General features: G+C 67.7%; 57 protein-coding genes and 1 pseudogene (1 of these 58 cut by a window edge). 33 read left to right on the top strand and 25 right to left on the bottom strand.

The window, feature by feature from the left end:
* Positions 1-690: the 5' portion of an MFS transporter gene (locus N7367_RS08670; RefSeq protein ID WP_065181996.1), read on the bottom strand. It extends 615 nt beyond the left edge of the window; the window shows 690 of its 1,305 coding nt (coding positions 1-690); its start codon is at positions 688-690; its stop codon lies off the left edge, out of view.
* Positions 687-1,487 carry an exodeoxyribonuclease III gene (locus N7367_RS08665; RefSeq protein ID WP_053516492.1) on the bottom strand — a complete coding sequence of 267 codons (801 nt, stop codon included), beginning with the start codon at positions 1,485-1,487 and terminating at the stop codon, positions 687-689. The genes N7367_RS08670 and N7367_RS08665 overlap by 4 nt, the downstream gene beginning before the upstream one ends.
* A gap of 162 nt (positions 1,488-1,649) precedes the next feature.
* Here N7367_RS08665 and pyrE point away from each other — a divergent pair, with 162 nt between their 5' ends.
* The 8 genes from pyrE to N7367_RS08625 all read left to right on the top strand — a co-directional run bounded on the left by pyrE (position 1,650) and on the right by N7367_RS08625 (position 11,077).
* Positions 1,650-2,309: an orotate phosphoribosyltransferase gene (pyrE, locus tag N7367_RS08660; RefSeq protein WP_279942199.1), complete on the top strand. Its 660-nt coding sequence runs from the start codon at positions 1,650-1,652 to the stop codon at positions 2,307-2,309.
* A gap of 19 nt (positions 2,310-2,328) precedes the next feature.
* Positions 2,329-2,991 (top strand): hypothetical protein, encoded by a 663-nt coding sequence (locus N7367_RS08655; RefSeq protein ID WP_065174232.1) that lies wholly within the window; start codon positions 2,329-2,331, stop codon positions 2,989-2,991.
* A 174-nt stretch (positions 2,992-3,165) separates the two neighbouring features.
* On the top strand, positions 3,166-3,258 hold the full coding sequence (locus N7367_RS08650; protein ID WP_053516498.1) for a potassium-transporting ATPase subunit F: 93 nt from the start codon (positions 3,166-3,168) through the stop codon (positions 3,256-3,258).
* 12 nt (positions 3,259-3,270) lie between these two features.
* Positions 3,271-4,977, top strand: a complete 1,707-nt coding sequence (gene kdpA, locus N7367_RS08645) for a potassium-transporting ATPase subunit KdpA (RefSeq protein ID WP_279942198.1) — start codon at positions 3,271-3,273, stop codon at positions 4,975-4,977.
* Between the two features lie 10 nt (positions 4,978-4,987).
* Positions 4,988-7,045, top strand: coding sequence for a potassium-transporting ATPase subunit KdpB (kdpB, locus tag N7367_RS08640; RefSeq protein WP_111186475.1), 2,058 nt, complete (start codon positions 4,988-4,990; stop codon positions 7,043-7,045).
* On the top strand, positions 7,042-7,692 hold the full coding sequence (kdpC, locus tag N7367_RS08635; protein WP_065182000.1) for a potassium-transporting ATPase subunit KdpC: 651 nt from the start codon (positions 7,042-7,044) through the stop codon (positions 7,690-7,692). Before kdpB ends, kdpC begins: the two co-directional genes overlap by 4 nt.
* A 36-nt stretch (positions 7,693-7,728) precedes the next feature.
* Positions 7,729-10,383, top strand: coding sequence for a sensor histidine kinase KdpD (locus tag N7367_RS08630; RefSeq protein WP_279942197.1), 2,655 nt, complete (start codon positions 7,729-7,731; stop codon positions 10,381-10,383).
* Positions 10,364-11,077: a response regulator transcription factor gene (locus N7367_RS08625; RefSeq protein ID WP_053516504.1), complete on the top strand. Its 714-nt coding sequence runs from the start codon at positions 10,364-10,366 to the stop codon at positions 11,075-11,077. Before N7367_RS08630 ends, N7367_RS08625 begins: the two co-directional genes overlap by 20 nt.
* 38 nt (positions 11,078-11,115) lie before the next feature.
* On the opposite strand, the gene N7367_RS08620 is transcribed toward N7367_RS08625, so the two are convergent.
* The 3 genes from N7367_RS08620 to coaBC are packed head-to-tail and all read right to left on the bottom strand — an operon-like array spanning position 11,116 to position 15,203.
* Positions 11,116-13,458 carry a phosphomannomutase/phosphoglucomutase gene (locus N7367_RS08620; protein WP_279942196.1) on the bottom strand — a complete coding sequence of 781 codons (2,343 nt, stop codon included), beginning with the start codon at positions 13,456-13,458 and terminating at the stop codon, positions 11,116-11,118.
* 12 nt (positions 13,459-13,470) lie between these two features.
* Entirely contained in the window at positions 13,471-13,944 is a 474-nt protein-coding gene (gene dut, locus N7367_RS08615) for a dUTP diphosphatase (RefSeq protein ID WP_053516506.1), read from the bottom strand.
* Positions 13,941-15,203 (bottom strand): bifunctional phosphopantothenoylcysteine decarboxylase/phosphopantothenate--cysteine ligase CoaBC, encoded by a 1,263-nt coding sequence (gene coaBC / locus N7367_RS08610; protein WP_128987883.1) that lies wholly within the window; start codon positions 15,201-15,203, stop codon positions 13,941-13,943. Before coaBC ends, dut begins: the two co-directional genes overlap by 4 nt.
* A 227-nt stretch (positions 15,204-15,430) precedes the next feature.
* Between coaBC and N7367_RS08605 the strand changes: the two genes are divergently transcribed.
* From N7367_RS08605 to N7367_RS08590, 4 genes are all read left to right on the top strand, one after another.
* Complete coding sequence (locus N7367_RS08605; protein WP_053516509.1) at positions 15,431-16,057, top strand: response regulator transcription factor; 627 nt, start codon at positions 15,431-15,433, stop codon at positions 16,055-16,057.
* A 70-nt stretch (positions 16,058-16,127) separates the two neighbouring features.
* Positions 16,128-16,832 (top strand): DNA repair protein RadC, encoded by a 705-nt coding sequence (gene radC, locus N7367_RS08600; RefSeq protein ID WP_065174506.1) that lies wholly within the window; start codon positions 16,128-16,130, stop codon positions 16,830-16,832.
* 115 nt (positions 16,833-16,947) lie between these two features.
* Positions 16,948-18,636 carry an arginine--tRNA ligase gene (gene argS / locus N7367_RS08595; protein WP_053516518.1) on the top strand — a complete coding sequence of 563 codons (1,689 nt, stop codon included), beginning with the start codon at positions 16,948-16,950 and terminating at the stop codon, positions 18,634-18,636.
* 21 nt (positions 18,637-18,657) lie between these two features.
* Positions 18,658-19,536, top strand: coding sequence for an SPOR domain-containing protein (locus N7367_RS08590; RefSeq protein WP_279942195.1), 879 nt, complete (start codon positions 18,658-18,660; stop codon positions 19,534-19,536).
* A gap of 100 nt (positions 19,537-19,636) precedes the next feature.
* Here N7367_RS08590 and N7367_RS08585 read toward each other — a convergent pair whose 3' ends face one another.
* Together N7367_RS08585 and N7367_RS08580 are read right to left on the bottom strand one after the other, a co-directional pair.
* Positions 19,637-20,389 (bottom strand): SDR family NAD(P)-dependent oxidoreductase, encoded by a 753-nt coding sequence (locus N7367_RS08585; protein ID WP_065174225.1) that lies wholly within the window; start codon positions 20,387-20,389, stop codon positions 19,637-19,639.
* A gap of 88 nt (positions 20,390-20,477) precedes the next feature.
* Complete coding sequence (locus tag N7367_RS08580; protein WP_053516522.1) at positions 20,478-20,969, bottom strand: hypothetical protein; 492 nt, start codon at positions 20,967-20,969, stop codon at positions 20,478-20,480.
* An 85-nt stretch (positions 20,970-21,054) separates the two neighbouring features.
* Here N7367_RS08580 and N7367_RS08575 point away from each other — a divergent pair, with 85 nt between their 5' ends.
* Positions 21,055-21,522: a DUF1456 family protein gene (locus N7367_RS08575; RefSeq protein ID WP_074902165.1), complete on the top strand. Its 468-nt coding sequence runs from the start codon at positions 21,055-21,057 to the stop codon at positions 21,520-21,522.
* Between the two features lie 54 nt (positions 21,523-21,576).
* On the opposite strand, the gene N7367_RS08570 is transcribed toward N7367_RS08575, so the two are convergent.
* Entirely contained in the window at positions 21,577-22,269 is a 693-nt protein-coding gene (locus tag N7367_RS08570) for a TorF family putative porin (RefSeq protein WP_279942194.1), read from the bottom strand.
* Positions 22,270-22,433: 164 nt separating this feature from the next.
* Between N7367_RS08570 and N7367_RS08565 the strand changes: the two genes are divergently transcribed.
* Positions 22,434-22,823: a DUF6165 family protein gene (locus N7367_RS08565; protein WP_053516526.1), complete on the top strand. Its 390-nt coding sequence runs from the start codon at positions 22,434-22,436 to the stop codon at positions 22,821-22,823.
* A gap of 9 nt (positions 22,824-22,832) precedes the next feature.
* On the opposite strand, the gene N7367_RS08560 is transcribed toward N7367_RS08565, so the two are convergent.
* Complete coding sequence (locus N7367_RS08560) at positions 22,833-23,504, bottom strand: response regulator transcription factor (RefSeq protein WP_053516559.1); 672 nt, start codon at positions 23,502-23,504, stop codon at positions 22,833-22,835.
* Between the two features lie 186 nt (positions 23,505-23,690).
* Positions 23,691-24,263, bottom strand: a complete 573-nt coding sequence (locus tag N7367_RS08555) for an Ax21 family protein (protein WP_053516527.1) — start codon at positions 24,261-24,263, stop codon at positions 23,691-23,693.
* 274 nt (positions 24,264-24,537) lie between these two features.
* On the opposite strand from N7367_RS08555, the gene N7367_RS08550 reads away from it, so the two are divergent.
* The gene (locus tag N7367_RS08550) at positions 24,538-24,897 is read left to right on the top strand and encodes a DUF1428 domain-containing protein (RefSeq protein WP_053516528.1); all 360 of its coding nucleotides are present in this window, start codon (positions 24,538-24,540) and stop codon (positions 24,895-24,897) included.
* Positions 24,898-24,911: 14 nt separating this feature from the next.
* Here the strand turns inward: N7367_RS08550 and N7367_RS08545 are convergent, their stop codons facing one another.
* Positions 24,912-25,598 (bottom strand): hypothetical protein, encoded by a 687-nt coding sequence (locus N7367_RS08545; RefSeq protein WP_128987890.1) that lies wholly within the window; start codon positions 25,596-25,598, stop codon positions 24,912-24,914.
* 137 nt (positions 25,599-25,735) lie between these two features.
* The gene (locus tag N7367_RS08540; RefSeq protein ID WP_053516530.1) at positions 25,736-26,563 is read right to left on the bottom strand and encodes a hypothetical protein; all 828 of its coding nucleotides are present in this window, start codon (positions 26,561-26,563) and stop codon (positions 25,736-25,738) included.
* Positions 26,564-27,054: 491 nt separating this feature from the next.
* On the opposite strand from N7367_RS08540, the gene N7367_RS08535 reads away from it, so the two are divergent.
* The 9 genes from N7367_RS08535 to N7367_RS08495 all read left to right on the top strand — a co-directional run bounded on the left by N7367_RS08535 (position 27,055) and on the right by N7367_RS08495 (position 34,947).
* Entirely contained in the window at positions 27,055-28,488 is a 1,434-nt protein-coding gene (locus N7367_RS08535; protein ID WP_065174218.1) for a Do family serine endopeptidase, read from the top strand.
* Positions 28,489-28,591: 103 nt separating this feature from the next.
* Positions 28,592-28,957, top strand: coding sequence for a hypothetical protein (locus N7367_RS08530; RefSeq protein WP_053516533.1), 366 nt, complete (start codon positions 28,592-28,594; stop codon positions 28,955-28,957).
* 9 nt (positions 28,958-28,966) lie between these two features.
* On the top strand, positions 28,967-29,437 hold the full coding sequence (locus N7367_RS08525) for a phage holin family protein (RefSeq protein WP_074902176.1): 471 nt from the start codon (positions 28,967-28,969) through the stop codon (positions 29,435-29,437).
* Positions 29,434-29,871, top strand: a complete 438-nt coding sequence (locus N7367_RS08520) for a hypothetical protein (RefSeq protein WP_053516536.1) — start codon at positions 29,434-29,436, stop codon at positions 29,869-29,871. Before N7367_RS08525 ends, N7367_RS08520 begins: the two co-directional genes overlap by 4 nt.
* A 67-nt stretch (positions 29,872-29,938) precedes the next feature.
* The gene (locus N7367_RS08515; RefSeq protein WP_053516537.1) at positions 29,939-31,048 is read left to right on the top strand and encodes an AI-2E family transporter; all 1,110 of its coding nucleotides are present in this window, start codon (positions 29,939-29,941) and stop codon (positions 31,046-31,048) included.
* A 31-nt stretch (positions 31,049-31,079) separates the two neighbouring features.
* Entirely contained in the window at positions 31,080-31,799 is a 720-nt protein-coding gene (locus N7367_RS08510; protein ID WP_197600106.1) for an HAD-IA family hydrolase, read from the top strand.
* Between the two features lie 3 nt (positions 31,800-31,802).
* A complete protein-coding gene (locus N7367_RS08505; protein WP_053516540.1) occupies positions 31,803-33,170 on the top strand; it encodes a leucyl aminopeptidase family protein in 1,368 nt (455 codons plus the stop codon).
* Between the two features lie 140 nt (positions 33,171-33,310).
* Positions 33,311-34,414 (top strand): catalase family peroxidase, encoded by a 1,104-nt coding sequence (locus N7367_RS08500; protein WP_279942193.1) that lies wholly within the window; start codon positions 33,311-33,313, stop codon positions 34,412-34,414.
* Positions 34,411-34,947: a cytochrome b gene (locus N7367_RS08495; protein WP_065182014.1), complete on the top strand. Its 537-nt coding sequence runs from the start codon at positions 34,411-34,413 to the stop codon at positions 34,945-34,947. The genes N7367_RS08500 and N7367_RS08495 overlap by 4 nt, the downstream gene beginning before the upstream one ends.
* 91 nt (positions 34,948-35,038) lie before the next feature.
* Here N7367_RS08495 and N7367_RS08490 read toward each other — a convergent pair whose 3' ends face one another.
* Genes N7367_RS08490 through N7367_RS08480 form a run of 3 tightly spaced genes read right to left on the bottom strand, consistent with a single transcriptional unit; the run spans position 35,039 to position 37,040 of the window.
* Positions 35,039-35,641 (bottom strand): response regulator transcription factor, encoded by a 603-nt coding sequence (locus N7367_RS08490; RefSeq protein ID WP_279942192.1) that lies wholly within the window; start codon positions 35,639-35,641, stop codon positions 35,039-35,041.
* Positions 35,638-36,861 carry a sensor histidine kinase gene (locus N7367_RS08485; protein ID WP_279942191.1) on the bottom strand — a complete coding sequence of 408 codons (1,224 nt, stop codon included), beginning with the start codon at positions 36,859-36,861 and terminating at the stop codon, positions 35,638-35,640. Before N7367_RS08485 ends, N7367_RS08490 begins: the two co-directional genes overlap by 4 nt.
* Positions 36,858-37,040: a hypothetical protein gene (locus N7367_RS08480; RefSeq protein ID WP_065174212.1), complete on the bottom strand. Its 183-nt coding sequence runs from the start codon at positions 37,038-37,040 to the stop codon at positions 36,858-36,860. The genes N7367_RS08485 and N7367_RS08480 overlap by 4 nt, the downstream gene beginning before the upstream one ends.
* Positions 37,041-37,243: 203 nt before the next feature.
* On the opposite strand from N7367_RS08480, the gene N7367_RS08475 reads away from it, so the two are divergent.
* The 4 genes from N7367_RS08475 (at position 37,244) to N7367_RS08460 (ending at position 41,807) form a co-directional block, all read left to right on the top strand.
* Entirely contained in the window at positions 37,244-38,491 is a 1,248-nt protein-coding gene (locus N7367_RS08475; protein ID WP_279942190.1) for an efflux RND transporter periplasmic adaptor subunit, read from the top strand.
* 118 nt (positions 38,492-38,609) lie between these two features.
* The gene (locus tag N7367_RS08470; RefSeq protein ID WP_053516547.1) at positions 38,610-39,299 is read left to right on the top strand and encodes an ABC transporter ATP-binding protein; all 690 of its coding nucleotides are present in this window, start codon (positions 38,610-38,612) and stop codon (positions 39,297-39,299) included.
* A gap of 14 nt (positions 39,300-39,313) precedes the next feature.
* Complete coding sequence (locus N7367_RS08465; protein WP_180876918.1) at positions 39,314-40,471, top strand: ABC transporter permease; 1,158 nt, start codon at positions 39,314-39,316, stop codon at positions 40,469-40,471.
* A 13-nt stretch (positions 40,472-40,484) separates the two neighbouring features.
* Positions 40,485-41,807, top strand: coding sequence for an ABC transporter permease (locus tag N7367_RS08460; protein ID WP_279942189.1), 1,323 nt, complete (start codon positions 40,485-40,487; stop codon positions 41,805-41,807).
* Between the two features lie 72 nt (positions 41,808-41,879).
* On the opposite strand, the gene rarD is transcribed toward N7367_RS08460, so the two are convergent.
* Positions 41,880-42,779 (bottom strand): EamA family transporter RarD, encoded by a 900-nt coding sequence (gene rarD, locus N7367_RS08455; RefSeq protein ID WP_053516550.1) that lies wholly within the window; start codon positions 42,777-42,779, stop codon positions 41,880-41,882.
* Entirely contained in the window at positions 42,776-43,681 is a 906-nt protein-coding gene (yedA, locus tag N7367_RS08450) for a drug/metabolite exporter YedA (RefSeq protein WP_279942188.1), read from the bottom strand. The genes rarD and yedA overlap by 4 nt, the downstream gene beginning before the upstream one ends.
* A 224-nt stretch (positions 43,682-43,905) precedes the next feature.
* Between yedA and N7367_RS08445 the strand changes: the two genes are divergently transcribed.
* Positions 43,906-45,240: an MFS transporter gene (locus tag N7367_RS08445; RefSeq protein WP_279942187.1), complete on the top strand. Its 1,335-nt coding sequence runs from the start codon at positions 43,906-43,908 to the stop codon at positions 45,238-45,240.
* Between the two features lie 13 nt (positions 45,241-45,253).
* Positions 45,254-45,604: a hypothetical protein gene (locus tag N7367_RS08440; protein WP_279942186.1), complete on the top strand. Its 351-nt coding sequence runs from the start codon at positions 45,254-45,256 to the stop codon at positions 45,602-45,604.
* A 3-nt stretch (positions 45,605-45,607) separates the two neighbouring features.
* Here N7367_RS08440 and N7367_RS08435 read toward each other — a convergent pair whose 3' ends face one another.
* From N7367_RS08435 to N7367_RS08420, 4 genes are all read right to left on the bottom strand, one after another.
* On the bottom strand, positions 45,608-47,260 hold the full coding sequence (locus tag N7367_RS08435; protein WP_279942203.1) for a M28 family metallopeptidase: 1,653 nt from the start codon (positions 47,258-47,260) through the stop codon (positions 45,608-45,610).
* Positions 47,261-47,341: 81 nt separating this feature from the next.
* The gene (locus tag N7367_RS08430; protein ID WP_279942185.1) at positions 47,342-48,274 is read right to left on the bottom strand and encodes an MBL fold metallo-hydrolase; all 933 of its coding nucleotides are present in this window, start codon (positions 48,272-48,274) and stop codon (positions 47,342-47,344) included.
* 102 nt (positions 48,275-48,376) lie between these two features.
* Complete coding sequence (locus tag N7367_RS08425) at positions 48,377-48,667, bottom strand: hypothetical protein (protein WP_065182023.1); 291 nt, start codon at positions 48,665-48,667, stop codon at positions 48,377-48,379.
* A 192-nt stretch (positions 48,668-48,859) separates the two neighbouring features.
* Positions 48,860-50,155 carry a tryptophan--tRNA ligase gene (locus tag N7367_RS08420; RefSeq protein ID WP_197572246.1) on the bottom strand — a complete coding sequence of 432 codons (1,296 nt, stop codon included), beginning with the start codon at positions 50,153-50,155 and terminating at the stop codon, positions 48,860-48,862.
* Positions 50,156-50,263: 108 nt separating this feature from the next.
* Here N7367_RS08420 and N7367_RS08415 point away from each other — a divergent pair, with 108 nt between their 5' ends.
* The gene (locus N7367_RS08415; RefSeq protein ID WP_279942184.1) at positions 50,264-51,049 is read left to right on the top strand and encodes a hypothetical protein; all 786 of its coding nucleotides are present in this window, start codon (positions 50,264-50,266) and stop codon (positions 51,047-51,049) included.
* Positions 51,050-51,121: 72 nt separating this feature from the next.
* On the opposite strand, the gene N7367_RS08410 is transcribed toward N7367_RS08415, so the two are convergent.
* The 3 genes from N7367_RS08410 to rocF all read right to left on the bottom strand — a co-directional run bounded on the left by N7367_RS08410 (position 51,122) and on the right by rocF (position 52,775).
* The gene (locus tag N7367_RS08410) at positions 51,122-51,343 is read right to left on the bottom strand and encodes a CsbD family protein (protein WP_019661831.1); all 222 of its coding nucleotides are present in this window, start codon (positions 51,341-51,343) and stop codon (positions 51,122-51,124) included.
* Positions 51,344-51,557: 214 nt separating this feature from the next.
* Positions 51,558-51,695, bottom strand: coding sequence for an entericidin A/B family lipoprotein (locus N7367_RS08405; RefSeq protein WP_053520147.1), 138 nt, complete (start codon positions 51,693-51,695; stop codon positions 51,558-51,560).
* 159 nt (positions 51,696-51,854) lie between these two features.
* A complete protein-coding gene (gene rocF / locus N7367_RS08400) occupies positions 51,855-52,775 on the bottom strand; it encodes an arginase (RefSeq protein ID WP_053520148.1) in 921 nt (306 codons plus the stop codon).
* A 784-nt stretch (positions 52,776-53,559) separates the two neighbouring features.
* On the opposite strand from rocF, the gene N7367_RS08395 reads away from it, so the two are divergent.
* Together N7367_RS08395 and N7367_RS08390 are read left to right on the top strand one after the other, a co-directional pair.
* On the top strand, positions 53,560-53,964 hold the full coding sequence (locus tag N7367_RS08395) for a hypothetical protein (protein ID WP_065174206.1): 405 nt from the start codon (positions 53,560-53,562) through the stop codon (positions 53,962-53,964).
* Between the two features lie 119 nt (positions 53,965-54,083).
* Positions 54,084-54,476, top strand: coding sequence for a RidA family protein (locus N7367_RS08390; RefSeq protein WP_053520150.1), 393 nt, complete (start codon positions 54,084-54,086; stop codon positions 54,474-54,476).
* Positions 54,477-54,518: 42 nt separating this feature from the next.
* Here the strand turns inward: N7367_RS08390 and N7367_RS08385 are convergent.
* A pseudogene (locus N7367_RS08385) lies at positions 54,519-54,732 on the bottom strand (hypothetical protein).
* Positions 54,733-54,779: the final 47 nt, after the last annotated feature.

The following is a 54,779-nucleotide window of genomic DNA, read 5'->3' as shown; positions in this document are numbered from 1 at the left end:
CTGGACGAAGGCTTCGGCGACATCGATGCGGCGCTGCACGGCGGTGGCGGGACGCTCCGGTTCGGCGCACAGCAGCGTGGTGATGATCGGCAGCAGCATCAGGGCGGCCATCGCCAGATACGCGATGACCCAGCCTTCAAACTGGGCCAGATACAGCGCGCCGGCACCGGCCAGGATCAGGCCGATCCGGTAACCCAACGTGTAGGTGGCCGCCAGCGCGGCCTGAGCGGTCTGCGGCGCGATCTCGATACGGTAGGCATCCACGGCCGAATCCTGGGTGGCGCCGGCAAAGGACGCCACCAGCACCCACATCACCAGGGGCCAGACGCCCTGTTCGGGGCGCACGAAGGCCAGCGCGATCAGTCCGACCAGCACCATGACCTGCGATATCAGCAGCCAGGAGCGACGACGGCCGAGCCGGCCCAGCAACGGGAAGGCATACCGATCCAGCAGCGGTGCCCACAGGAACTTGAGCAGGTAGAAGAAACTGGCCAGGCTGATCAGGCCGATGCTGCCCAGGTCCAGCCCCACATCGCGCAGGCGCGTGGACAAGGTCTGCGACGCGATCAGCAGGAACGGCAGGCCACTGCCGAAACCCAGCATGGCCATGGTCAGCGCCGACGGTGTACCGAAGGCGCGCTTGATTCCTGCCCAGCCTTTGTAGCTGACCGGCCTGGCCGCCTCGCTCACAGGTCGTAGTCCACGGTGAACGGGGCGTGGTCGGAGAAGCGCTCTTCGCGGTAGATCGAGCAGCCACGCAGTTTGTCGCGCAGGCCCGGCGTGATGAACTGGTAGTCGATGCGCCATCCCACGTTGTTGGCGCGGGCCGCCCCGCGGTTGCTCCACCAGGTGTAGTCCTCCCCGGTGGGATTGAGCAGGCGATACGCATCGGCCCAGCCACGACCGGCCGCCACGTCGGTGGCCTGGCCATGATCGGCGCACAGCGCGTTGAGCCAGTCGCGCTCTTCGGGCAGACAGCCGGAATTCTTCTGGTTGGACTTCCAGTTCCTGATGTCCAGCGCCGACCGCACGATGTTCCAGTCGCCACACAGCACGTAGTCGCGACCGCTGCGCGCCCACTCCTCCAGGATCGGCCGCAGCCACTCCATCACTTCGAACTTGAATCCCTGGCGCAGGTCGCCGGAGCTGCCGGACGGAATGTAGAAGGACACCACGCTGAGGTTGCCGAAGCGCGCCTCGATATAGCGCCCCTCATCGTCGAACGGCGCCCAGCCCAGCGAGGTGATGACCTGGTCCGGTTCCCGCCTGCTGTAGATCGCCACGCCGCTGTAGCCCTTCTTGGTGATGGCATCGCGGTAGAAGCAATGGTGTCCGTCGGGCCGGAACATCGGGTCGGTCAGCTGGTCTTCCTGGGCCTTGGTCTCCTGGAGGCACAGGACGTCGGCGTCCTGGGCGCGGAACCAGTCGAGGAAGCCTTTGGTCGCGGCGGAACGGATGCCATTGGCGTTGAAACTGATGATGCGCATGCGGGGGACCTACGGCGGGAAACCGGGCAAGCATACCGGTTGGCTGCTGGGCTGCGCAGTCCGGCGGACGCGGCCGGACGGCCCCCCGGAAGAGCGCCGACGAGCGCGGAAGGCCCGGCTGCATTAGGATTTGTGCTCCAAATGAAGATGAATCGAGTTTTGATGAGCGACCACCGTCACCGTTTCCTGCAGCTGGCCCTGACCGCCGACGCCCTGCGCTTCGGCCAGTTCACCCTCAAGTCCGGCCGGCTGAGCCCCTATTTCTTCAACGCCGGTCGCTTCGACTCCGGCTCGCTGCTGTCCCAGCTCGGCGCCTGTTATGCCGATGCCATCGACGCCAGCGGGATCAAGTACGACGTGGTGTTCGGCCCGGCCTACAAGGGCATTCCGCTGGCCACGGCAATGGCCTGCGAGCTGGCCCAGCGTGGCCGCGACCTGCCGCTGTCGTTCAACCGCAAGGAAGCCAAGGACCATGGCGAAGGCGGCCAGCTGATCGGCGCCGACATGAATGGCAAGCGCGTGCTGATCGTCGATGACGTGATCACTGCGGGTACTGCGATCCGCGAAGCGCTGGCCATCATCCGCGCGGCAGGCGGCACTCCGGCCGGCATTGTGGTCGCTCTGGATCGCCAGGAGATCGCTTCGGAAGCCGATCGCCGCTCCGCGGCGCAGGCAGTGGCCGAGGAAGCCGGCATCCCGGTGATCGCAGTGGCTTCGCTGGCCGACCTGCTTGATTTCGCCTCGGGAAACCCGGAACTTGTCGGCTACCGGCAGCCGCTGGAAGCCTATCGGGCCCAGTACGGCGTCCGCTCCACACGCTGACCGCCAGGGGGAAGGTCGCATGTCCCGAATTCCTGCTGTTCTCTTCGCCGGCCTGCTGCTGGCCCTGCCGTTCACCGTGGCGGGGCAGTCGCGGGGCGGCGACAAGGTCGAGAAGAAGCTGTACTGCTGGAACGAGGGCCAGGAGCGGATCTGCAGCGATGCGCTTCCTGCCGATGCGGTCAACCACGCGCGCGACGAGTTCAATGCCCGCAGTGGGCTGCGCAATGCGCAGGTGCAGCGCGCGCTGACCGACGAAGAACGTGCCGCCGCCAGTACCGCGGCGGCACAGCAGCAGCTGGACCGGATGGCCGAGCAGACCCGCCAGCGCACCGAGCAGGCGATGCTGACCACCTATGGCAGCGAAGACGACCTGCGGCGGGTGTTCGCCGAGCGCCAGGAAGTGCTCGACAACAACCTCAAGACCGCCCAGTACAACGTGGCCAGCCTGCGTGAATCGCTGGTCGCGCTGCTGTCGGCGGCCGGCGACCGCGAGCTGGCGGGCGCCAAGGTGGGCGACCCGCAGGCTGAAGCGATCCGCCAGCGGCACGTACAGCTGCAGTCGCAGCAGCGCCTGCAGTCCGGCTTCCTGCAGCAGCAGCAGGCGTTGAAGGCGGAGATCGAAAGCACCCTGCAGCGCTATCGCGAGCTGAAGGGCCTGGCGCCGGCTGCCCCGGCTGGCTGAAAACGCTCCTGCCGCCGGGCATGGCCCGGCGCTACCCGTGGCCAGGTTACGGCCTGACGCGCGGAATTTATGCAGTCTTTACGCGCCGGCCCGGTCCGCCGGGTAGTGCGTTTACGGGGCGCAGGCCGACCATGACGGCCTGAGGTGGAGGGGTTCCACCAGGACGCAATTCCCATGTCCCCCTGGCTGTCGTTGGTGTGTGGCGTGCTGGTGCTGATCGCCGCCGCCTATCTTCTGTATGTCGTGCTGCGGCCCGAGTCGTTCTGAGCGGAGCCGGCCATGATTGAAATTCTTGTCATTCTTGCTGCCAGCGTCGCGCTGGCATGGCCGCTGGGACTGTACCTGGCGCGCGTGATGCGCGGCACGCCGATGAAGGTCGACGTGCTGTTCCGTTGGATCGAAACGCCGCTGTACAAGGTCTTCGGCGTCGATCCCGCACGCTCGATGTCCTGGCGTGGCTACGTGCTGGCATTCCTGCTCAGCAATGGGGTGGTGGCGGTGCTGACCCTGGCGGTGTTCATGACCCAGGCGTGGTTGCCGCTGAATCCGGACCAGATCCCGAACATGCGCTGGGACACCGCGCTGCACACGATGATCTCGTTCCTGACCAACACCAACCAGCAGCACTATTCGGGCCAGGCGCAGCTGTCCTACCTCTCGCAGATGACCGGGATCACCGGTCTGCAGGTGGTGACCCCGATGATGGGCCTGGCGCTGGCGGTGGCCACACTGCGCGCGCTGTTCGCGCCGGCGCCGCAGTCGGCCACAGGCAGCGCCGGCGAAGACCGCCAGGTCGCAGTGGGCAACTACTACGCCGACGTGGTGCGCCTGTGCGTGCGCGTCCTGTTGCCGCTGTGCCTGCTGTGGACACTGCTGCTGACCAGCCAGGGCGTGCCGTCGACGCTGGCGGCGGGGCCGCAGGCTACGCCGATCGATGCCTCCGCCGGCATGACGACGCAGAAGCTGCCGCTGGGTCCGGTCGCGGCGATGGTCGCCGCCAAGCAGCTGGGCGCCAACGGCGGCGGCTGGTATGGCCCGAACAGCAGCTTCCCGCTGGAGAATCCGACGCCGGTTTCGAACCTTCTCGAAGTGATCGGCATCCTGCTGGTACCGATGGCGGTGATCTTCATGATCGGGGCATTCACCGGGCGACGTCGCTTCGGCGCGCTGGTGTTCGTCTGCATGCTGGGAATGTCGCTGCTGTCCACCGGCGCCATGGTGTGGAGCGAAGGCCACAGTGCCAGTGCGGCCACGCCCCTGCTGATGGAGGGCAAGGAAGTACGTTTCGGCGCCGACGGCACCGCGTTGTGGGCGGCGGTGACGACGCAGGTGTCCAATGGCTCGGTGAACGGCATGCACGATTCGCTGGCCCCGCTGAGCGGTGGCATTGCCCTGGTCAACATGCTGGTCAGTGCGATCTGGGGTGGCATCGGCTGCGGCCTGCAGCAGTTCATCGTCTACCTGCTGCTGGGCGTGTTCCTGGCGGGGTTGATGACGGGCCGGACGCCGGAACTGTTCGGTCGCAAGCTGGAGACCCCGCAGGTGCGCCTGCTGGCCCTGCTGGTGCTGCTGCAGCCCATCACCCTGCTGGTGTTCACCGCAGTCACTCTGGCCGTGCCCGGCCTGGCCGGCACCTCAAATCCCGGCTTCCACGGCATCAGCCAGGTGTTCTACGAATACGTATCGGCCTACGCCAACAACGGTTCGGGCTTCGAGGGACTGGGTGATGCCACGCCGTGGTGGAACCTGAGCTGCTCGCTGGTGCTGCTGCTGGGTCGCTTTCCGCTGCTGGTGATTCCGCTGGTGGTTGCTGCCCAGCTCGCCGCCAAGCGGCAGGCACCGGAATCAGCGGGCAGCCTGCAGATCGAAACCCCGACGTTCGCCCTGACCCTGGTGTCGGTGATCGTCATCCTGACCGTGCTGCAGTTCATGCCGGCGCTGGTGCTTGGCCCGATCGCCGACCACCTGAGCCTGGGACTGCATTGAGGACACCCCCATGAGTAGCCACACAACCTCAACCCGTAACCCGCTTGCGTCACGCCCTGCCCTGCTCGATGCGGCCGGCCTGCGCCGCGCACTGGTCGACGCCGTACGCAAGCTTTCACCGATGCATCTGGTGCGCAGCCCGGTAATGGCGGTGGTGATGGCCGGCACGATCGTCGCCGCGATCATCACCCTGACCGGCAACGCTCCACTGGGCTTCGGCCTGGCGGTGACCGCGATCCTGCTGGTCACCGTATTGTTCGGCAACTTCGCCGAGGCCGTCGCCGAAGCACGCGGCCGGGGCCAGGCCGCATCGTTGCGCCGTGCCCGCCAGGACCTGGTGGCGCGCCGACTGGCCGCCCCGCAGCCAGGGGCCGCAGAAACGCAGGTGCCGGCCGCCGAACTGCGCCCGGGCGACCACGTCATCGTCAGTGCCGGCGAGCTGGTGCCAGCCGATGGCGAGATCGTGCAGGGCCTGGCCACCATCAACGAAGCGGCGGTAACCGGCGAATCGGCACCGGTGCTGCGCGAAGCGGGTACCGATCGCTCCGGCGTGATCGGCGGTACCAAGGTGCTGTCCGACCAGATCGTCGTGCGTGTGACCGCCGAGCCGGGCCACAGCTTCCTGGACCGGATGATCGCGCTGGTGGAAGGCGCCAACCGGCAGAAGACACCGAACGAGGTCGCCCTGACCCTGCTGCTGGCGGCGATGACGCTGACCTTCCTGGTGGTGGTGGCGACATTGCCGGCCATCGGCGCCCATGTCGGCGTCCAGGTCGATCCACTGCTGCTGATCGCACTGCTGGTCTGCCTGATCCCGACCACCATCGGCGGACTGCTGCCGGCCATCGGCATCGCCGGCATGAACCGCGCCCTGGCGGCCAACGTGCTGGCCAAGTCGGGCAAGGCGGTGGAAGTGGCCGGCGACGTCGATGTGCTGCTGCTGGACAAGACCGGCACCATCACCTACGGCGACCGCCAGGCCAGCCACTTCCATGCGTTGGCGGGAATCGACGCCAGCCAGCTGCGCGACGCGGCCCTGTTGTCCTCGCTGGCCGACCCGACCCCGGAAGGCAAGTCGATCGTGCGCCTGGCACGCGAGCAGGGGTGCACCACCGCCGAGCCGGAGCAGGCCGTCTACCTGGCCTTCAGTGCGCAGACCCGCATGTCCGGCGTTGACCTTGCCCATGGCCGGCAGATCCGCAAGGGTGCGCTGGATGCGATCCGCAACCATGTGCAGGCGCAGGGAGGCGTGGTGCCGGCCGAGCTGGGCGGGCGCGTCGAACAGGTCGCCCGCAACGGCGCCACGCCGCTGGTGGTGGCGGAAGGTCGCCATGTGCTGGGCGTGATCGAACTGTCGGACGTGGTCAAGCACGGCATGCGCGAGAAGTTCGCACAGCTGCGGGCGATGGGCATCCGGACGGTGATGATCACCGGTGACAACCCGCTGACCGCGGCCGCCATCGCTGCCGAAGCCGGCGTCGACGACTACATCGCCGAAGCCCGGCCCGAGGACAAGCTGGCACGCATCCGCCAGGAACAGGCCGGGGGCCGCCTGGTGGCGATGGTCGGCGATGGCACCAACGATGCGCCGGCGCTGGCCCAGGCCGACATCGGGCTGGCCATGAACTCCGGCACGCAGGCCGCCAAGGAAGCCGGCAACATGGTCGACCTGGATTCGGATCCGGCCAAGCTGCTGGCGGTGGTGGAGGTAGGCAAGCAGCAGCTGATCACCCGCGGGGCGCTGACCACCTTCTCGCTGGCCAACGATGTCTCCAAGTACTTCGCGATCCTGCCGGCGCTGTTCGCCGCGGCGGTACCCGCTATGGCGGCGCTGAACGTGATGCAGCTGTCGAGTCCGCGCAACGCGGTGCTGGCCGCGCTGATCTTCAACGCCCTGGTGATTCCCGCTCTGATTCCGCTGGCTCTGCGGGGCGTGCGCTTCCGCCCGGCCACGGCCACCGCGCTCCTGCGCCGGAACATGCTGGTGTACGGCCTGGGTGGCGTGCTGCTGCCGTTCGCGGCGATCAAGGCGATCGACCTCCTTCTTGTCCTGGTATCCGGCTCATGAACCGCTCTGCTTCCACTTCTTCTTCCCTTCCGCGCGAAGCAAAGGCCGCATCCCGCATGGCCCGCCTGCAGGACGACGCCAGCTGGCGCCCGGCGATCGGCCTGGGTGTGGCGACCCTGCTGCTGGCCGGTGCGGTCTACGCCGGCATCGCCACCGGTTTTGCCGGTCTGGCGTACCCGATGCAGGCCGAAGGCAGCCTGCTGCGCGATGGCAGCGGCCAGGTGCGTGCGTCGGCGTGGCTGGCGCAGCCGTTCACTGGCGATGGCTACTTCCAGGCGCGGCCATCGGCCGCCAACTATGACCCGATGGCGGCGGCCGGCTCCAACCTGGCACGCAGCAACCCTGCGTTGACCGAGCGCGTCGCCGCAAGCACGGCTGCGGTCGCAGCGCGCGAAGGCGTCGCACCGGACCAGGTGCCGGCGGACCTCGTCACCCAATCCGGCGGCGGGCTCGATCCGCAGCTGACGCCGGCGGCGGCGCAGCTGCAGGTGGCCCGCGTGGCGCGTGCCCGGGGCCTGCCGGTGGAACGTGTGCAGGCGCTGCTGCAGGCCCACACCGAGGGACGCCAATGGGGTCTGTTCGGCCAGCCGCGGGTGAACGTGGTGACGCTGAACTTCGCGCTGGACCACGCAGCCGCCAGGCCGTGATGCGATCGTGCACCCGCTGCGCGCACAATGGCCGCCATGACTGACCTGCGAACCCGCCAGGCCGACGCCCTGGTGGAAGGCCTGCAACGCGAAGCCGGTGGCAAGCTGACGGTATTCCTCGGCGCGGCGCCGGGCGTGGGCAAGACCTACACGATGCTCAACCGCGCGCAGGAACAGCTGCGCCGGGGGGTCGACCTGGTGGTGGGTCTGGTGGAGACGCATGGCCGTGCCGATACCCAGGCGTTGCTGGAAGGACTGCCACGGCTGCCGCTGAAGGACGTGGCCTACCACGGCCACGCCCTGCAGGAAATGGACCTGGATGCCGTGCTGGCGCGGCGCCCGGCGCTGGTGCTGGTCGACGAACTGGCACATCGCAATGCACCGGGCAGCCGCCACGAGCGACGCTGGCAGGATGTCATGGAGCTGCTGGATGCGGGCATCGATGTCTGGACCACGGTCAACATCCAGCACCTGGAAAGCCTCAATGACGTGGTGATGCGCATCACCGGGGTGCGGGTCAGCGAAACCGTGCCGGACGGTGTGCTCGACCGCCTGCACGACATCGTGCTGGTGGACCTGCCGCCACGCGAACTGATCGCCCGCCTGCAGCAGGGCAAGGTGTACGTGCCGGAGCAGGCGGCACAGGCACTGCAGTCGTTCTTCTCGCCGGCCAACCTGACCGCACTGCGCGAGCTGGCCATGCAGGAAGCCGCTGATCGTGTCGACAGCAGCCTGCGCGAGACCCGTGCCGCACGCGGCGAGGGCAACCTGCCGCTGCGCCGCGGCGTACTGGTGGCGATCGATGGTGGCGGGCAGAGCGAGTATCTGGTGCGGGTCGCGCGCCGCATTGCCGAACGGCGCGATGCGCCGTGGACGGTGGTGACGGTGCAGGGACGACGCCAGGACGAAGCGACCCGACGCGAGATCGACGCGGCGTTCGCGCTGGCACGTCGCCTGGGCGGCGATGCCGAACTGCTGCATGGCTCCAGCATCGCCGATGCCCTGCTCGACCATGCCGCGCACAACGGTGTCTCGACCCTGGTGCTGGGCCGCACCCGCGAGCGGCCGCTGGCACGGATGTTCAACCGCACCCTGACCCAGCAGCTGATCCAGCGCGGTGCGCACTACGAAATCACCATCATCAGCACGCCGCAGGCACGTGCGCGTTCGCGCCGCGAAGGCCTGTTGCCGCCGGCGCGCGGCATCAACCACGAACCACTGCAGGCCCTGCTCGCCACCGCGCTGGCCTGCCTGGTCGCGTGGCTGGTTGAACGCTGGGTGGGCATGGCCGACCTGTCGATGGTGTTCATCGTGGCGGTCGTGCTGGTCGCAGCCCGCACCCGCGCCAGCGTGGCGGTCATGGCCGCGATCCTGTGCTTCCTCGCCTACAACTTCCTGTTCATCGCACCACGCTTCACCTTCGCCATCGGCGCACGCCAAGGCGTGATCACCGTGTTCCTGTTCCTGGCAGCGGCACTGGTGGCCGGGCGCCTGGCATCACGGCTGCGCATGCAGGTGATCGCCCTGCGGGCCGCCAACCGGCATGCGCGCGCGCGGCAGCAGCTGGGGCGACAGCTGGCCAGCGCTGCCGGCGATGGCGAGGTGGCACTGGCCGGCCGCCATGCGCTGGAGCAGGCGATGGACGTGCCGGCATGGCTGCGGATCGGCGTGGACACCACCGCCGGCGGCCGCACCCTGCCCGGCGACACCGACCTGGCTGCCGCCGACTGGGCGCTGCGCCACGGCCAGCCCAGCGGGCGTTTCACCGATACGCTGGCCGGCGCGCAATGGTGGTTCCTGCCCCTGCTTGATGGCGAGGACCGTGCAATCGGCGTGGCCGGCGTGTATCTGCCAGGTGCACGCCTGCTGCCCGAGCAGCGCCAGCTGGCCGAAGCGATGGTGGACGACATTGCCCAGGCAGCATTGCGCACGCGGCTGGTGGCCGAGCTGGAGCGGGCGCACGTCAGCAACGAGACCGAGCGCCTGCGCTCTGCTCTGTTGTCTTCGGTATCGCACGATCTGCGCTCGCCGCTGGCGGCGATGATCGGATCGGCCGACAGCCTGGCCAGTTATGGCACGGCGATGGACGTGGCTGACCGCCGCGCGCTGCTGGACACCATCCTGGTCGAAGGCGAACGGCTGGACCGCTACATCCAGAACCTGCTGGACATGACCCGGCTGGGCCACGAAGGCCTGAAGATCAACCGCGACTGGATCGGGGTGGACGAGTTGATCGGGTCGGCCGCGCGACGGCTGCAGCGCTACCAGCCCAACGTGAGGCTGGAACTGGATATCCCGCCGACCCTGGCGCCGATCTGGGTGCATCCGGCGCTGGTCGAGCAGGCGGTATTCAATGTCATGGAGAATGCGGCCAAGTTCTCCCCCGCCGATGCCGCGGTACAGGTGCAGGCGCGCGAACTGGACGGCCAACTGCGCATCGACGTGATCGATGCCGGTCCCGGCATCCCCGACGAAGAGCGGGCACGCATCTTCGACATGTTCTACAGCGTCGAGCGTGGCGACCGTGGCCGCCATGGTACCGGTCTGGGCCTGACCATCTGCCAGGGAATGATCGGCGCGCATGGCGGCAGCGTGCAGGCGCTGCCGGGACGTGACGGTCGCGGTACCCTGATCCGCATCACCCTGCCCCTGCTCAAGCCAGCCTCCCACGATGAGCCCGACCCCGATTGATGCGAGCGTACCGGCCCCGCGCGTGCTGGTGATCGATGACGAGACCCAGATCCGCCGTTTCCTGGATATCAGCCTGCGGGCGCAGGGTTATCAGGTCAGGCAGGCCGCGACCGGCCAGGAAGGCCTGCAGCTGGCTGCCAGTGAGGACATGGACCTGGTGATCCTGGATATCGGCCTGCCGGACATGGAGGGCCACCAGGTGCTGGAGCAGCTGCGGCAATGGAGCCAGGTGCCGGTCATCATGCTGACCGTACGTGCCGGAGAAGCGGAAAAGGTGCGGGCGCTGGACAACGGTGCCAACGACTATGTGACCAAGCCCTTCGGCACGCAGGAACTGATGGCGCGGGTGCGCGCGCTGTTGCGGACACGCAGCGTGCCGACCGATGGTACGCCTCCGGTATTCGACGACGGCCATCTGCATGTGGACCTGGTGCGCCGGGAGGTGGCGATCGCGGGCGAACCGGTGGCGCTGACCCGCAAGGAGTACGCACTGCTGTCGCTGCTGCTGCGCAATGCCGGCCGGGTGGTCACCCAGCCGCAGATCCTGCAGGAGATCTGGGGACCCACCCACCAGCACGACACGCACTACCTGCGCATCCTGGTGGGCAAGCTGCGGCACAAGCTGGGCGATTCGGCGCTGGATTCACGCTACCTGTTCACCGAACCTGGCGTCGGATTGCGGTTCAAGGGGTGAGGGTGTGCCGACCAACGGTCGGCACCCACCCGGATCGATCAGAACCCCAGCGGGGTGTCGCCGACGATCGGCTGCAGCTGGCTGCGGAACAGTGCCTGGATGCGCTCCAGCGCCGCCTCGTCGTCGCCCTCGAAGCGCAGCACCAGTACCGGGGTGGTGTTGGAGGCGCGCACCAGTCCCCAGCCGTCGGGGAAATCCACACGCAGGCCGTCGATGGTCGACAGGCGGCCACCCACATACGGGTTGTCCGGCGACTGCGCTGCCGCCACCAGCATCGCCACCAGGGCGTGCGGCGTACCCTCGGACACCGGCACCTTCAGCTCCGGTGTGGCCACCATCTCCGGCAGTCCGGACAGCACCTCATCCGGGGTTTCCTCGCGCTGGGCCAGGATCTCCAGCAGGCGCGCGGCGGCGTACAGCCCGTCATCGAAGCCGAACCAGCGTTCCTTGAAGAAGAAGTGGCCGCTCATCTCGCCCGCCAGCTCGGCGTCGGTCTCGCGCATCTTCGCCTTCATCAGCGAGTGCCCGGTCTTCCACATCAGCGGGCTGCCGCCGTTGCGCAGCACGTGGTCGGACAGCTTGCCCGTGCACTTCACGTCGTAGATCACCATCGCCCCGGGATTGCGCATCAGCACATCGGCGGCGAACAGCATCAGCAGGCGGTCGGCGTAGATGATCCTGCCCTCGCCGGTGACCACGCCCAGGCGGTCGCCGTCACCGTCGAAGGCCACTCCGAGATCAGCGCCAAAGCGTTTGACCGTCTGTACGAGGTCCTGCAGGTTGTCCGGCTCGCTGGGGTCGGGATGATGATTGGGGAAGGTGCCATCAACATCGCAGTAAAGCGGAATCACCTCGGCACCGATCGCTTCCAGCAGCTGCGGGGCCAGCGCACCGGCAACCCCGTTGCCGGCGTCGGCCACCACCTTCAGCGGGCGGTCGAGCTGCACGTCGTCGGCGATCCGCTGGATGTAATCGGCGCCGACATCGCGCTGCTGGTAGTCACCCGGTTCTGCCGCCTGCACCAGGCGGCCCTCGACGATGCGCTGGTACAGGCCGGTGATGGCATCGCCGGACAGCGTTTCGCCGCCGATGACGACCTTGAAGCCGTTGTACTCGGGAGGATTGTGGCTGCCGGTCACCGCCACGCAGGTGCCGGTACGCAGGTGGAATGCGGCGTAATAGACGACCGGCGTGGGCGCCAGGCCGATGTCGATGACCGCGCAGCCGGCACGGCGCAGGCCTTCGGCCAGGCCGGCTGCCAGCTCGGGGCCGGACAGGCGCCCGTCACGGCCGATCACCACCTCGCGCAGGCCCTGTTCCAGCGCAGCCGTACCGATGGCCTGGCCGATCAGCGCGGCGGTCTTTGCAGTCAGTTCGCTGCCCACCACACCGCGGATGTCGTAGGCCCGGAAGATGCCCGCTGCCAGCGCTTCCGCCGGGACCGGCGGCGGAGGTGCCACTGTGGCGTCGGCGGCAGCTTCGGCGACCTGCGGTGGCGCCATCTGCAGGCTCTCGCGCAGCGTCGGGCCCTCATCCACCTCGACGGCGGACGTGCGCCGCGGCAGCGGCAGGCGCTTCGGCAGGCGGTCGCGACCGACCAGCAGCAGCACGGCGATGAAGGCCAGCAGCAGCGCGACGATACCGCTGGCCAGCGCGCCCAGACCGAGCGGGCCGGGTTCGACGTTGGGCACGGCCGCTGCCAGCCGCAGCGGGGTGCCGGCAATCGGCCTGGCCTGCGCCTCGGCGATCTGCGCCAGGCCGGAATCGCCCTGGGTGACCAGATCGTGCGTGCCCTGGCGCAGGCCGAGGAAACCACTGGCAGGTGCGCGGATCTGATCCAGCGGCGCGGTCAGGCGCAGCAGCGGCTGACGGACGTAGACCACCGCCGCCCCCAGGCTGCCCAGTTGCACCGGCACAGCCAGGCCGAGACGGTTGCCTCCCCCATCGCGGACCACCCGCAGGCTCGGCCGGTCCTCGCCCAATGCCTGCTCCAGCAGGGCCAGGCGCGCATAGCCAAAGGTGGCCGGATCGGCGTAGGCAGCGGTCAGGTCGGCGCCCAGCACTTCCACCCGCTCCACGCCGGACCAGCTCTCGCGCAGGGCCAGCGCAGCGGCGGACGCATCGCCGGCCTGCAGCGCCTGCTGCAGGCGCTCGTTCTTCAACTGCTGCTGCAGCTGCTGCAACTGGCCGCTGGCGGCCTGTTGCAGGCCCTGCACGGCCTGGTCACGCGCCTCTTCCAGCGCCTTGCCACCTGCCTCCTGGCGCCACTGCTGCACGGCGCTCCAGCCGAACCAGCCGGCCAGCAACACGAGCAGCACTGCCAACAGCGGTGCGCTGCGCCCCAACGACCGTCCCTGCTGCCTTTCCCCGATGCCGCTCATCGATGTCCCCCGTCAACGCACCCCGGTATGGCCGAATCCACCCGTTCCCCGCACGCTGTCGGTGAAAGTATCCACCACCTGCAGGCTGACGCGGGCAATCGGCACCACCACCAGCTGCGCGATGCGGTCACCCGGCTCGATCGTGAAGGCCTCGCGGCCCCGGTTCCAGACGCTGATCAGCAGCGGGCCCTGGTAGTCGGCATCGATCAGGCCGGTGCCGTTGCCGAGGACGATGCCGTGGCGATGGCCCAGCCCCGAACGCGGCAGGATGACCGCGCACAGGTGCGGATCGGCAATGTGGATGGCCAGGCCGCTGGGGACCAGCGCGGTATCGCCCGGCTGCAGGGTCAACGCGGTGTCCAGCGCTGCGCGCAGGTCCATGCCGGCACTGGCCTCGGTGGCATACGCCGGCAGCGGCCAGCTGTCGCCGAAGCGCGGATCGAGCAGTTTGACCTGCAACGGTTGCGATGAAATCACCTGGGTCATGCCTGAAGTCTCCGCGCGATCAGCGCCAGCAGTTGTTCGGCCAGCTCGCGCTTGGAGGTCGCCGGGAATACCTGTTCGCCATCCTGCCAGAAGGCCGTGGCGGCGTTGTTGTCACTTTCGAAGCCACCGCCACTGATGCCGACCTGGTTGGCGATCACCAGATCCAGGCGTTTGTCGACCAGCTTGCCACGCGCGTACTTCTCCACGTCGTGGGTTTCGGCGGCGAAACCGACCACCAGCTTCAGCGACTGCGTCTGCGCGGCCACCTCGGCCAGGATGTCCGGGGTACGCACCAGTTCGATCACCAGTGACTGGCTGTCGGCGGTCTTCTTCAGCTTCTGCGGCGCCACCTGCCGTGGGGTGTAGTCGGACACGGCGGCGGCACCGATATAGATATCGGCCGGCAGCGATGAGAGCACGGCGTCGCGCATCTGTGCGGCCGAGCGCACATCGACGCGCTGCACGCCGACCGGCGTCGGCAGCTGCACGGGACCACTGACCAGCACCACCTGCGCCCCCATCGTCGCCGCGGCCGCGGCCAGTGCGAAGCCCATCTTGCCGCTGCTGCGGTTGCCGACGTAGCGCACCGGGTCGATGTCCTCGTAGGTGGGTCCGGCGCTGATCAGCACACGCAGTCCCTGCAGCGCGCGGGTTGCCGAGGGCGCGGCAGGCGCCACGGCATTGCCGTTGGCCGCCAGCGCGGCAACGATGTCACCCGGCTCGGCCAGCCGCCCCGGGCCGGACTCACCCTCGGCCAACGGCCCGTCGACCGGTCCGATCACCTGCGCGCCCCGCTGGCGCAGCAGTGCGATGTTGGCCTGCGTGGCCGGATGCAGCCACATGCGATGGTTCATCGCCGGACACACGGTCAGCGGCGCGGTACTGGCCAGGCACAACGTGCTGACCAGGTCGTCGGCGTGACCATGGGCCAGCCGCGCCAGCAGGTCGGCGGTGCCCGGTGCGATCACGATGCGGTCGGCCCAGCGCGCCAGCTCGATGTGGCCCATGGCCTGTTCGGCGGCGCTGTCCCACAACGTAGTGCGGGTCGGCTGCCCGGACAGGGCCTGGAAACTGAGCGGGGTCACGAACTGCTGGGCGCCGGCAGTCATCGCCACCTGCACCAGCGCCCCGGCATCGCGCAGCCGCCGCACCAGTTCCAGGGCCTTGTAAGCCGCAATCCCGCCGCCGACACACAACAGCAGTTTCTGGCCTTCCAGCGCGCCGGCCGGCGCGGGGGATGCGTTGGGGGAGTCAGCCACCTGGAATTCCTGTGCAAACGAGGGCGCTAGCTTACCCGATGGTCGGTAATGTCCCGATGCACAGCGCACATAGCCGGCAGCTATCAGCAGATGGAACTTCCACTACCGCAGTTCCCGGGTTCACCCGCCGATGATTCGGAACTTTCCTATACCCGTGCCCTGGTCGGCTTTGCAGAATCGGTACTGGCGACCTCCGGTGCGCCGCTCCGCTTCCCCGAGGATCCCGCGTGCAACCGCGCATCATCATCGCCGACGACCATCCGGTTGTACTGCATGGCATCCGTATCGTGCTGGAGGCTCACCAGATGCAGGTGGCCGGCAGCGCGGCCGACGGTGCCCAGCTGCTCGACCTGCTGCAGCGTGAAACCTGCCATGCCGTCCTCACCGACCTGTCCATGCCCGGCGTCGGCCCCGACGGCCCTGCGCTGCTGGGCGCACTGCGCGAGCGTCATCCGGGCCTGCCGGTGGTGGTGCTGACCGGTGCCCGCCACCCGGGACTGCTGGACAGGCTGCTGCGCGAAGGCATCGATGGCCTGGTCGACAAATGCGCCGGCTTCGCCGAGCTGCCGATGGCGCTCGCGGCAGCCATGTCCGGCCAGGTCTTCGTCTCACAGCAGCTGCGTCATCACCTGCAGTCGCGCGACCTGCTGTTCCAGCGCACACCGGTCTCGCTCTCCGCGCGCGAGCAGGAAGTCCTGCAGCTGCTCGCCGAGGGCCTGAACATCAACGCCATCGCGGCCCGCTGCGGCCGCAGCCCGAAGACGATCAGCCGGCAGAAGGCCGAGGCCAAGCGCAAGCTGGGATTGCAGAGCAACCAGGAACTGTTCGACTACCTGAAGACCGTGCGCGATTGAGGCATCGGCTGACGGTCATCGGCGGCAAGCGCCGATGGGAGCGCCGGGCGCCGCTGGCGATGATGCAGGCATGCCCATCCATGACTGGCCTGAACAGGAACGTCCCCGCGAGAAGCTGCTGGCGCGGGGCCCCACCATGCTGTCCGACGCGGAGTTGCTGGCGCTGTTCCTCGGCTCCGGGGTCGGCGGCCGCGATGCCGTGCAGACCGCACGCGACCTGCTGCACGCGCACGGTCCGCTACGGGTACTGCTGGACCGGCCTGCCGGCGAGCTGGCACGGCTGCCCGGCCTGGGGCCGGCCCGCAGCTGCACCCTGGCCGCCGGCCTGGAACTGGCCCACCGGTACCTGGCCGCCGAACTGCAGCACGGCGAAGCAGTTGGCGACAATCCCGGGGCGGTGGGGCGCTACCTGCAGCACCGTCTGCGCGGGCAGGCCCGCGAACTGTTCCTGGTGCTGTTCCTGGACAACCGCCACCGGCTGATCGCGTGCGAGGAACTGTTTGCCGGAACCCTCACCGCAGCGGCGGTCTATCCGCGGGAGGTCGTGCGGCGCGCCCTGCAGCTCAATGCCGCCGCCGTGATCATCAGCCACAACCACCCGTCCGGCGACCCGGAGCCATCGCCGGCCGACGCGCGCATCACCGAGGAGCTGCAGCAGGCCCTGGCCCTGGTCGACATCCGCCTGCTCGACCATTTCGTAGTGGGCGAAGGCCGCCCTGTTTCGTTTGCTGAACGTGGCCTGCTGGGCCAGCGCCAGGCCCGCCTGTTCGGCTGAGCCCCGGCCCCCCGGCCGACCCCGGGGGGACCGCACAGGCAGGCAACGGTCAGCGTGGCCGCCGGCATCTGCGCTAAAATGGGCGATTCCGCCGCTCATTCTCACAGCAGGCCTCGTGAAAAATCTCCTCCGCGCCCTGATCAGCCAAGGCATCGAAGCCTTGCGCGCCAATGGCACCCTGCCCGCCGACTCCCTGCCGCCGGACTTCGTGGTCGAGCGCCCGAAGACCCGTGACCATGGCGACTTCGCCACCAACGCCGCGATGCTGCTGGCCAAGGCCGCGCGCAGCAACCCGCGCGCACTGGCGCAGGCACTGGTCGAGGCGCTGCCGCGCAGCGAGGACGTCAGCAAGGTCGAGATCGCCGGACCCGGCTTCATCAACTTCCACCTCGCTCCGGCCGCGTACCAGCGCGAAGCCGCCTCGGTCATCAAGGAAGGCCACGACTACGGGCGCAACCTGTCCGGCAACGGCCGCACGGTGGGCGTGGAGTATGTGTCGGCCAACCCGACCGGTCCGCTGCACGTCGGCCATGGCCGCGCTGCGGCGATCGGCGACTGCGTGGCCCGCGTGCTCGACGCCAACGGCTGGAACGCCAAGCGTGAGTTCTATTACAACGACGCCGGCGTGCAGATCGAGAACCTGGCGCTGTCGGTGCAGGCCCGCGTCCAGGGCATCGCCCCCGACCAGGAGGGCTGGCCGGAAGGCGGCTACCGCGGCGAGTACATCGCCGATGTCGCGCGAGCCTACATGGCCGGCGCCAGCGTCGACCTGGAAGGCACCCTCGTGGTCGGCGCCAAGGATCCGCACGACATGCAGGCGATCCGCCGCTTCGCGGTGGCCTACCTGCGCAACGAGCAGAACCTGGACCTGGCCGCGTTCGGCGTCGATTTCGACATCTACTTCCTGGAAAGCTCGCTGTACGCCGATGGCAAGGTCGCGGAAACCGTGGCCAAGCTGCAGGCGTCCGGCCACACCTACGAGGAAGGCGGCGCACTGTGGCTGCGCAGCACCGACTTCGGTGACGACAAGGACCGCGTGATGCGCAAGTCCGACGGCACCTTCACCTACTTCGTGCCGGACGTGGCCTACCACCTGTCCAAATGGCAGCGCGGCTACGAGCGCGCGATCACCGAGCTGGGCGCCGACCACCATGGGTCGCTGGCGCGCGTGCGTGCAGGCCTGCAGGCGCTGGAAGTGGGCATCCCGCAGGGCTGGCCCGAGTATGTGCTGCATCAGATGGTCACCGTCATGCGCGGCGGCGAGGAAGTGAAGCTGTCCAAGCGTGCCGGCAGCTACTTCACCCTGCGCGACCTGATCGAAGAAGCTGGACGCGATGCGACCCGCTGGTTCCTGATCGCGCGCAAGCCCGATTCGCAGCTGACCTTCGACATCGATCTGGCCCGCCAGCAGAGCAACGACAACCCCGTGTTCTACGTGCAGTACGCGCATGCCCGCGTGTGCAGCCTGCTCCGCCAGGCGCAGGAGAAGGGCCTGGCCTATGACCAGGGCAGTGGCCTGGGTCAGCTCGTGCGCCTGGCCGATGACGCCTCGCTGCTGCTGATGAACGAGATCTCGCGCTATCCGGAAGTGGTCGAAGCCGCCGGCGTGGCGCTGGAGCCGCATCTGGTGGCGCAGTACCTGCGTGAATTGGCGCATGCCTTCCACACGTGGTATCACGGGACACCGGTGCTGGTGGACGACGCCGACGATCGCAACGCCAAGCTGACGCTGGCCTGCGCGGCGCGTCAGGTGCTGGCCAATGGCCTCGACCTCCTGGGCGTGAGCGCCCCGGAAAAAATGTAAGCATCAGGAGACGCAGTACACATGGCAGCACGACGCGGCAAAAACCAGGCACGACGCAACAGCAGCAGCCAGGGCACCCCGGGATGGGTGTGGCTGGTCGCCGGTGTGGCCATCGCCGCCGTGGTGTTCCTGGCGGCGCCGAATCTGTTCAAGGGCGAGGGCGATGGCTTCCTGCGCGCCGGTCCGCAGCCGAACCCGAACGCGCAGCCGGCGCCGGTCGCTGATGCCGACGGCGATGTCGGCACGCAGCCAGCCGCACAACCGGCCACGCCGAAACCTGCCGAAGCCGAGAAGCCGGCGGCGACCCAGTACGACTTCTACACCCTGCTGCCCGGCAAGGAAGTGGAGATGTCCGATGCCGAACTGGCCGCCAGCACCCGCGCCGAGGAACAGCGCCGGGCCAAGGCCGAAGCGCAGCGCGCGCAGGCGGCGCTGGAAGGCAAACCGGTCCCCGCAACGCCGGCACCGACCGCAACGGCCAGTGTCGCCAGCACGGCACCGGTGACCGCGACCAGCCGTCCGCTGCCTGCCCCGCTGAGCGAACGCCCGGCAACGGCTGCACCGGCCACGCCCAGCCCGGCGGCGACCAACACGGCATCGACCGCGCAGGCCGCCCGCGTGGACGCGGCGCCGACCGCCGCTGCGGCACCGGCCGTGGCCGGCGACAACGCGCGCTACATCCTGCAGGCAGGTGCGTTCGGCGCCTCCGGCGACGCCGAGGCCACCAAGGCCAAGCTGGCGATGATGGGCCTGGCGGCACGGGTGGAGTCGGCGCAGATCAATGGCAAGACCGTGTACCGCGTGCGCATGGGGCCCTACGGCAGCGCCGGTGAGCTGTCCGAAGCCAAGCAGAAGCTGGATGGCACCGGCCTGCAGGCGATGGCGATCAAGGCACAGTGATCGTTCGGGTCTGAACGGAAGAAGCCGGGCATTGCCCGGCTTTCTTTTTTTTGGGCCCCGCAGGGCCGACCCACGCCCGGCGGCCGTGAAGGCACGCAGGTCAGCCCTCGCGCGCGACCTGGAAGCCGGCGAACGACTGGCTGACCGGCATCAGTTCCAGGCGGTTGATGTTCAGATGCGGCGGCAGGCTGGCAACCCAGAAGATCTGCTCGGCGATGTCCTCGGCGGTCATCGGGTTGGCGCCGGAATACAGCTTGTCCGACGCGGCCTGGTCACCGTGGGTACGCACCACCGTGAACTCGGTCTCGGCCATGCCCGGCTCGATGGTGGTCACACGCACGCCCGTGCCGTGCAGGTCCGAACGCAGGCCCAGCGAGAACTGGCTGACGAACGCCTTGGTACCGCCATACGCGTTGCCGCCCGGGTACGGGTAGACACCGGCAACCGACGAGATGTTGATGATCGCACCCCTGCGTTCGACCAGCTGCGGCAGCAGGCGGTGGGTCAACGTCACCAGGGCGGTGATGTTGGTATCGATCATCGTCGTCCAGTCCTGCAGGCTGGCGCTCTGCGCCGGAGCGGTGCCCTGCGCGAGACCGGCGTTGTTGACCAGCAGGTCGATCTCACCGAATGCGGGGGGCAGCGCCAGCAGCGCCGCTTCCATTGCGATCGGATCGCGGACATCAAAGGCCGCTGCGTGCACCACGTCCTTGCCATAGCGCTCGACCAGCGGTTGCAGGCGGTCGCTGCGACGGCCGGTGGCGATCACCTTCCAGCCTGCCTGGGCGAAGCGATGGACGGCGGCGGCGCCAAACCCGGACGTGGCGCCGGTAATCAGGACGGTGCGGGACATCAGGCAACTCCGTGGAGGAACGAGACCCCCATTCTGGCACCGTCGGCCGGACCCTGCCTTGCCTGATCGGTCTTCGCGCCGGGCACACTCAGCGCAGGCGGAACACGCGGGCCTTCGGCAGATCCTCGTCGACCTGCAGGAACCAGCGGCCGGCGATGCCCGGGATCACTTCGATCTGCGGCGCCTGGAGGGCCCTGCGCAGCTTCATCTGTCCCTTCATCACCTGCCATTGCTGTCCGTTGTCGAGGGTGAACACCGTGCCGGGGGCCCAACCGGCCACCTCCCCCACCACGCGTGCGCTGACCGGGCCTTCTTCCAGCCCCAGGTGCATGGCTGCCGGCGCCGGAACATTCGCAGGCAGCGGCGCGCCGGCGGGGGCGGCCGTGACCGCGGAGATGGCAGGCGACGCGGCCTCTGCCTGGCGCAGCACGCGGTTCAACGCCTGCAGCTGGGCCGGGCTCAGCCCCACTTCGGCCAGCTGGGCCGCAGTGAGCCGCTGTTCGACCGGAACAAAACGGTCCTGGGCATGGGCGGCAACACTGCTGGCCGCCAGCAGGAGGAGAACGAGGTACCGGCGCATCGGACGAGGTCTCTACGGAACAGCGCTCACGATGCTTCAATCCGGTGACAATCCGGTGACAACGGCCGGACCGCTACAATGGGCCATGATCAACAATGATGTACTGCGCAGCGTGCGCTACTCCCTGGACCTGGGCGACCATCACGTGGTGGCCCTGTGCCAGCTGGCCGACCCGGCCTTCGCGGTGGATCTCGAGCAGGCCAGGGCCTGGCTGCGGCGCGAGGATGAAGCCGGCTTCGTGCCGATGGACGACAGTGCGCTGGCGCACTTCCTGGATGGCCTGATCGTGCACCTGCGCGGCCGCGACGAGAGCCAGCCGCAGCGCGCCGTGGAAACCCGCATCGACAACAACCTCGTGCTGAAGAAGCTGCGCGTAGCGTTCCAGCTGCGCGACGTCGATCTGATGGACATCTTCGCCAGCGCCGGCTTCAAGGTATCCAAGTCCGAGATCGGGGCGCTGTTCCGCCAACCCGGGCATGCCAACTACCGACGTTGCCTGGATCAGATGCTGCGCAACTTCCTCAAGGGCCTGAGCCAGCGCCTGCGCGGTTGAGCCGCGCGGTACCGGCCCATGGGTGGCCGATACCGTCGTGGCGGCGCCGGCCCGCTAGAAGCTGCCCTGCAGCGCCAGTTCCCAGCGCCCGCCCGCGTTGCCCGGGAACAGGCGTCTGGCCGCGGTATCGGTGTCATGCACGGTGGCCCGCACTTCCCACGCCGGAGCCAACGTGGCGATGGCGCTGAGCTGCCCGTGCACGTAATCCGGCCCCTGCGCGGCCGCCAGCCAGTAGTGGCCCACGGCCGCTTCAAGCCGGAAGCTCTCGCGCAGCGGCAGGCGCACGCCCAGCTGTGCATACGTACCGCGACGGCCACCGGCCAGGGCATCGCTGGAATGCGCGACCTGCAGCCAGGTCCGCTGCTTCCAGCCCACCGTGGCAGCGAACTCTGTCCAGTCCAGCGCCCGGGCTGTCCCCGGATACACATAGCGGGTCAGGTTGGCGTCCAGCGTCCAGTCCGCGGCCGGTGTGCCGGACCAGCCCGCCACCAGATCGAACTCGCTGCGTGCGCCGTTGTCCGGCTTGAACGATACGTTCGAGCCCCACGCGCTGGCATACCACCCGGACGCGAGCGCGAACTTCGCTCCGGCCTGCACCGCCGGGTCGCCGTCACTCTGCGAACTGCCCCGCCAGACGTAATCGCTGGTCAACGTGGCGTTGCCGCTCACCTGTGCCTGCGCGCTGCCCACGCCCAGCAGTCCCGCCAACGCCGCGGCCAACGCCGCGATCATCCCCTTGCTGTCCACTGCACATCATTCCTCATCCAATGGCGGCTCAACCGCCGGGACGGCAGTGTCGATGGCAGGGCCGTAACGGTTCGATGGCGCTACCGTGGCCGGGGCGCAAAATCAGCGTAAAACCGCTTGGCAGTGGCGCGGTATGATGGCCGCCTGTTTCCAGGAAACCACCCATGGACGCCATCCTGACGCCGGTATCGATCGGCGAGCTGATCGACAAGATCACCATTCTCGAGATCAAGGCCGAACGCATCGGCGATGCCACCAAGCTGGCCAATGTGCGGACGGAGCTGGACGGCCTGCTGCCGTTGCTGCAGCAGCAGCTGCAGGCACAGCCGGCACTTGCCGCGCTGAAGCAGCAGCTGAAGACCATCAACGAGCGCATGTGGGACATCCAGGACCAGCTGCGCGACAAGGAAGCGGCACAGGTGTTCGATGATGCCTTCGTCCAGCTGGCGCGCGGCGTGTACGGTACCAATGGCGAGCGCGTGCAGGTCAAGAACGAGATCAACCGCGTTGCGGGTTCGGCACTGGTCGAAGAAAAGCAGTACCAGGGGGAATAAGCCCGGGTTTCAGCCGCATTCGAGCAGGTGGCGGATGCGGAACAGCTCGCCGTCACTGCGGATGCCGAGCTTCTGGTAGGCGGCTTTTTTCTGCGAGCTGACCGTGCTTGCGGAACGGCCGAAGCGCTGCGCGACTTCGCCGGTGCTGCAGCCTTCCAGCACCAGGCGCAGCACCTCGCGCTCGCGGCGGCTGAGCGGCATCAATGAGGGCATGCGGCGCGCCCGCGAGCGGCTCAACTGCGGGCGCAGTTCCGGCGGCACGAACCGCCCACCCCGGGCCACCACCTCCACAGCCCGCAGCAGCACGCGCGGTGCGGTCGCCTTGGACAGGAAGCCGCGCGCGCCGGCCTGCATGGCCGTCACCACCGTGCTGGCGTTGCAATGGGCTGAAAGCACCAGCACCGGCAACGACGGCCACTGCTGCGACAGCGTGCGCAGCAGTTGCAGGCCAACCCCTTGGTCACCCAGCGGAAGTGCATCGATCACCAGCAGATCGACACAACCGGGCTGCTGATGCAGCAGCGACAGCAGGTCGGCTTCATTGGCGAAGCTGCCACGGACCTGCAGACCGCTGTGCTCACATAACAGCACTTCCAGGCCCAGCCGCAGCACCGGATGCGGATCCAGCAGCGCCAGGCGGCGCAGCTTCCCGGTATGCGGGGTGGCGGGGGCGGGCGGCATCAGTCGGATCCGGCGGAAGTGGATGCCCACCGTAGGTCGCGCCCTGCAACGGCGGAATCCAATTCGTTGCAATGCAGCATCGACTGCGCAGCCGCAGTCAGATTTCATTTCGGTTGGGTGGAACGCAACAGGCCCGGCAGATGCCGGGCCTGTCGATGCACGCAGGGCGCAGAGCGCCTGCAGCGATTACCAGCTGAAGCGCGGGCCGACGGTGTATTCCTTGTCACCGTCGCGGTTCATCTTGAGCTCGCCGTTCAGGCCCCAGTTCTGGTTCAGCTTCACCTGACCACCCAGGCGGCCGTACCACTCGCCTTCCGGATTGATGCCGCGCTTCTTCGAGAAGTCTTCGTAACCAACCATGCCGTAGACTTCGGCGTGGGCACCGAACGCGGTGCGGATGCCGGCTTCAGCGCTGTAGCCGTTGAAATCCAGGCCATGCTCCAGGTCACGCTTCTGGTACGCCACGCGGGCCACGAAGTCGGTCGACGGCGCGATTTCCTGGTTGTAGCCGACACCGACCTTCCACTGGTCCAGCTTGAGATTGGTGTGGTCGATTTCCTGGCGGCTGTAGTCACCGAAGGCGTGGAAGTTCGGCAGGAAGCCGTAGGAACCCTTCACGCCCCAGCCGTCGGCCTTGAACGCGTCGATGTCGGTCTTGGCGTAGTTGGCTTCAGCATAGTTGTAGGACAGGTTCTCGGCAGCCGAGGCGGAGAACGGCAGGGCAGCAGCCAGCGCCAGGGCAATCAGCGAATTCTTCATGGGGGTACACCTTTACTTTCTTATGGTGAGCAGCAGCGCGGAAGCGCCGTCGCATCGGGAATGTAAATTCTCCGTTATTCGCCACAACGCACCCTGAAAACAGCAACCTTCGCATTGCTGAATTTTCTGGCTTGATTCAGGCGGTCTCTGGCATACGCGCGGCGCGCGGGTACGTCCTGAATGCTTCGATCGCGGCCGTGTCGATCTGCCGCGCCCTGGTTCGTCGAACAGAAGAAGGCCGCACATGCAGTGCGGTCCATCACGGAGGCAGGCAATGAGCTACATCGATGGTTTCGTTCTGGCGGTTCCCACCGCCAACAAGGAAAAGTTCCTCGCCCATGCGCGAAGCGGCGACGTGGTCTTCATCGAGTACGGGGCGCTGCGCGTGGTCGAGTGCTGGGGCGATGACGTGCCGCATGGCAAGACAACGGACTTCTTCGGCGCAGTGAAAGCAACACCGGAAGAGACGGTGGTGTTTTCCTGGATCGAGTGGCCTGACAAGGCCACCCGTGATGCGGGCATGCAGAAGATGATGGAAGACCCGCGCCTGGACCCCGCGAAGAACCCGATGCCGTTCGACGGTGCGCGGATGATCTATGGCGGTTTCACACCCATCTACGAACTGACCCGCTGACGCCTTCGCGGCGCTCAGCGCGTACCTGCGTCGTCTTCTCCGGCAGTGCCGGCGCCCAGTGCGGCGCCGGCCCCCAGGCCGAGCCCGCCCATGCCGGCGCCCATGCCCATTCCTCCGCCGCCGCCCGCACGACTGCCCTTGCCTTCGCCTTCAGGGCGGCCTTTGCCGCCCCCGCTGCCGCTTGCGGGCCGGGTCGGGCCCTGCCGTGGAATCTGCAGATCGGCCGGGATCGGCGCCAGATCCAGCGCTTCGCGGACAAAATCGCGCAGCGACACCACCAGCTCATGCGTGTGCACCGGTCGTCCCTGCGCCAACTCATCGGCGGCGCGCGCGGCCAGCCGCACCTGCTCATCGGTACCCAGCAGCAGGATGTCCGACAAGGCCGCTTCGACGGCGTCGCGGATGCGCCGCGCGCGATCCGAACCGGGTTCGACGATGCCCTGCTCATGGGCGCGCTGGCGCAGGTCGCGCAGATGACTGGGGTCGACCCCCAGCTCACCGGTGAACGAACCGCCCAGGGTCTTGTAGGCGGCCATCAGCGTGCGCAGCCGTTCGTTGATCTGCCGGTTCTCGCGCTCGCGGCGCTGCTGCAGGGTCTGCATCACCAGCAGGCGGATACCCACGCCCAGCAGCGTTATCAGCACCAGGCCGGCCAACGTGGAAAGCACACCCTGCCAGGAACTGAAATCGATGCCGCGCATGATGGGAACTCCAGCGGAGGGACTTCATCTTGCCTCAGGACGACCCCGCAGGCTTCATGCCGGGCCGTTGTACCGCCCCATGAACGCAGAAGGCCCCACCACCCGGCAGGGCGGAGGGGCCTTCGCCGCTCGCGCGATTACTTGCGCTTGGCAGCCTTGCGCACGGCCTTCTTCGCCGGGGCCTTCTTGGCAGCGGCCTTCTTCAGCGGTGCAGCCTTGCGGGCGACAGCCTTCTTGGTGGTCGCTGCCTTCTTGGCAACCGTCTTGCGGGTGGCAGCGGCCTTCTTGCCGACCACCTTCTTGGCGGCAGCCGTCTTCTTGGTGGCGACCTTGCGGGTAGCGGCAACCTTCTTGCCGACAACCTTCTTCGCGGCCACGGTCTTCTTGCCAGCCACCTTCTTGGCGGCGACCGTCTTCTTGGCCACGGCCTTCTTGGCGGTGGCCACCTTCTTGCCGACAACCTTCTTCGCGGCGGCGGCCTTCTTGGCAACCGTCTTCTTGGTGGCGGCTGCCTTCTTGGTCGCAGCCTTCTTCACCGTGGCGACCTTCTTGCCGGCAGCCTTGGTGGCGGCCTTCGTGGTCTTCTTGGCAACAGCAGCCTTCTTGGCGACAGTCTTGCCGGCAGCGGCCTTCTTCTTGGCCACTTCCTTCTTCAGGGCAGCGGCTTCGGCCTTGGCATTCTTCTTGGCGGCTTCCAGCTTCTGCTTGGCCTTGGCGACCGTCTTGCCGACCGACTTGGCGGCCTTCTCGGCCTTCTTGGCAACGGTCTTCTCGACCTTGGCCACGGCCTTCTTGGCCTTGGCGACGCGGGTGGTGGCGGCCTTGCGGGCGCGCTTGACGGTCTTCTTGACCGACTTCACTGCGTCTTCAGCGGCGTGGGCGATGGTCTCGCCGACGTTGGTGGCGGTTTCTTTCGCGTTCTCGACGGCGTCGGTCACGACCGACACACCATTACCGTTGCTCATGTTGCCCTCCTGGGGGCGTGGATTGTCAAAACGGGGCGATGCTATACCGACAATGACGATCGTGGAACGGGTGGTACGCCTGCAATCGCGTCTGCTGCGACGATAGTAGTGTAGGGGGAGGCTGGTGCTGCTACCGTCGATCCGCAGCAAACCCCTTTTTTTCAGCGCTGCGCCATGGGATTGAGGTGCACGTTGCGGCGACGGGCTGCCTGCACGCCCCTTGCCGGAACCTGCACGCGCGACGTGCCATCGCACACCTTGGATCGGCGGAACTGCGCAAGTATCAGAGGGTGTCCTGACCACGCCGGCGGACACACCCTATCGGTGTAGCGCCGATGGCCGACCGCACCGCAGGCGGGTCAGCCGTCGTCGGGCGCCGCATCGACGAGGATCTCTTTCATCGCGCATTTATCCACGCCGCAGCAGATTCATTCAGCTTGTTTTACCGTATGGGCCAACGGCCCCCATCCCACGCCTGCGAACCGACTCCCATGCGACCGCTACCTACCCTTCTCACGCTCGCAATCGCCGCCGCCTTCGGTGGATTCGTCGCCACCGGCATCAACGCCCACCTGGACAACCGCGCCGACGCCGCGCCCTTGCCGGCGGCCCTTCCGGCCACCGCCGCATTGCCGGCTTCGGTCGCCGGCCAGCCGGTGCCTTCGCTGGCACCGATGCTGGAAAAGACCATGCCCGCCGTGGTCAGCGTCAACACCAAGCAGGTGGTACGGGTACGCAACCCCTTCTTCAACGACCCGTTCTTCCGCCGCCTGTTCCCGGACATCCCGCAGGAACGGATCAACGAATCGCTGGGTTCGGGCGTCATCATCGACGCGAAGGAAGGCCTGGTGCTGACCAACCACCACGTCATCGAGAACGCCGATGACGTGCAGGTGACGCTCGCTGACGGGCGCACGGTCAAGGCGGAATTCCTCGGTTCGGACCGCGACACCGACATCGCCCTGATCCGCATCCCGGCGCAGAACCTCACCGAGATCAAGCTCGGCAACAGCGACCAGCTGCGGGTCGGCGACTTCGTGGTGGCGATCGGCAATCCGTTCGGCTTCAGCCAGACGGTGACCTCGGGCATCGTCTCGGCGGTCGGCCGCAGTGGCATCCGTGGGCTGGGCTACCAGAACTTCATCCAGACCGACGCCTCGATCAACCCGGGCAACTCCGGAGGTGCGCTGGTCGATCTGCAGGGCCAGCTGGTCGGCATCAACACCGCCAGCTTCAACCCGCAGGGCAGCATGGCCGGCAACATCGGCCTGGGCCTGGCCATTCCCACCAACCTGGCGCGCAGCGTGGTCGACCAGCTGGTCAAGCATGGCGTGGTGGTGCGCGGCACCCTGGGCGTGGAAAGCCAGAACCTGAGCGCGCAGATCGCCCAGGGCCTGGGCCTGGGCGAAACCCGCGGCGCGCTGATCACCCGGGTACTGGCCGGTTCGGCCGGTGCGGCGGCCGGGCTGAAGCCGGGCGACGTGGTGGTTGCCGCCAACGGGCAGCGCGTGGACAGCGCCGAAGCCCTGCACAACGTGGAGGGCCTGGCAGCGGTAGGCAGCGTACTGGCGCTGGACGTGCGCCGCGAAGGCAAGCCGCTGCAGATCCGGGCGACGCTGAAGGAGCAGGCGCGCGCCGCCAGCGGCGACAGCCTGGACCCGCGCCTGGGCGGCGCGACCTTCGTCGACCTGCCCGAATCGCTGCGCCAGTCCGGTGTACGCGGGGTGCTGGTCAGCGAGGTCAAGCGCGGCAGCCGCGCAGCCGGCAACGGGCTCCAGCAGGGCGACATCATCACCGATGCCACGGTGGGTGAATTCGCCGACCTGGCCAGCTGGCGCGCCAATTTCCAGCAGCGGCCACCGACCCTGGTGCTGCGCATCCTGCGCAACAACGGCCAGCAGCAGGGCCAATTGGTGATGCGCTGATCGCTCCGCCGTAACACCCCCTATACCCGGCCAGTGCTATTGCTGTACGTCCCTGTCGGCTGAAGCCGATCGTCCGTTCCCCCATCGCAACAGGAGTGATTCGATGAGCCCCACCAATACCGAGAACCTGAAGGAACACCTGGGTGAAGCCGGTTCCCACCTCAAGCAGGCCGCCAGTGCTGCCGGCGGTGCGATCAAGGGCGCGACCGGCGCTGCGACCGACGAACTGCGCATCGGCAAGGCCAACGTCAAGGCCGAGCTGTCCGACACGGCGCTGTCCGGCCTGGCTGCGGCTGAATTCGGCGGCGCTGCCGCCAAGGAACAGGTCGATGCACTGATGGACAAGGGCAAGGATCTGATCGACAGCGCCGCTGAACTGATCCGTGAGCGTCCCTTGGCATCGTTCGGCGTTGCCTTCGCCACTGGCTGGATCATCGCCAAGCTGGCTCGCGGCAGCAGCGACAAGTAAGTCCACGGCGTGAGCGAAGACAACACGCAACGCCCCGATCCGGCGGCCACCCCGCCGCTGGACGAGAGCATCCGCCAGGTCGGCGCGGCCGGTCGCGCCGCCGCCGACTCGGCCAAGCACACGCTGCGCTCGCTGCGTCGCCTGGCCTCGTCGGATTTCGCACTCGCCCGCAGTGCGTTCGGCCGGGCCCTGGCCTGGGCGGGCGTGGCGATCGTGTTCGGGGCCTCGGCCTGGCTGCTGATGGCCGCCACCCTCATCGCCCTGCTGCAGAGCTGGGGCCTGAGCTGGCTGCAGGCGCTTCTGATCACCTCGCTGCTCAGCCTGGCGGTGACCGGCTATGCGATCTGGCGGGTGTCCTACTTCTTCCACCACACCGGCATGCACGCTACCCGGCGCCAGCTGTCGCGCCTTGGCCTGTTCGACGAGCCCAGCGAAGACGATCCCGATGCCGGCGTACAGATTCCGGAGGGCAAGCCATGAAGTTCGGCGCATTGCAGCGGCGGGTGAAGCGTTGCGAACAGGTGGTGGCCGTGCGCATGGGTGAAACCCAGGACAACTGGACCGTGCTCAGCGAGGTCTGGCGCCGGGGCTGGTCTCCCCTGCGCATCGTGGTGGTCGGCCTGGCCGGTGGCTTCGTGGCCGGCAAGCTGGAAGTGCCGGGCAAAGTGAACGGTGCGCGCTGGCTGCAGATGATCGGCTCGGTCTCCAGCCTGGTGGCCAGCGGCCAGGCAGCACTGGCTGCCGCCGTGGCAGCCTACGCCGCCGACACCGCAGACGATGCGGCCGACACTGCCGAAGCCGCCGCCGACCCGGTCGCTCCCGCTGCCGCGGCACCCGCTTCCGCGCCACCTGCCGAGCCTGAGGCGCGCGAACCGCGGCCTGCCGAAGCGGCCACCGAACTGTCCGAACGTTGACGAACAGCATCCGCCGCGTTGACCGCGGCGGACGGATAATAGGCTCCCCTTCCCGGTCGGTACGTCGATGAGCGAGTCCCTCCTGTCCCCGTCACCGGCCGAACCCGCACCGTCTGCTGCCGCCCTTCCGCCGCCCACCCGCCCGCGCGGGCCGATGTCGCTGGTGGTGCTGGCAACGCTGGCGGTGGCCTACACGCTGTGGGCCGCACAGGACATCATCCTGCCGGTACTGCTGGCGATGTTCTTCGCGCTGGTCGGCAACCCGATCCTGCGCCTGCTGCAGAAGCTGTGGATTCCGCGGGCGCTGGGAGCGCTGCTGGTTCTCGGTGCCGGCCTGGGCGTGACCAGCTCGCTGGCCGTGCAGCTGATCGGCCCGGCGATGGAATGGGCGCAGGAAGCGCCACAACAGCTGCGCAAGGTCGCCCGGCAGGTACAGGATCTGACCAAGCCGGTGCAGCAGGCCAATCTGGCGGCCGAGAACTTCGCCCGCGTTGCCGGCGGCGACAGCAATCGCAAGGTGCAGGTGATCCGCACCCAGCTGGACGATCCCTATCGCATGCTGACCCGCGCCCCCCGGCTGGCCGCCTCGGTACTGGCCGTGGTCCTGCTGACGCTGTTCTTCATGATCTATGGGCAAAGCCTGCAGCGCGCGGCGATCGCATTGTTCCCGAACCGCCAGCAACAGCGCTTCACCAGCGACATCCTGCGCTCGATCGAGCGCGAGGTGTCGCGCTATGTGCTGACCATCAGCGTGATCAACACGCTGGTCGGCCTGGTCTTCGCCGGTGTGCTGATGCTGCTGGGGATCGGCCTGCAGGAAGCGCTGCTGTGGGGGACGGTGGCGGCACTGCTGAACTTCGCGCCCTATGTGGGCCCGTTGATCGGAGTGGCGCTGATGCTGCTGATGGGCTTCGTCGAATTCCGCGACCCGCTGCAGGCACTGCTGCCCGCTGCGGCATATCTGGGCCTGCATACCCTGGAGGGCCAGCTGGTGACCCCGATCGTGCTGGGCCGGCGCATGAAGCTCTCGCCGCTGGTCCTGATCCTGGCACTGATGGTGTTCGGCTGGGCCTGGGGCATGATCGGGCTGCTGCTGGCGGTGCCGCTGCTGGTCTGCATCAAGCTGGTGCTGGCCCGGCTGGACGGCATGCAGGGCTGGGCGCGCCTGCTGGAATGAAAGCGCGCGCGGGCAGGCGTAGAATGACCGGGTGAATTTCCCCGTCCTTGCCATCACCCTCGACCTCGACGACACGCTGTGGCCGTTCGCACCGATCGGCGCCCGCATCGACCAGGTGCTGCACGACTGGATGCGTGAACACAGCCCGGCCACCGCCGCGATGTATCCGCTGGCGGCGATGCGCGAACTGCGCGAGCGCTCGTTCCGCGACAACCCGCATCTGCATCATGACCTGAGCGCGCTGCGCCGGCTGACGCTGCGTGAGGCGCTGCAGAACAGCGGCGCCAGCCTGGACCTGCTGGAGCCGGCCTACGAAGCGTTCTATGCCGCGCGCAACCAGGTGGAGTGCTATCCCGATGCCCTCGATGCCCTGGCGCGTATCGCCGCGCGGGTACCGGTGGCCGCGCTGAGCAATGGCAATGCGGACCTGCAGCGGATCGGGCTGGCCCATCATTTCGCCTTCCAGCTGGGTGCGCGCGAACATGGCGCGGCGAAGCCGGAGGCGAGCATTTTCCATGCCGCGTGTGCCCGGCTGGGCGTGGCCCCGGCGCAGGTGCTGCATGTCGGTGACCACATCGAGATGGACGTGGCCGGCGCCATCGCCGCCGGCCTGCGCGGCTGCTGGATCAACCGCGACGCCGCCACCTGGACCCATCCGCAGCTGCAGCCCGACCTGCAGTTCGACACCCTCACCGGCCTGGCCGACTGGTTGGACGCCAACCTCGGCGCTACCGCATCCCGGAGCAATTGACGCATGAGCGAGATCACGGGCTTCACCGCCGACACTTCTGCCGCACTGCCGCTGTACGTGCTGGATCGCGAGCAGTTCGCCCGCTGGAACGCCGGACAGCCGGCCGCCACGCAGGCCTGGCTGGCCTCGCAGGGCTTCACCGCCGGCTCGCACAGCATCGCCCTGCTGCCCGGCAGCGAGGGTCTGGCCGGTGCGGTGATGGGCGTGGGCGATCGCGGCGATGCCTACAGCTATGCGCACGCGCCGCACGCCCTGCCCGAAGGCAGCGTGTGGCAGCTCGCCAGTGAGCTGCCGGCCAGCGAGCAGGCACTGCTGCAGCTGGGCTGGGGCCTGGGCAGCTATCGCTTCGACCGCTACCGCAAGCGCAACCGGCACCCGGCGCAGCTGGTTGCCGCACCGACCGGGGAAGTGGCGGATCTGATCGCCGCCAGCCTGCGCGTGCGCGACTGGGTCAACACGCCCACCGAAGACATGGGTCCGCAGCAGCTGGAAGAGGCCGCACGCACGCTGGCAGCGGCGCACGGCGCCGAGGTCGAAGCGATCACCGGTGATGCGCTGCTGGCGCAGAATTTCCCGGCCATCCATGCCGTCGGCCGCGCATCGCATCGCGCGCCGCGCCTGGTCGTGCTGCGCTGGGGCAAGGCGACGGATCCGGCGCTGGTGCTGGTCGGCAAGGGCGTGTGCTTCGATACCGGTGGGCTGGACATCAAGCCGGCCGATGGCATGCGCAACATGAAGAAGGACATGGGCGGCGCCGCGCACGCGCTGGCCCTGGCAGGACTGGTGATGGCCCAGCAGCTGCCGGTGCGCCTGACCTTGCTGGTGCCGGCGGTGGAGAACGCGATCGGCCCGGATGCGTTCCGTCCGGGCGAAGTCATCGCCACCCGCAAGGGCCTGAGCGTGGAGATCGACAACACCGACGCCGAAGGCCGTGTGATCCTGTGCGACGCGTTGACCTTCGCCGCTGAGCAGAAGCCGGACCTGGTTCTGGACTTCGCGACCCTGACCGGCGCTGCGCGCATCGCGCTGGGCCCGGACCTGCCGGCACTTTTCAGCAACGATGACACCGTCGCCCAGCAGTGGCTGCAGGCCGGAGATGAAACGCGCGACCCGGTCTGGCGCATGCCGCTGTGGCGTCCCTACCTGCGTTACCTGAGCAGCGGCATCGCCGACCTGGCCAATGCCGGTTCGCGCATGGCGGGCTCGGTTACCGCCGCGCTGTACCTGGAGCGCTTCCTTGAGGATGGCCAGCGCTGGGCGCACCTGGATGTGTACGCCTGGAACGATGGCGAACGGCCGGGCCGCCCGGCCGGCGGCGAAGCACTGGCCCTGCGCTCGGCCTGGGCGATGCTGAAGGCACGCTACGCCTGAGCGCAGCCGATGCGCGGGTGGAGCCGGACAGGGGTCCGCTCCACGAGTTGTGACGAAAAATTGAATTCCGGCCACGGTCGGGTTCTGCGAGGATGTGTCGGTCGACCACCCACACATTCCGTGAAGGCAGGACTCCGACCATGTCGCTCTTCCGCTACACCCGCGCCGGCCAGGGGCCGCGCGCACCGCGCAGGCATTCGCCGCTGCCCTGGATCGCGCTGATCGCCCTGATTCTTGGCGGGATCACGCTGGGCTTTGCCTGGCTGGCCGGCTGGGTCGGCCACCGCCTCACCGCGCAACGCTTCACCGACACCATCGAGGCCACCGGCCCGGCCCATCCCGGGTTCCGCCGTGCGCACAGCAAGGGCGTGTGCGTGAGTGGCTGGTTCGCACCCAGTGCGCAGGCGCCGACGCTGTCCAGCGCGCGCGTGTTCTCGCAGGCCCGGGTACCGGTGCTGGGCCGCCTGTCGATCGGTGGTGGCGATCCCCATGGGGCCGATGGCAGCGCCCGGGTGCGCAGCATCGCCCTGCAGCTGGTCAGCGACGATGGCCAGGAATGGCGGATGGCGATGAACAGTTTCCCGTTCTTCGCGGTGCCGACGGCGGAGGCCTTCTTCGAACAGACGCAGGCGCAGGTCCCCGATCCGGCGACCGGCAAGCCCGACCCGCAGAAGATGGCGGCGGTGCTGGCCAAGTACCCCAGCGCGCAGGCGTTCCAGCAATGGGCACGGACCGCGCCGTGGACCGACAGCTGGGCCAATACCCGCTTCAACAGCGTCAACAGCTTCTGGTTCACCAATGCGCAGGGCCAGCGACGCGCCGTGCGCTGGCAATGGCAGCCCCGCACGCCGGTCGCCGAGCTTGATGCCGACGCCCGCAAGCGCGCCGATGTCGATTTCCTCAGCCAGGACCTGCAGCGCCGGCTGGCGGCCGGCCCGGTGCAATGGGACCTGGTGGTCAGCATCGCCGAACCGGGGGACGCCATCGATGACCCGTCGGTACCCTGGCCGGACGCGCGGGAAACGGTGGTGGCAGGCGTGCTGAGCCTGGAGCGCATGCAGTCGCAGGAACAGGGCGCCTGCGGCGAGCTGAACTTCGACCCGCTGATCCTGCCCAGCGGTATCCGCGGCAGTGATGATCCGATCCTGGCCGCGCGGTCGGCGGTCTATTCGCAGTCGTTCAACCGGCGCGAGCGCGAGCGCGCGGCCGGAGCGGCAGCGCAACCGAAGGAGGCTGCACGATGAGCACCGGCAATGGCCACTTCAACCTGTTGGCGCGGGTACTGCACTGGTCGATGGCGGTGATGATCATCGCCATGCTGTTCATCGGCGTGACCATGGTCGCCTCGCTGCACCTGCGGCCGATGCTGCTCGACCTGCACCGCCCGCTGGGCATCGCGATCGGCGTGCTGGTGCTGCTGCGCCTGTACAACCGCCTGCGCCATCGGCCGCCGCCGCTGCCGGCCGATCTTCCGGTGTGGCAGGTGATGGCGGCAAAGGCATCGCACTGGATGCTGTACGCGTTGATGCTGGCAATGCCGCTGGTGGGCTGGGCAATGCTGTCCGCCGGGGGCTACCCCATCGTGCTGGGGGGCGGACTGCACCTGCCACCGATCGTGCCGCACACACCGGCACTGTATGCAGCGCTGCGCAGCGCACACAGCCTGCTGGCCTACGTGCTGTTCGCCACGGTGCTGATGCATGTCGGTGCCGCCCTCTTCCACCTGTGGGTCCGCCGCGATGGCGTGTTCCAGGCGATGGCGCGCGGGAAGGACTGACGCGACTGCGGCCTGTCGATCGCTCGTGGGCCAGGGAACCCCTCGGGAGCCGCCGGGCATGGCTCGGCTCCACGGGTGCGGGGCGCCTCCGCTACAGCCATCCCTTCTGCCGTGCCAGCCGGTACGCCTCGATCCGGTTGGCCACGCCCAGCTTGCCGATGCACTCGGACAGGTAGTTGCGCACCGTGCCGTGCGACAGTCCCAGCTGCTCGGCGATCTCGCTGGCAGTCCGTCCTTCGCCCGCCAGGCGCAGCACGCGCCGCTCGCGGTCGGTCAGCGGGTCCGCCTGTGACCAGGCATCGAGTGCCAGCTGTGGGTCGATCGCACGCACGCCCTGCTTCACCTTGCGCAGTGCATCGGCCAGATTCTCCGCTGGCGCGTCCTTGAGCAGATAGCCGAGCACGCCTGCGTCCAGCGCGCGGCGCAGGAAGCCGGCGCGCGCGAAGGTGGTCACGATCACCACCTTGATGGGCAGTTCGTGGCGTGCGATGCGCTGGGCCAGTTCCAGCCCTGACAGACCGGGCATCTCGATATCGGTCACCAGGATGTCCGGCTTCAGCTGCTGCAGCATGCGCCAGGCGGTCTCGCCATCGGCGGCGCTGCCCAGCACCTCGATGTCCGCCTCCAGGCTGAGCAATGCGGACAGTGCGCCGCGCACCATGGCCTGGTCTTCCGCCAGCAGGATGCGGATCATGCCGCGCCGTCCTGCGCTATCGGCGCGGGTGCAGCGGGCGGCAACGGGACAGTGGCCGCCGACAGCGGCACGCGCACGCTCAGCACCGTGCCCTCGCCGCGCGGAGACTGCACGGTCAGATACCCGCCCAGCGCCGCGGCGCGCTCACGCATGCCGCTCAGTCCATTGCCTTCGGCCTGCATGCCACCCCGGCCATCATCGCGGATCTGCATCACCAGTACTTTTCCTTCCTTCATGAAGTCCACCCGCGCCTGTGTCGCCTGTGCATGGCGGGCAATATTCGTCGCGGCCTCCCGCAGGATCAGCGCCAGGCCACGCTCCACCTCCACCGGCATCGGCGGCGGCGGCGCGTACTGCAGATGCACCTGCTGGCACTCCAGCAGCAGCCGCGCCGAGGCCAGCTCCCCGGCCAGGTCGCTGGCCCGGATGCCGGTGACCGCACTGCGCACCTGCGCCAGCGCTTCGCGGGCGATGGCCTCGGCCTCGCCAATCTCCTGCCGCGCGCGCGCGTCGTGACGATCATGCAGCTTGCGCGCCAGCTCCAGTTTCAGGGTGATCAGCGACAGCGTGTGGCCCAGCAGGTCGTGCAGGTCGCGACCGATCCGCTCACGCTCGGCGGTCGCCGCCAGGCGACGTACTTCCTCCTGCGACAGCTGCAGGGCCGCCTCCTTCTCCTGGTTGAGCGCCTCGACATTGACGACCAGGCCGACGATGTACGACACCGCCGGAATCCACACCAGGCTCTGCCAGGGATACTCGAACGCGAGCGCGACCACGCAGAACACGATGTTCAGACCGGTCAACTGCAGCAGGTACCGCCACCAGCCGCCACGCCCGCTGACCCGCATCAGTACGCAGCCGAACACGAAGTAGGTCAGCCCGGACGGATACCAGGGCAGCAGGACCAGGGCCATTGCAATCAGACCCAGCGCATAACGGGTTGCGTGGTGGCGGGGCGACACCAGCACCTTGGCGTACAGCAGCAGGAACAGCGGGTAGCTGGCCAGGGTCAGCAGCAGCCAGCGCAGGGTGAACCCATGGCCCAGCAGCGGGGTCAGGACGATCCACACCGACCACAGCAGATGGATCGCCTCGCTCCAGGGCGACTTGCCGCGCCGCAGCGTGTCGGCAACCGCCGAGTCCGGCGCAGGGCGCAGCAGGGAGGCCAGCCAGCTCGATGACACAGGGGGGTCCAGGCGGGAACGATCGCTGCCGATCATGCCAGTTCAGCCGATCCTGCGCAGGCGCGGGCGCGCCAGCACGGCCCTGCCGGCAGCGTGAGCCGCCCACCGGGCCTGCGCAGGCGCAACAGCCCGCTGATCGCGGTACTCTTGCCGGCGCCGTTACGACGCACCTGCACCTGCTGCAGGCCAGCCAGCGACGGGGCGATCGGAGCCATGGGCGGTACCGGTAGCGGGGACGTTGCCATCCTGCGCCCCCCTTGGTCACGTTTCGCAGTTGCCACCGTCAAGATCATCGGATGACAGCTGTCACTGCCGTCATCCCCGTGCCTGCCGTCATGCTGTGCCGCACGCTCCACTGCCGGAACCGCCGCTGTCCGCCCTTCCGGTCACACCCGCCCGAACGCCTGTGATGGAACGAATGAACGCTTCTGCCGAGCTGTTGAAGGAACTCCGTATCGAACGCAAGTCACCGCCGCCTGCCTCTGGTGGTGGTGGCGGCGGGCGCCGCTGGCTGTGGATCGCCGTGATCGCGGTGGTGCTGCTGCTGGCCGCAGGCGCCTTCGCGCTGTTCGGCCGCACACCGGCCGTGCAGGTGGAAACCGCACCGGCGGTCGCCATCCAGCAGGGCAGCGCCAGCAGCTCGGTTCTTGATGCCAGTGGTTATGTGGTCGCCCGGCGCATGGCTACGGTGTCGGCCAAGATCACCGGCAAGGTGCGCGAGGTGATGATCGAGGAAGGCATGCGCGTGGAGGCGGGGCAGATCATGGCCACCCTTGACCCGATCGATGCCGACGCGCAGCGCAGTCTGTATGCCTCGCAGCTGCGGGCCGCACGCAGCCAGGTGGCCGGACTGGAGGCACAGCAGAGGCAGGCGGCTGCAGAGGCCAGCCGGCTGCAGGCGCTGGTCGGGCAGCAACTGGTCTCGCGTTCGCAGTACGACCAGGCCGTGGCCCAGCGCGACAGCCTGCGCGCGCAGCTGGAAACCGCACAGCGCAACGTGAAGGTGGCCAACGACCAGCTGGCGATCGCCGACCTTGGGGTGGACAACAACATCGTGCGTGCGCCGTTCTCCGGCGTGGTCACGGCCAAGGCGGCACAGCCGGGCGAGATCGTCTCGCCGCTGTCGGCCGGTGGCGGCTTCACCCGCACAGGCATCGGCACCATCGTCGACATGGATTCGCTGGAGATCGAGGTCGAGGTCGGCGAAGCCTTCATCGGCCGCGTGCAACCGAAGATGCCGGTGGAAGCCATCCTCAATGCCTATCCGGAATGGAAGATTCCGGCCGAGGTGATTGCCATCATCCCCACCGCCGACCGTGGCAAGGCGACGGTGAAGGTGCGTGTGGCCCTGAAGCTGAAGGACCCACGCATCGTGCCGGAGATGGGGGTGCGGGTCAGTTTCCTGGAACAGGCGGCGCCGCAGGCTGAAGCCAAGCCGCAGGGCGTGCGTGTACCGGCAGGCGCGGTGGTCGAGCGCGAGGGTGCATCGGTGGCCTTCGTGCTCGGCGACGAGAACCGCGTGCAGCAGCGCACGGTCCAGGCTGGCCAGGCCATGGGCAAGGATCGCCAGCTGCTCAAGGGCGTGAATGCGGGCGAGCTGGTGGTGGTCAACCCGCCGGACACCCTGCGCGATGGCACCCGGGTCCAGCAGAAGCAAACGCAGTAGCGGCACGGCGCCTTCCGGGGCGCCGCCAGCGGCACCGTTCGACAACGACACCGTTTCACGCATGCCCGGCCGGCAGCCGGGGTGCGTCACCGTTTCCCGCCTACGTGGAGAACCACCCATGTCGACCCTGGTTTCACTGCGCAACATCACCAAGACCTACCAGCGTGGCCCCGAGAAGGTGCAGGTGCTGCACGGCATCGACCTGGACATCGCCCGCGGCGACTTCGTCGCGTTGATGGGGCCGTCCGGTTCAGGCAAGACCACCCTGCTCAATCTGATCGGTGGCCTGGACAATCCCAGCGGCGGCGAGATCAGCATCGAAGGCGAGCGCATCGACCAGATGAGCGGTGGCCAGCTGTCGACCTGGCGCAGCCACCACGTTGGCTTCGTGTTCCAGTTCTACAACCTGATGCCGATGCTGACCGCGCAGAAGAACGTGGAACTGCCGCTGCTGCTGACCCATCTCAATGCCGCGCAGCGCCGCCGCAACGCCGAGATCGCGCTGACCCTGGTCGGCCTGGCCGACCGCCGCAACCATCGCCCCAACGAGCTGTCCGGCGGTCAGCAGCAGCGCGTGGCGATCGCCCGTGCGATCGTCTCCGATCCGACCTTCCTGATCTGCGACGAACCCACCGGCGATCTCGACCGCCAGTCCGCCGAGGAGATCCTGGGTCTGCTGCAGCAGCTCAACCGCGAACACGGCAAGACCATCATCATGGTCACCCATGACCCGAAGGCCGCCGAGTACGCCACGCACACGGTGCACCTGGACAAGGGCGAGCTGGCCGACGCGCCGCTGGCCCACTGACGGAGGCCACAGCGATGAAATACTTCTCTCTGGTCTGGGCGCAGCTGTTCCGCAGCCGCACCCGGACCCTGCTGACCCTGCTGTCGGTGGTGGCCGCGTTCCTGCTGTTCGGCATGCTCGACTCGGTGCGCGTGGCATTCACCTCCGGTGGCAGCGTGGAAGGGGCCAACCGCCTGGTGGTGGCCTCGCGCCTGTCGATCACCCAGTCGCTGCCGATCCGCCTGGAAACGCAGATCCGCCAGGTGGCGGGCGTGCGCGACGTGGCCTATGGCATGTGGTTCGGCGGCATCTACCAGGATCCGAAGAACTTCTTCCCGAACTTCTCGGTATCGCCCAACTACTTCGACGTCTACCGCGAACTGCAGATCGACCCGGCGCAGCTGGAAGACTGGAAGAACACCCGCACCGGTGCGATCGTCGGCGAGACCTTGGCCAAGCAGTTCGGCTGGAAAGTCGGCGATACCATCCCGCTGCAGGCGACGATCTTCCCGCGCGGCGGCAGCAACGACTGGCCGCTGGAACTGAAGGGCATCTTCCGTTCCAGGGATCCGGCGCAGGCCTCCAACGAAGAGCGCCAGCTGATGATGAACTGGAAATACTTCGATGAGTCCAACGACTACATCAAGAACCAGGTCAGCTGGTACACGGTGACGCTCGACAACCCCGACCATTCTTCGCGGGTGGCACAGGCCATCGATGCGATTTCCGCCAACTCCGACCACGAAACCAAGACCCAGACCGAATCGGCGTTCCAGCAGGCCTTCGTCAAGCAGTTTGCCGACATCGGCATGATCGTCACCTCGATCATGGGCGCGGTGTTCTTCACCCTGCTGCTGCTGACCGGCAACACCATGGCGCAGGCCGTACGCGAGCGCGTGCCGGAGCTGGCCACGCTGAAGACGCTGGGCTTCAAGGACAGCACGGTGCTGATACTGGTGATGATCGAATCGGTGCTGCTGATCGGTCTCGGTGGCCTGATCGGCATGGGCCTGGCGGCACTGATCCTGCCCGCCATCGGCCCGAAGAGCATGGGCCTGCTGCCGCCGCACATCCCCACCCCGACCTGGCTGATGGGATTGGGCCTGATCGTGGTGATCGGCGCGGTCGTCGGCCTGCTGCCGGCGCTGCGCGCCAAGCGCCTGAAGATCGTCGACGCACTGGCCGGCCGCTGAGGAGGACACCGACATGTTCAAGAACAAGCTCAAGAAGTGGTTCGGCAACACGGTGACCGTGCTGGCGCTGGCAATCGGCCTGGCGGTATGGATCGGCCTGCCGTGGGTGGGCGTGCTTGCCGTGGCGGTGCTGGTGGGGCTGTGGCTGGCGCTGACCCGCAGCGGGCGGCTGGCCCTGGCCGCCACCCGCATCGGCATCGCCAGCCTGCCGCAGCGCTGGGGGGCATCCTCGGTGATCGTGGTGGGCATCGCCGGCGTGGTCGGCGTGCTGGTGGCGATGCTGGCGATGGGCAAAGGCTTCCAGGCCACGCTCAGCAACACCGGCGATGACACCACCGCCATCGTGCTGCGCGGTGGTTCGCAGGCGGAAACCAATTCGGTCATCACCCGCGAGCAGGTACCGACCCTGTCCACCCTGCCCGGCATCAGCCGCGATGCGCAGGGACGGCCGCTGCTGTCGCCTGAACTCTCGCAGGTGGTCAACCTGGTCTCCAAATCGGACGGTACCGACGTCAACGCGCAGTTCCGGGGCGTCGGGCCGCAGGCTTGGGCGGTGCATGACAAGGTCAAGATCATCGAAGGCCGCAAGTTCGCCACCGGCCTGCGCGAGATCGTGGTCGGCCAGGGCGCCAAGGGCCAGTTCCGCGACATGGAGGTCGGCAGGACGCTCACCCTGGGCAACCAGACCTGGACGGTGGTCGGTGTGTTCGCCACCGGTGATGCGCATGACTCCGAACTGTGGACCGACGCCGATACCCTGGCCACCACGTACCAGCGCAGTGCCTGGCAGTCGATCAGCGTGCGTACCGAGGGCAAGCCGGGCTTCGATCAGTTCAAGGCCGCCGTCGCCGCCGATCCGCGCCTGAAGCTGGACGTGGAAACCACCCGCGCGTACTACAGCAAGCAGGGCGGCGGCCTGACCAAGCTGATCGACATCCTCGGCAAGGTGATCGGTACCATCATGGCGGTGGGCGCGGTGTTCGGCGCGCTCAACACCATGTATGCCGCCGTGGCCACGCGTGCGCGCGAAATCGCCACCATGCGCGCGATCGGTTTCCGCGGACTGCCGGTGGTGACCGCGGTAATGCTGGAAACGATGCTGCTGGCCCTGCTCGGCGGCCTGCTGGGCTGCACGGTGGCGTGGCTGCTGTTCAACGGCTACAGCGTGTCCACCATCGGCAGCAACTTCAGCGCGGTGGTGTTCAAGTTCCACGTATCGCCGGAACTGCTGTGGACGGGACTGAAGTGGGCGCTGGGCATCGGTCTGGTCGGTGGCCTGTTCCCGGCGCTGCGCGCCGCCCGCCTGCCGATCACCACGGCACTGCGCGAAACCTGATGCGTGCGCCGCCAGCGGAGGCGGCGCGGACGCGGGACGGGGCCGGTGCTCCGTCCCGCGTTGCTTTCCGGCTCAGCGCTTTGCCGCCCGCATCGTGCGCAGGTTGTCACCGATGAACAGCAGCAGCCCGGCCCAGATCGCTGCGAAACCGACGGCCTTGGCCATGTCGAACGATTCGTGGAAGAAGAACACGCCGAGCAGCAGCTGCAGGCTCGGTGCGATGTACTGCAGGATGCCCACCAGCGACAGCGCGATGCGCTTCACACCGTAGGCGAAACCGATCAGCGGCACGGCGGTGACCACGCCGCCGAAGATCAGCAGCAGATCGTTGCGCAGGCCCCAGCCGCTGAAGAATCCGCCACCGTGGCCATTCTCGGCCCAGACCGCGAACGCCAGCGCAGGCAGGAACAGATACAGGCTTTCCACGCCCAGCCCGGCTACGGGATCGACCGACACCAGCTTGCGCAGCAGGCCGTACAGGCCGAACGAACAGGCCAGGCCCAGCGCGATCCACGGCGGCGTGCCAGCGTCGAGAGTCAGCCAGGCCACGCCCACCGCCGCCATGCCCACCGCCACCCACTGCAGCCGGCGCAGGCGTTCCTTCAGCACCAGCACCCCCAGCAGCACGTTCACCAGCGGGTTGATGAAGTAGCCCAGGCTGGTCTCGATCACGTGGCCGGCATTGACGGCCCAGATGTACAGGCCCCAATTGAACGCGATGGTCAGGCTCGACACCGCCAGGATCGGCAGCGCGCGCGGCTGGGCGGCGATCTTCCGCCACCAGCCCAGTTTCGCACTGAGCAGCAGCCAGGCCACCACCAGCACCGTGCTCCAGATGATGCGATGGGCGATGATCTGGAACGACGGCACTTCATTGAGCAGGTGCCAGTACACCGGCACCAGTCCCCACAGCACGAAGGTGGATGCGGTGACCAGCAGGCCCCGGCGTTGTTCTGTCTCGTCGATGCTCATCGCCTGCGCGTCCTTGCCATTGTCAGTACCACCACGCCCAGCAGAATCACCACCATCGCCAGCACGTCGCGCCAGCCGAAGCGTTCGCTGTTGAGGGCTGCGCCCAGCAGCACCGCGATCACTGGGTTGACGTAGGCGTAGCTGCCGGCCAGCGCCGGGCGTACGTTCTGCAGCAGCCACACGTAGGCCGTGAACGCGACGATCGAACCGAACACGCACAGATAGGCCATGGCCAGCAGGCCACCGGTATCGGGCAGTGTGGTGGGCCGCTCACCCACCGCCAGCCCGATCAGCACCAGCAGCACGCCGCCGCAGATCATCTGCCCGGCGGCCGTCATGAACGGGCCAGGCAGGTCCAGGCCGCGCGCCCACACCGAGCCGAAGGCCCAGCCGATCGGTGCGATCAGCAGCAGCACCAGCCCGGTGGGCGTCGCCGTCAGGCTGCTGCCCGCATTCAGCCAGACAACGCCGAGGAAGCCGATGGCGATGCCCAGCCATTCGCCACGGCTGGCGTGCTGGCCGCGCAGCGCCGAGAACAGCGCCATCCACAGGGGCACCGATGCCACCGCCGTGGCCGCCAGGCCGGACGACACATCGCGTTCGGCCAGCACCACCATGCCGTTGCCCAGCACCAGCATGGTCACCCCCATGAGCACCAGGCTGCGCCACTGCCGCAACGTCGGCTTCGGCATTTTCCAGAACAGGCGCAGCGCCAGGTACATCAGGCCCCCGGCGATGATGAAGCGGCTGCCAGAAACCATCGTCAGCGGCAGCGCACCGCCGTGCAGGGCCTTGGCGATACCGAGATAGGTCGAGCCCCAGACCACGTAGACCAGCAGCAGCGCCAACACGACAAGGCCGCCCCGGGGGGCAGCCGCAGACGGAACAGGGGGAGCCGACATGACGCACCAAGGGACCGGGGGAAGGCGGATTCTAGGACGTTTTGAGTATGGTCCGGCACCCCGCAAGGTGGCACGCTGTCGTCCATCCATGCACCCTGTCCTGGCCTGCCACCCCGCGTTGACGGGTCATGCAGTACCAAGAAGGCTGCCCGGCTGCGCCACCACATGGTCGGACGCTGTATTTTCCGCGCACGGACGCTATCGCATCGAGGATCCCCGCCCAGATGAGCACCACGCCCCACCCTGCTGTTCCCGCGAACGACGGCGCCGCATTGCGCCGCTCGATCTCCAATACCCTCAAAGGCTCCGCCGGCAACCTGGTGGAGTGGTATGACGTCTACGTGTACTCGGTGTTCGCCGTGTACTTCGAGTCGCAGTTCTTCTCGCCGGAAGACAAGAACTCCACGATGTACGTCTGGGCGATCTTCGCCGCGACCTTCCTGATGCGCCCGATCGGTGCCTGGTTCTTCGGCCGCTTCGCCGACCGCCATGGCCGTCGCCTGGCCCTGACCGTATCGGTCACGCTGATGGCGTTCTGCTCCTTCATCATCGCCATCACCCCCACTGCCGCCAGCATCGGCATCTGGGCGGCGATCATCCTGCTGTTCGCGCGCCTGCTGCAGGGCTTCGCCACCGGTGGCGAGTACGGTGCGAGCGCCACCTACATGTCCGAGGCCGCCATTCCGGGCCGTCGTGGCTTCCTGTCCTCCTTCCACTACGTCACCCTGGTCGGCGGCCATGTGCTGGCCCAGCTGACCCTGTTCCTGATGCTGAACTTCTGGGGCAAGCCGGAGATCTCCGAGTTCGGCTGGCGCATCGCCTTTGGCATCGGTGGCATCGCCGCGGTCGTGGTGTTCTGGCTGCGCCGTGGCATGGATGAGTCGCTGGAAGAATCCTCGATCGAGGCCGCGCGCGAAGGCAAGGCCAAGAAATCCGGTTCGATGTACGAACTGTTCGTGCACCAGTGGCGCCCGCTGCTGCTGTGCTTCCTGATCACCGCCGGCGGCACCATTGCCTTCTACACCTACTCGGTGAACGGCCCGAAGATGATCCAGAGCGCCTTCGCAGGCGACGACCCGATGACCGGCACCCTGATCAACCTGGGCGTGCTGGCCTTCCTGATGGTGCTGCAGCCGGTCGGCGGCTGGCTGTCGGACATCATCGGGCGCAAGAGCCTGCTGGTGTTCTTCGGCGTGGGCGGCGTGCTGTACAGCTGGTACCTGATCACGCAGCTGCCGCACCAGCACGATGCGACCTTCGCCTTCCTCACCCTGGCGCTGGGCTTCGTCATCCTCACCGGCTATACCTCGATCAACGCCGTGGTGAAGGCCGAGCTGTTCCCGACCCACGTTCGGGCACTGGGCGTGGGCCTGGGCTACGCGCTGGCCAACTCGCTGTTCGGCGGTACGGCCCCGCTGCTGTACCAGGGCGCGCTGAAGACCGGCCACGTGGACTGGTTCGCCATCTATGTCACCGCCACCATCGCGGTATCGTTGGTGGTCTATGTGTTCTTCCTCACCAACAAGGGCCCGAACTGGCTCGACGGCACCCGCAAGTAAGGATGCCGTGCTGATGGCAGCCACCGGTGCAATGCCGGTGGCTGCCGCATCTCCCGCCACGCCCATGATGTGGGCCGCCCTGCTGCTGGCGGTGGCAACCACGCTGGCCTGGCTGCTGCGACGCCCGGGCGCGCAGGCGCGCTGGCCACGCACCGGCTTCGGCATCGCCCTTCTGATGTTCGCCACCGCGCTGGCAGTGCAGCTGGCAGTGGACCTGGACAGCGGTCACAGCTCGCTGCGGATGAACCTGCTCGGCCGCTTCAGCGGTCTGCGCACGGTCAGCCTCGGCACCATGATCACCTGCTACCTGGCGGCATTGGCCGCCAGCGCATGGGGTGCCTGGACGCTGCTGCGCAGGCACTAGCCGTCAGCGGCGTGCCGCCTCGCTCTTGTCGCGGGCAGCGCGGAACTCGGAGTCCTTCTCCCAGCTCGGCCAGCGCCGGCTGTTGGCCAGCTCCGCGCCCAGGTCGTAGACCAGCAGCGTATCGGCAGCATGACCGCTGGGATCCCAGCCCGGCGTCCATGCGTCGCAGGCCTGGTGATAGCAGTCGGCGAAGTATTTATCGCGCAGCGCGCGCCCGGCGTCCACGCCGCCGTCCAGCTTGTCCAGGCCCGGGCCGATGGTGATCGCCGGTACGCCCAGCCGGGCGAAGGCGAAATGGTCGGCGCGGTAGAAGAAACCGGCCTCCAGGTTGGGGTCCGGGCTGTAGCTGCGGCCGCGTGCCTTGGCCACCCGCTCCAGGTCGCCTTCCAGCGATACCCGGCCCTTGCCCCACGAAGCGATGTCACGGGTCGGCCCATCCGGGCTGAACATCTCGATGTTCAGTACGGCAGCGGTCTTGTCCAGCGGCGCCAGCGGATGCGCAGCGTAGTAGCTGGCCCCCAGCAATCCCTTTTCTTCAGCCGTCAGCGCCACGAAGTAGAGCGTGCGCTGCGGCTGCGGGCCGGCCGCGAACACCCGGCCCAGTTCCAGCACGGTGGCCACGCCGGTGGCGTTGTCGATGGCGCCACGGCGCACGCGGTCGCCCTTCGCATCGGGCTGGCCGATGCCGAAAGCGTCCCAGTGCGCCGAGAAGATCACTGCTTCATCGCCGTGCTCGCCGCCCGGCAGCTTGGCCACGACGTTGCGGGTCACCACCTGTTCGCGCTTGAGGGCGAAATCGACGCTCAGCCGCGCGTTGTCCAGGGCCACCGGACGGAAGTCGGCACGCATCGCCTTGCGCTTCTCCGCCTCGAAATCGAGGCCGGCGTCGGCGAAGATCGCCTCGGCCAGCTCGCGCTGCATCCAGCCGCGCAGCGGTGTGTGCTGGGCCATCGCCTCGGCCTGGCTGCGCTCGATATCGAACAACGGCGAAGTGCCCGAGCTCTTCACCGTCGCCCAGCCATAAGCCGCAGGTGCGGTCTCGTGCACGATCAGCACACCTTCAGCGCCGCGGCGCGCAGCCTCCTCGAACTTGTAGGTCCAGCGGCCGTAGTAGGTCACTGCCTTGCCATCGAACGCGCCGGGAGCGTCGGCCTCGAAATCGGCATCATTGATCAGCACCACGGCAATCTTGCCGTGCAGGTCAATGTCCTTGTAGTCGTTCCAATGGCGTTCCGGTGCGTCGATGCCATAGCCCACGAACACCAGCGGTGCATCCTTGATCTGCACCCGGGCGCGCGGCTGCAGGCTCTGCAGGGTCACATCCACGCCATTGACCAGGGCGCGGCGGCCCTGCTTCAACGCCAGGCTGGCCGTGGCCGCCCCCTCCAGCTGCGCACGCACCAGCGGCACCGGCTGCACCCAGCTGCCGTCCACGCCGCCGGGTTGCAGGCCATAGCTGCGGAACTGCTCTATCAGGTACTGCACGGTGCGCTCTTCGCCTTCGCTGGCCGGAGCACGGCCCTCGAATTCGTCCGACGCCAGTACACGCACGTGGCGCGACAGCGCCTGCGGGTCGATACCGCCGCCGGGAAGGTCATTGGCCGCCTGGGCCAGGCCACCCACGAACAGGCAGGACGACAGCAGCAACACGCGCATCGGGTTCACGGCAATACCACGGCAGGATGGGAAGTCACCAGAGTGTAACGTGACAGCAGTGCCGGCCGCAGTCCCGCTCCGTCAGCGGCGCTCGCGATCCAGCCAGCAGGCCAGGCCCTGCGCGTTGAGCTCGATGTCCATGGCCAGCACAGCCACCACCGCTGCGTCATCCAGCACACAGCCATGCTGCTGCGCGCGCTCCAGGTACAGGACCTGCAGCGCCGCCAGCAGGCAGCGATGGCGGTCGGGCCGCTCGTCGCACTGGCGGCCGATCGCCGCCATCGCATCGATCTGCTCGAACAGGTCGCCGGCCAGCCGCTGCACCTGCTCCACGCGGCCATAGTGGGTGAGGTACATCGACTGCGGATCGTAGTCGAGCATGCGCTGGATCGACGCCTTCATCGCTTCGGGATCGAACTGCACGGGCGAAGAGGTCGGAAAGATGAAGGCGCCCTGCGCGCTGTCCAGTTCGCGGTAGGAGATACCGAAGGTATCGCCGGTGAACCAGCTGCGGCTGCGCGCATCCCATACGCAGTAGTGATGCAGTGCATGGCCGGGCGTATGCAGCAGGAGCAGTTCGCGTCCGGCAAGATCGAGGCGATGGCCATCCTCGGCCACCACGACGCGGTGCTCGGGAATCGCCTCGATGCGGCCATAGCTGCGTGCGATCTCCTCCGCGCCGTAGACCGCGGTGGCGCCTGCGATCAGCCGGGTCGGATCGATCATGTGCGGCGCACCGCGCGGATGCAGCACGGCCCGGGCATTGGGCAGCTGCTGCATCAACAGGCCCGCACCGCCGGCATGGTCCAGATGCACATGGGTCAGCAGAAGCCAGTCCACCGCGTCGGGCTGCAGGCCGGCATCGGACAGCGCCCGCAGCATCGCCGGCACGGACAGGCCGGTGCCACAGTCCACGAAGGCGCCCCGCCCGTTCTCGACGATCAGGTACGCCGCATCGAAGTCGGGACGTTGGAAGCCGGTATCGATGGTGTGGATGCTGGGGTCGGCGATCATCGGCACGCACCTGGCGGAATCGGAATCAGGCGTCCATGGTAGGCGCGCAGGCAGGACCGGTTCGATGCGGCTTTGGTCGGAGGCACGCACTCTGCCCCGGGACTACAACCATCGCGGTCGCAGCAGCAGTGCCAGCACCAGCACCGCCAGGAAAGCGCCGTAGGCATAGAGCACCGCCAGCACCTGCGGCCAGATCGGCCCCGCGTCGGTCTGCACCAGGCCCAGGTGGTGGCCCCACAGCATCGCCACGATGCTCAGAACAAAGGCCAGCAGCAGCACCAGGCCATCGAACAGGCGCCGCCGCGACGTGCGCGGCTGGCGCGGGAACAGCCAGTACAGGCTGCCCAGCACGACGAACCAGGGCAGGAAAAGCAGCAGCGACAACCACGCCATCGCAGACTCCTTCCATAGCGCCGGGCCCGATGCCCGGCTCCACATCCATCGGTAGCGCCGGGCCATGCCCGGCTCCAGATCCACCGGTAGCGCCGGGCCATGCCCAGATACACCGGTAGCGCCGGGCCATGCCCGGCGGGGTGCATCAGGTAGCGCCGCCGGGCATGGGCCCGGCGTTACAGCACCCTCCGCTCAGGCATCTTCGCGCAGCACCGCCAGTGCCGCCAGGACCGCGTCAACCTCCGCCTCCAGCTTGAACAGCTCGCTCTGCAGCGCATCACCCTGCTCGGCCTGCTTGATCACCGCGATCAGCTGGCCGGCATCGCGCGGCGAATCAAAACCAATGCTCTGCATCAGCAGCGTGCCATCGCCGGCGGTCAGCTTGAAGTAGAAGCGACCATCCTTCTCGCGGTACTGCTTGAACTGCGGCGGCGCCACGCGGGCAGCGCCGGCATCCTCGCTGGCGATGTCGCCGGCGGTGGACAGGTCGCGCAACCCCACGGCGTGCCGCAGCTCATCCAGCAGCGGCATCGCGAACGTCTCGCGCAGCTGCTGGCCACGGCGCTTCAGCAGCGCCTCGATCTTTTCCGGCTCGGCCATCAGCGCGTTGTAACGCTCGCGCAGCGGCGACAGCTCACCGTCGATGCGCTCGAACAACTGCTGCTTGGCATCGCCCCAGCTGATGCCCTCGGCGAATGCCCGGGCGAAAGCAGCGGTCTGCTCCGGGGTGGCGAAGGCCTGGTACATCTGGAACAGCGCCGAGCCCTCGGTGTCCTTGGGCTCACCCGGTGCGCGCGAGTCGGTCAGGATCGAGAACACCAGCTTCTTCAGCTCCTCGCGCGGCGCGAACAGCGGAATGGTGTTGTGGTAGCTCTTGCTCATCTTGCGGCCGTCGAGGCCGGCCAGCGTGGCCACCTGCTCATCGATCACCACCTCCGGCAGCGGGAAGTATTCCCTGCCGTAGACGTGATTGAAGCGCTGGGCGAAGTCGCGGGCCATCTCGATGTGCTGGATCTGGTCACGACCGACCGGCACCTGGTTGGCCTTGAAGATCAGGATGTCGGCAGCCATCAGCACCGGGTACATGAACAGCCCGGCGCTGACGCCGGCATCCTCGTCCAGGCCTTCCTCGCGGTTCTTGTCCACCGCTGCCTTGTAGGCATGGGCACGATTGAGGATGCCCTTGCTGGCGATCGCGGTCAGGAACCACATCAGTTCGGTGGTTTCGCGGATGTCGCTCTGGCGGTAGAACCAGACGTGTTCCGGATCCAGGCCGCAGGCCAGCCAGCTGGCTGCGATCTCCAGGGTCGCGCGCTGGGTGCGCTGCGGATCCTGCGCCTTGATCAGGCTGTGCAGGTCGGCCAGGAAGAAGAAGCTCTCGATCCCCGGGGTGCGGCTGGCCGCGATGGCCGGACGGATGGCGCCAACGTAGTTGCCCAGATGGGGGGTGCCGGAGGGGGTGATGCCGGTAAGGACTCGGGTCGTCATGACTGCGTGGGGAAACCTTCGATGAACGGAGCCAGTTTACCGTGCCCACGGCCAACCCCGTCAGGGCCTGCGGGTCGTTCATTCACCCGAGCCCACCGGAGTTCCCACATGAAACGCCTGCTGCCCCTGCTGCTGATCCTGCCCCTGGCCGGCTTCCGCCCGGTTCCGCCGCCACCGCCGATGCCGCAGGACGGCCCTGTGCGGATGACCCTGATCGACCGCGACCGCGGCACCGAACTGCGCAGCCATGCAGCCGATGGACAGCGCTGGGTGGCGGGCGAGCGCGGCCATCGCTATGCGGTACGCCTGTACAACGACAGCCCGCGGCGGGTGCTGGTGGTGCTCTCGGTGGATGGCATCAATGCCATCTCCGGCGAAGATGCCGACCCGTCGCAGACCGGCTATGTGCTCAACCCCGGCCAGCGCGCCGACATCACCGGCTGGCGCAAGAGCCAGGATGAAGTCGCGCAGTTCGTCTTCAGCAGCCCCAGTGGCAGCTATGCCAGCCGTACCGGCCGTGCGGACAACATCGGCGTGATCGGCGCGGCGGTGTTCGAGGAGGCCCGTCGCTGGCCGCTCCGACCGGAGCCGCTGCTGCGCCGTGGCGCCCCGGCACCGGCCGCTGCGGACGCCAGCGCCAGCCGCATGGACGGCTACTCAGCGCGGTCGCAGGCACCGTCGCTGGGCACCGGTCACGGCGCGCGCGAACGCTCCTCGGTGCGTGATACCGCATTCGAACGGGCCAGCCGCACGCCGGCGCAGGTCGTGCAGCTGCGTTACGACAGCGCACGCGCGCTGCGCGCACGCGGCATCGTGCTCGACCCGCCTTCGCGCCTGCCGCGCGAGCCGCAGGCGTTTCCGAACCGCTACGTGCCGGATCCGCCGACACGTTGAGTCCCTGACAGCACGACGCCCGCACCAGAGGGTGCGGGCGTCGACGTGGGGGAACCGCTTACCGCCGGCTGCTTACTTGTAGTCCGGGTAGTCCTTGCGCACGCTGTCTTCGAAGTCACGGACTTCCTTCTCGGCGCGATCCTTGGCCCAGCCATACCGTTCCTGCAGGCGGCCGGCCAGATATTCGGCATTGCCCTCGGCCACATCGAAATCGTCGTTGGTCAGATCGCCCCACTTGGCCTGGGCCTTGCCCTTCAGCTGCGACCACTTGCCGGAAATGATGTCTTTGTTCATTGCTGGGAATCCTTGGTTGCAACGGCGTTCTTACCGTGACTGCAGCTTCCCGCATCCGCTGTTGAAAGGCGGTCAACCGCTCATGAAACACATGCTCACGTGCTTGAATGGTTCACTCCATCGCCACACGCGATGGCGACTACGCGGCCATACACACGCACGAAAAAAAGGCCGGGAAGATCCCGGCCTTTTTCTGTTCCACACCGCGTCGGGCTTAGTTGCCCTTGGCGGCATCCTCGACCTTTTCACCGGCCTTCTGCACGTCCTTGCCGGCACCGGCAACGGTGTTGCAGCCGGCCAGCATGGCCACCGAGAACATCGACAACAGCATCAGGGCAACTACGCGCTTCATGGGCTTCTCCTTGGGTTCGCCGCTTCACCGCTACAACGCGGATGGGGTTCTGTCGCTCGGCAGGCAGGGGCCGAAGCCACCGCCGCCGCGTGAGGTGCAATCTGGCGGCTGCGGCGTGCAGCGGGTGTGAACGGATCGGCGATCCGTTCAGGGATGCCCTCAATCGCGCATCAGCGTGGATTTGCCGAACAGGCTTTCCACCAGGTCCACGGCCAGTTCGGCGGTGGCGTTCTGCTTGTCCAGCAGCGGATTGAGCTCGACGATATCCAGCGACCCCATGCGACCGCTGTCGGCGATCATTTCCATCACCAGCTGCGCTTCGCGGTAGTTCACCCCGCCCGGCACCGTGGTGCCGACGCCGGGTGCGATGCTCGGGTCGAGGAAGTCGACATCGAAGCTGACATGCAGATGGGTGCTGTCATCGATTCCGGCCAGCGCGGCCTCCACGGTGCGCTTCATACCGTTCTCGTCGATGTAGCGCATGTCGTAGACATCGACCTTGTGAGTCTTGATCAGGCGCTTCTCTTCCGGGTCCACCGAGCGGATGCCGATCTGGTGCACCTGGGCGGGCGTGATTGCCGGCGCACTGCCGCCCAGACGGGTCAGTGCCTCCGGCCCCAGCCCGCACAGGCAGGCCACCGGCATGCCGTGGATGTTGCCCGACGGCGTGACATCACTGGTGTTGAAGTCCGAGTGTGCATCCAGCCACAGCACGCGCAGGGTCTTGCCCTGCTCGCGGCACCAGCGGGCCACCGCGGTGATCGAGCCGATGCCCAGGCAATGGTCGCCCCCGAGCATGATCGGCATGCGCCCGGCCTGCAGCTCGGCATAGCTGGCCTCCATCAGTGCATGGTTCCAGGCCACCACCTCGTCCAGATGGCGGTAGCCTTCAACCGGCGCGGTCCACGGGTTGCGCGGGCCATCCAGGTTGCCCAGGTCGCGCACGTCCACGCCGCGCGCCGCCAGCGCCTCCGGCAGGCCCGCCACGCGCAGCGCTTCCGGCCCCAGCCGCGCGCCCCGATGGCCGGCACCGACATCGGTGGGGACGCCGATCAACGAGACGGAAATGGGATGGGCCATGGGTGCCTCCTGCAACGGAAAAAGAAGCACAGTCTAGCCAGAGCTGTGTGACACGACTCGCGGCGGTGCAGCAGGGCAGATGCGGTCAGCGGTGGCGGAACACCGCACGGCAACGCAGTGTCGGAATCGGCACGGCTGGGCGCGTATGGGCGATGTAGCCAGCCCGCACGTGAGCGACGGGCCATGACGACGCATGCGCAGATGGCAGGGCCGCCCGGGCCGGGCGGATGGCAGCACTGAGGCGTCTACGCCAGTGCCGATCCTTCAGCATCATCAGGATCGGCGCTGCACTTGCCGGCCATTGCCGTTAGCATCGTGACTGCCGTCGTCTGCCGCACCGGTTAAGCCAGCTTTACTTCGCGTATGTCGCGTCCATTGCCGCGCGTGGGATCACTGGAATTCCGCCCTTGCAAAGGCCTCGCGCAGGATGTCGCTTTTGCCTTTACATCGCGCGAAACAGGTCAAAAGCGATAATTCATTTTTTCTTTCGAATCGCACGAAGTCATTGGAAAGAATGACTGGCGGGCGGTGTTTGCGCGTGCGCATGATGAATCGCCACCGACAACGGGTGGCCCGGGCTCCAATCCCGGAAGTCGATGTTGTTTACGCTTGTCAGTCGGCGCCACCTGTCTCGGGGTGGCGCCGGCTGGCAATCCGTCTGCCGATCTACGGCGGGCGGTGCGTGGGGGCCTTGTGCCCGCCGGTTCATCGACTCCGGTATTGGAACCACGCATCGTCCGCCACCCTCTGCGGGTGGCGCCTCTGTTCCGCATGAGGATGTCCCATGACCGCACCCCGTTACCCCTATCTGCTTGCCACCCTGGGCGATGCCGCCGAGCACCTGCCCCGCGAACTGGCCGAGCCTCTGGAAGCTGCGCTTTCCGCTGCCGTTGATCTGCCTGAGCCAATCACGCTGGTGGGCTGCCTGCAGCGCATCCGCAGCGGCGACGCCGCCGATGGTCAACCGTGGAAGGGCCCCGTGCCCAGCCCAGGCCAGGGCGTGACCCGTGCGCGTACCGACCGCGCCGCCGCCGGCCTGATCACGCTGCTGGAGGTATTCCACGCCGCCGAGCGCGTGCGTGTGGATGGCGCCGAAAAGGACGACATCGGCGACGGCGCGCGCGAAGGCCTGCTGCTGGCCTGCCGGGGGCTGGCGGAGTATGTGGAGCTGCAATTGCATGCGGCATGAGCCGCGCCACGACCGCCAATTGTTTTGATTTGGCAAATAATGATGGCGCTTTATAGGCGTTTATCCAGCCAATCGAGAGGACTACCTTAGGGCTCATCGATCCCCTTCTGGAGAATCCCATGAGCAAGCGCAATGCCGTTTTCCCGGCCGGCCGGCAGGACCTGTACACCTCGCAGACCTATTCGGCCGCGATCCAGTCGGGTGACCTGCTGTTCGTGTCCGGCCAGGTGGGCAGCCGCAGCGACGGGACGCCCGAGCCCGACTTCGAGGCGCAGGTCCGCCTGGCCTTCGCGAACCTGGAGGCAACCCTGAAGGCCGGTGGTTGCGGGCTTGACGACATCGTCGACGTGACCACCTTCCATACGGACCCGCAGAACCAGTTCGGAACCGTCATGACCGTAAAGAGCGAGGTGTTTCCCGAGAAGCCCTATCCCAACTGGACGGCGGTAGGCGTCAACTGGCTTGCCGGATTCGACTTCGAGATCAAGGTGATCGCCCGCATTCCGGGCTGAGCCTGCCGCCTCCGGGAGATCGTGTGCGCGAGCGCGTGTCGCTCAGGCAGCGGTCGCGAAATCAGGACTCCGCTCGCCGGACAGCGCCCGATAGGGCACGTGCGATATCGCCCAGTGTCTTGGCAGTGAAGGCCGAATCGCCATTGCTTTCAACGATGCAGGCATCGAGATAGGCGGCCATTTCTTCAGGCGTACGAAGATGCGTGGCCACGTCAAATGCTTCGAGTTCACTCTTCCTTTTGACAGCCCTGCGTATGCGACTCCGGCGCCTGGCAAACGCGCTGCAATTCGCCACAGGAGAAA

The organism is Stenotrophomonas sp. GD04145, assembly GCF_029835135.1.
Taxonomy (GTDB): Bacteria; Pseudomonadota; Gammaproteobacteria; order Xanthomonadales; family Xanthomonadaceae; genus Stenotrophomonas; species Stenotrophomonas maltophilia_P.
This window is presented reverse-complemented; position numbering and strand designations above follow the sequence as displayed.

What these genes read in the sequence shown, in the direction of transcription:
- N7367_RS08395 (WP_065174206.1), top strand. Translation starts at nt 53,560, where the DNA reads ATGACCGCACCCCGTTACCCCTATCTGCTTGCCACCCTGGGCGATGCC.
- N7367_RS08520 (WP_053516536.1), top strand. Translation starts at nt 29,434, where the DNA reads ATGAAGTTCGGCGCATTGCAGCGGCGGGTGAAGCGTTGCGAACAGGTG.
- kdpB (WP_111186475.1), top strand. Translation starts at nt 4,988, where the DNA reads ATGAGTAGCCACACAACCTCAACCCGTAACCCGCTTGCGTCACGCCCT.
- N7367_RS08390 (WP_053520150.1), top strand. Translation starts at nt 54,084, where the DNA reads ATGAGCAAGCGCAATGCCGTTTTCCCGGCCGGCCGGCAGGACCTGTAC.
- rarD (WP_053516550.1), bottom strand. Translation starts at nt 42,779, where the DNA reads ATGAGCATCGACGAGACAGAACAACGCCGGGGCCTGCTGGTCACCGCA.
- N7367_RS08590 (WP_279942195.1), top strand. Translation starts at nt 18,658, where the DNA reads ATGGCAGCACGACGCGGCAAAAACCAGGCACGACGCAACAGCAGCAGC.
- yedA (WP_279942188.1), bottom strand. Translation starts at nt 43,681, where the DNA reads ATGTCGGCTCCCCCTGTTCCGTCTGCGGCTGCCCCCCGGGGCGGCCTT.
- N7367_RS08480 (WP_065174212.1), bottom strand. Translation starts at nt 37,040, where the DNA reads ATGGCTCCGATCGCCCCGTCGCTGGCTGGCCTGCAGCAGGTGCAGGTG.
- N7367_RS08495 (WP_065182014.1), top strand. Translation starts at nt 34,411, where the DNA reads ATGAGCACCGGCAATGGCCACTTCAACCTGTTGGCGCGGGTACTGCAC.
- N7367_RS08565 (WP_053516526.1), top strand. Translation starts at nt 22,434, where the DNA reads ATGGACGCCATCCTGACGCCGGTATCGATCGGCGAGCTGATCGACAAG.
- N7367_RS08415 (WP_279942184.1), top strand. Translation starts at nt 50,264, where the DNA reads ATGAAACGCCTGCTGCCCCTGCTGCTGATCCTGCCCCTGGCCGGCTTC.
- dut (WP_053516506.1), bottom strand. Translation starts at nt 13,944, where the DNA reads ATGACCCAGGTGATTTCATCGCAACCGTTGCAGGTCAAACTGCTCGAT.
- N7367_RS08530 (WP_053516533.1), top strand. Translation starts at nt 28,592, where the DNA reads ATGAGCCCCACCAATACCGAGAACCTGAAGGAACACCTGGGTGAAGCC.
- N7367_RS08650 (WP_053516498.1), top strand. Translation starts at nt 3,166, where the DNA reads ATGTCCCCCTGGCTGTCGTTGGTGTGTGGCGTGCTGGTGCTGATCGCC.
- N7367_RS08665 (WP_053516492.1), bottom strand. Translation starts at nt 1,487, where the DNA reads ATGCGCATCATCAGTTTCAACGCCAATGGCATCCGTTCCGCCGCGACC.
- N7367_RS08505 (WP_053516540.1), top strand. Translation starts at nt 31,803, where the DNA reads ATGAGCGAGATCACGGGCTTCACCGCCGACACTTCTGCCGCACTGCCG.
- rocF (WP_053520148.1), bottom strand. Translation starts at nt 52,775, where the DNA reads ATGGCCCATCCCATTTCCGTCTCGTTGATCGGCGTCCCCACCGATGTC.
- N7367_RS08405 (WP_053520147.1), bottom strand. Translation starts at nt 51,695, where the DNA reads ATGAAGCGCGTAGTTGCCCTGATGCTGTTGTCGATGTTCTCGGTGGCC.
- N7367_RS08625 (WP_053516504.1), top strand. Translation starts at nt 10,364, where the DNA reads ATGAGCCCGACCCCGATTGATGCGAGCGTACCGGCCCCGCGCGTGCTG.
- N7367_RS08500 (WP_279942193.1), top strand. Translation starts at nt 33,311, where the DNA reads ATGTCGCTCTTCCGCTACACCCGCGCCGGCCAGGGGCCGCGCGCACCG.
- N7367_RS08575 (WP_074902165.1), top strand. Translation starts at nt 21,055, where the DNA reads ATGATCAACAATGATGTACTGCGCAGCGTGCGCTACTCCCTGGACCTG.
- N7367_RS08460 (WP_279942189.1), top strand. Translation starts at nt 40,485, where the DNA reads ATGTTCAAGAACAAGCTCAAGAAGTGGTTCGGCAACACGGTGACCGTG.
- kdpA (WP_279942198.1), top strand. Translation starts at nt 3,271, where the DNA reads ATGATTGAAATTCTTGTCATTCTTGCTGCCAGCGTCGCGCTGGCATGG.
- N7367_RS08630 (WP_279942197.1), top strand. Translation starts at nt 7,729, where the DNA reads ATGACTGACCTGCGAACCCGCCAGGCCGACGCCCTGGTGGAAGGCCTG.
- N7367_RS08465 (WP_180876918.1), top strand. Translation starts at nt 39,314, where the DNA reads ATGAAATACTTCTCTCTGGTCTGGGCGCAGCTGTTCCGCAGCCGCACC.
- N7367_RS08550 (WP_053516528.1), top strand. Translation starts at nt 24,538, where the DNA reads ATGAGCTACATCGATGGTTTCGTTCTGGCGGTTCCCACCGCCAACAAG.
- N7367_RS08485 (WP_279942191.1), bottom strand. Translation starts at nt 36,861, where the DNA reads ATGATCGGCAGCGATCGTTCCCGCCTGGACCCCCCTGTGTCATCGAGC.
- N7367_RS08425 (WP_065182023.1), bottom strand. Translation starts at nt 48,667, where the DNA reads ATGGCGTGGTTGTCGCTGCTGCTTTTCCTGCCCTGGTTCGTCGTGCTG.
- N7367_RS08445 (WP_279942187.1), top strand. Translation starts at nt 43,906, where the DNA reads ATGAGCACCACGCCCCACCCTGCTGTTCCCGCGAACGACGGCGCCGCA.
- radC (WP_065174506.1), top strand. Translation starts at nt 16,128, where the DNA reads ATGCCCATCCATGACTGGCCTGAACAGGAACGTCCCCGCGAGAAGCTG.
- N7367_RS08420 (WP_197572246.1), bottom strand. Translation starts at nt 50,155, where the DNA reads ATGACGACCCGAGTCCTTACCGGCATCACCCCCTCCGGCACCCCCCAT.
- N7367_RS08540 (WP_053516530.1), bottom strand. Translation starts at nt 26,563, where the DNA reads ATGAGCAACGGTAATGGTGTGTCGGTCGTGACCGACGCCGTCGAGAAC.
- N7367_RS08430 (WP_279942185.1), bottom strand. Translation starts at nt 48,274, where the DNA reads ATGATCGCCGACCCCAGCATCCACACCATCGATACCGGCTTCCAACGT.
- N7367_RS08470 (WP_053516547.1), top strand. Translation starts at nt 38,610, where the DNA reads ATGTCGACCCTGGTTTCACTGCGCAACATCACCAAGACCTACCAGCGT.
- pyrE (WP_279942199.1), top strand. Translation starts at nt 1,650, where the DNA reads ATGAGCGACCACCGTCACCGTTTCCTGCAGCTGGCCCTGACCGCCGAC.
- N7367_RS08545 (WP_128987890.1), bottom strand. Translation starts at nt 25,598, where the DNA reads ATGCGCGGCATCGATTTCAGTTCCTGGCAGGGTGTGCTTTCCACGTTG.
- N7367_RS08580 (WP_053516522.1), bottom strand. Translation starts at nt 20,969, where the DNA reads ATGCGCCGGTACCTCGTTCTCCTCCTGCTGGCGGCCAGCAGTGTTGCC.
- N7367_RS08560 (WP_053516559.1), bottom strand. Translation starts at nt 23,504, where the DNA reads ATGCCGCCCGCCCCCGCCACCCCGCATACCGGGAAGCTGCGCCGCCTG.
- N7367_RS08435 (WP_279942203.1), bottom strand. Translation starts at nt 47,260, where the DNA reads ATGCGCGTGTTGCTGCTGTCGTCCTGCCTGTTCGTGGGTGGCCTGGCC.
- N7367_RS08535 (WP_065174218.1), top strand. Translation starts at nt 27,055, where the DNA reads ATGCGACCGCTACCTACCCTTCTCACGCTCGCAATCGCCGCCGCCTTC.
- N7367_RS08490 (WP_279942192.1), bottom strand. Translation starts at nt 35,641, where the DNA reads ATGATCCGCATCCTGCTGGCGGAAGACCAGGCCATGGTGCGCGGCGCA.
- N7367_RS08440 (WP_279942186.1), top strand. Translation starts at nt 45,254, where the DNA reads ATGGCAGCCACCGGTGCAATGCCGGTGGCTGCCGCATCTCCCGCCACG.
- N7367_RS08515 (WP_053516537.1), top strand. Translation starts at nt 29,939, where the DNA reads ATGAGCGAGTCCCTCCTGTCCCCGTCACCGGCCGAACCCGCACCGTCT.
- N7367_RS08585 (WP_065174225.1), bottom strand. Translation starts at nt 20,389, where the DNA reads ATGTCCCGCACCGTCCTGATTACCGGCGCCACGTCCGGGTTTGGCGCC.
- N7367_RS08555 (WP_053516527.1), bottom strand. Translation starts at nt 24,263, where the DNA reads ATGAAGAATTCGCTGATTGCCCTGGCGCTGGCTGCTGCCCTGCCGTTC.
- N7367_RS08655 (WP_065174232.1), top strand. Translation starts at nt 2,329, where the DNA reads ATGTCCCGAATTCCTGCTGTTCTCTTCGCCGGCCTGCTGCTGGCCCTG.
- N7367_RS08410 (WP_019661831.1), bottom strand. Translation starts at nt 51,343, where the DNA reads ATGAACAAAGACATCATTTCCGGCAAGTGGTCGCAGCTGAAGGGCAAG.
- N7367_RS08620 (WP_279942196.1), bottom strand. Translation starts at nt 13,458, where the DNA reads ATGAGCGGCATCGGGGAAAGGCAGCAGGGACGGTCGTTGGGGCGCAGC.
- N7367_RS08475 (WP_279942190.1), top strand. Translation starts at nt 37,244, where the DNA reads ATGAACGCTTCTGCCGAGCTGTTGAAGGAACTCCGTATCGAACGCAAG.
- kdpC (WP_065182000.1), top strand. Translation starts at nt 7,042, where the DNA reads ATGAACCGCTCTGCTTCCACTTCTTCTTCCCTTCCGCGCGAAGCAAAG.